This window comes from Petroclostridium sp. X23 (genome assembly GCF_030013905.1).
Classification (GTDB): Bacteria; Bacillota; Clostridia; order SK-Y3; family SK-Y3; genus X23.
Genome location: NZ_CP124862.1, coordinates 576,714 through 634,384, shown reverse-complemented (window position 1 = coordinate 634,384; position 57,671 = coordinate 576,714). Strand labels below are relative to the sequence as shown.

Annotated in this window: 64 protein-coding genes, 5 pseudogenes and 1 riboswitch (2 of these 70 cut by a window edge); of the genes and pseudogenes, 60 read left to right on the top strand and 9 right to left on the bottom strand. The window is 39.7% G+C overall.

The features are described 5' to 3' along the window. From QKW49_RS03120 to QKW49_RS03085, 8 genes are all read left to right on the top strand, one after another. Positions 1-473 carry the 3' portion of an ImmA/IrrE family metallo-endopeptidase gene (locus QKW49_RS03120; RefSeq protein WP_282866132.1) on the top strand. The gene continues 400 nt to the left of window position 1, outside the view, so the window shows 473 of its 873 coding nt (coding positions 401-873); its start codon lies off the left edge, out of view; the stop codon is at positions 471-473. A gap of 2 nt (positions 474-475) precedes the next feature. Next, positions 476-1,174: a hypothetical protein gene (locus tag QKW49_RS03115; RefSeq protein ID WP_282866131.1), complete on the top strand. Its 699-nt coding sequence runs from the start codon at positions 476-478 to the stop codon at positions 1,172-1,174. 283 nt (positions 1,175-1,457) lie between these two features. Further along, entirely contained in the window at positions 1,458-1,748 is a 291-nt protein-coding gene (locus tag QKW49_RS03110) for a type II toxin-antitoxin system Phd/YefM family antitoxin (protein ID WP_282866130.1), read from the top strand. After that, positions 1,726-2,043, top strand: a complete 318-nt coding sequence (locus QKW49_RS03105) for a type II toxin-antitoxin system RelE/ParE family toxin (protein ID WP_282866129.1) — start codon at positions 1,726-1,728, stop codon at positions 2,041-2,043. The genes QKW49_RS03110 and QKW49_RS03105 overlap by 23 nt, the downstream gene beginning before the upstream one ends. Positions 2,044-2,187: 144 nt before the next feature. Continuing rightward, on the top strand, positions 2,188-3,276 hold the full coding sequence (locus QKW49_RS03100; RefSeq protein ID WP_282866128.1) for a hypothetical protein: 1,089 nt from the start codon (positions 2,188-2,190) through the stop codon (positions 3,274-3,276). A 178-nt stretch (positions 3,277-3,454) separates the two neighbouring features. After that, positions 3,455-4,846 (top strand): restriction endonuclease, encoded by a 1,392-nt coding sequence (locus QKW49_RS03095; protein WP_282866127.1) that lies wholly within the window; start codon positions 3,455-3,457, stop codon positions 4,844-4,846. 172 nt (positions 4,847-5,018) lie between these two features. Further along, positions 5,019-6,518, top strand: coding sequence for a hypothetical protein (locus tag QKW49_RS03090; RefSeq protein WP_282866126.1), 1,500 nt, complete (start codon positions 5,019-5,021; stop codon positions 6,516-6,518). A 187-nt stretch (positions 6,519-6,705) separates the two neighbouring features. Then, the gene (locus QKW49_RS03085) at positions 6,706-7,680 is read left to right on the top strand and encodes a bacteriophage abortive infection AbiH family protein (protein ID WP_282866125.1); all 975 of its coding nucleotides are present in this window, start codon (positions 6,706-6,708) and stop codon (positions 7,678-7,680) included. Positions 7,681-7,754: 74 nt separating this feature from the next. On the opposite strand, the pseudogene QKW49_RS03080 reads toward QKW49_RS03085, so the two are convergent. Continuing rightward, positions 7,755-7,892: pseudogene (locus QKW49_RS03080) on the bottom strand (IS3 family transposase); the annotation flags it as partial. Positions 7,893-8,196: 304 nt separating this feature from the next. On the opposite strand from QKW49_RS03080, the gene QKW49_RS03075 reads away from it, so the two are divergent. From QKW49_RS03075 to QKW49_RS03030, 10 genes are all read left to right on the top strand, one after another. Continuing rightward, a complete protein-coding gene (locus QKW49_RS03075; protein ID WP_282866124.1) occupies positions 8,197-8,943 on the top strand; it encodes a restriction endonuclease in 747 nt (248 codons plus the stop codon). A gap of 101 nt (positions 8,944-9,044) precedes the next feature. Next, a complete protein-coding gene (locus tag QKW49_RS03070) occupies positions 9,045-9,317 on the top strand; it encodes a DpnD/PcfM family protein (RefSeq protein WP_282866123.1) in 273 nt (90 codons plus the stop codon). 164 nt (positions 9,318-9,481) lie between these two features. Next, a complete protein-coding gene (gene mobC, locus QKW49_RS03065; RefSeq protein WP_282866122.1) occupies positions 9,482-9,853 on the top strand; it encodes a plasmid mobilization relaxosome protein MobC in 372 nt (123 codons plus the stop codon). Beyond that, positions 9,813-11,204 (top strand): relaxase/mobilization nuclease domain-containing protein, encoded by a 1,392-nt coding sequence (locus QKW49_RS03060; protein ID WP_282866121.1) that lies wholly within the window; start codon positions 9,813-9,815, stop codon positions 11,202-11,204. Before mobC ends, QKW49_RS03060 begins: the two co-directional genes overlap by 41 nt. After that, complete coding sequence (locus QKW49_RS03055; RefSeq protein WP_282866120.1) at positions 11,155-11,973, top strand: PcfB family protein; 819 nt, start codon at positions 11,155-11,157, stop codon at positions 11,971-11,973. The genes QKW49_RS03060 and QKW49_RS03055 overlap by 50 nt, the downstream gene beginning before the upstream one ends. 5 nt (positions 11,974-11,978) lie before the next feature. Further along, positions 11,979-12,878: a hypothetical protein gene (locus QKW49_RS03050; protein WP_282866119.1), complete on the top strand. Its 900-nt coding sequence runs from the start codon at positions 11,979-11,981 to the stop codon at positions 12,876-12,878. 12 nt (positions 12,879-12,890) lie between these two features. Beyond that, positions 12,891-13,076: a hypothetical protein gene (locus tag QKW49_RS03045; RefSeq protein WP_282866118.1), complete on the top strand. Its 186-nt coding sequence runs from the start codon at positions 12,891-12,893 to the stop codon at positions 13,074-13,076. Next, positions 13,063-14,826 (top strand): VirD4-like conjugal transfer protein, CD1115 family, encoded by a 1,764-nt coding sequence (locus tag QKW49_RS03040; protein ID WP_282866117.1) that lies wholly within the window; start codon positions 13,063-13,065, stop codon positions 14,824-14,826. The genes QKW49_RS03045 and QKW49_RS03040 overlap by 14 nt, the downstream gene beginning before the upstream one ends. A gap of 27 nt (positions 14,827-14,853) precedes the next feature. Then, a complete protein-coding gene (locus QKW49_RS03035; protein ID WP_349239067.1) occupies positions 14,854-15,159 on the top strand; it encodes a TrbC/VirB2 family protein in 306 nt (101 codons plus the stop codon). A gap of 78 nt (positions 15,160-15,237) precedes the next feature. Beyond that, positions 15,238-16,077 (top strand): hypothetical protein, encoded by an 840-nt coding sequence (locus QKW49_RS03030; protein ID WP_282866116.1) that lies wholly within the window; start codon positions 15,238-15,240, stop codon positions 16,075-16,077. A gap of 13 nt (positions 16,078-16,090) precedes the next feature. On the opposite strand, the gene QKW49_RS03025 is transcribed toward QKW49_RS03030, so the two are convergent. Then, positions 16,091-16,354: a hypothetical protein gene (locus QKW49_RS03025; RefSeq protein ID WP_282866115.1), complete on the bottom strand. Its 264-nt coding sequence runs from the start codon at positions 16,352-16,354 to the stop codon at positions 16,091-16,093. An 89-nt stretch (positions 16,355-16,443) separates the two neighbouring features. On the opposite strand from QKW49_RS03025, the gene QKW49_RS03020 reads away from it, so the two are divergent. The 21 genes from QKW49_RS03020 (at position 16,444) to QKW49_RS02920 (ending at position 34,978) form a co-directional block, all read left to right on the top strand. Continuing rightward, complete coding sequence (locus tag QKW49_RS03020) at positions 16,444-16,641, top strand: hypothetical protein (protein ID WP_282866114.1); 198 nt, start codon at positions 16,444-16,446, stop codon at positions 16,639-16,641. Between the two features lie 60 nt (positions 16,642-16,701). After that, positions 16,702-17,067, top strand: a complete 366-nt coding sequence (locus tag QKW49_RS03015) for a PrgI family protein (protein WP_282866113.1) — start codon at positions 16,702-16,704, stop codon at positions 17,065-17,067. Further along, a complete protein-coding gene (locus QKW49_RS03010) occupies positions 17,060-19,396 on the top strand; it encodes a VirB4-like conjugal transfer ATPase, CD1110 family (protein ID WP_282866112.1) in 2,337 nt (778 codons plus the stop codon). Before QKW49_RS03015 ends, QKW49_RS03010 begins: the two co-directional genes overlap by 8 nt. A 73-nt stretch (positions 19,397-19,469) precedes the next feature. Then, complete coding sequence (locus QKW49_RS03005) at positions 19,470-19,874, top strand: DUF6075 family protein (protein ID WP_282866111.1); 405 nt, start codon at positions 19,470-19,472, stop codon at positions 19,872-19,874. Positions 19,875-19,905: 31 nt separating this feature from the next. Then, on the top strand, positions 19,906-21,552 hold the full coding sequence (locus tag QKW49_RS03000) for a hypothetical protein (RefSeq protein ID WP_282866110.1): 1,647 nt from the start codon (positions 19,906-19,908) through the stop codon (positions 21,550-21,552). A gap of 84 nt (positions 21,553-21,636) precedes the next feature. Further along, the gene (locus QKW49_RS02995; RefSeq protein ID WP_282866109.1) at positions 21,637-21,873 is read left to right on the top strand and encodes a hypothetical protein; all 237 of its coding nucleotides are present in this window, start codon (positions 21,637-21,639) and stop codon (positions 21,871-21,873) included. A gap of 1 nt (position 21,874) precedes the next feature. Then, entirely contained in the window at positions 21,875-22,579 is a 705-nt protein-coding gene (locus QKW49_RS02990) for a JAB domain-containing protein (RefSeq protein WP_282866107.1), read from the top strand. A 321-nt stretch (positions 22,580-22,900) separates the two neighbouring features. Next, positions 22,901-23,551, top strand: a complete 651-nt coding sequence (locus QKW49_RS02985) for a TetR/AcrR family transcriptional regulator (protein WP_282866106.1) — start codon at positions 22,901-22,903, stop codon at positions 23,549-23,551. Between the two features lie 88 nt (positions 23,552-23,639). Then, entirely contained in the window at positions 23,640-24,863 is a 1,224-nt protein-coding gene (locus QKW49_RS02980) for an MFS transporter (RefSeq protein WP_282866105.1), read from the top strand. A 149-nt stretch (positions 24,864-25,012) separates the two neighbouring features. Then, positions 25,013-25,101, top strand: a riboswitch (cyclic di-GMP riboswitch). Positions 25,102-25,196: 95 nt separating this feature from the next. Next, complete coding sequence (locus tag QKW49_RS02975; protein ID WP_282866104.1) at positions 25,197-25,529, top strand: helix-turn-helix transcriptional regulator; 333 nt, start codon at positions 25,197-25,199, stop codon at positions 25,527-25,529. Between the two features lie 514 nt (positions 25,530-26,043). Further along, positions 26,044-26,466, top strand: a complete 423-nt coding sequence (locus QKW49_RS02970; RefSeq protein WP_282866103.1) for a sigma factor-like helix-turn-helix DNA-binding protein — start codon at positions 26,044-26,046, stop codon at positions 26,464-26,466. 537 nt (positions 26,467-27,003) lie between these two features. After that, the gene (locus QKW49_RS02965) at positions 27,004-27,150 is read left to right on the top strand and encodes an SHOCT domain-containing protein (RefSeq protein ID WP_282866102.1); all 147 of its coding nucleotides are present in this window, start codon (positions 27,004-27,006) and stop codon (positions 27,148-27,150) included. A 75-nt stretch (positions 27,151-27,225) separates the two neighbouring features. Further along, positions 27,226-28,965, top strand: a complete 1,740-nt coding sequence (locus QKW49_RS02960) for a recombinase family protein (RefSeq protein ID WP_282868047.1) — start codon at positions 27,226-27,228, stop codon at positions 28,963-28,965. A gap of 275 nt (positions 28,966-29,240) precedes the next feature. Next, positions 29,241-29,891 carry a hypothetical protein gene (locus tag QKW49_RS02955; protein WP_282866101.1) on the top strand — a complete coding sequence of 217 codons (651 nt, stop codon included), beginning with the start codon at positions 29,241-29,243 and terminating at the stop codon, positions 29,889-29,891. Between the two features lie 107 nt (positions 29,892-29,998). After that, positions 29,999-30,340 carry a hypothetical protein gene (locus QKW49_RS02950; protein WP_282866100.1) on the top strand — a complete coding sequence of 114 codons (342 nt, stop codon included), beginning with the start codon at positions 29,999-30,001 and terminating at the stop codon, positions 30,338-30,340. Positions 30,341-30,413: 73 nt separating this feature from the next. Next, positions 30,414-31,337, top strand: a complete 924-nt coding sequence (locus tag QKW49_RS02945; RefSeq protein ID WP_282866099.1) for a recombinase family protein — start codon at positions 30,414-30,416, stop codon at positions 31,335-31,337. A 42-nt stretch (positions 31,338-31,379) separates the two neighbouring features. Beyond that, complete coding sequence (locus QKW49_RS02940) at positions 31,380-31,712, top strand: hypothetical protein (RefSeq protein ID WP_282866098.1); 333 nt, start codon at positions 31,380-31,382, stop codon at positions 31,710-31,712. A 506-nt stretch (positions 31,713-32,218) separates the two neighbouring features. Beyond that, complete coding sequence (locus QKW49_RS02935) at positions 32,219-33,052, top strand: AraC family transcriptional regulator (RefSeq protein ID WP_282866097.1); 834 nt, start codon at positions 32,219-32,221, stop codon at positions 33,050-33,052. Positions 33,053-33,166: 114 nt separating this feature from the next. After that, positions 33,167-33,736, top strand: coding sequence for a DUF6144 family protein (locus QKW49_RS02930; protein WP_282866096.1), 570 nt, complete (start codon positions 33,167-33,169; stop codon positions 33,734-33,736). After that, positions 33,733-34,269 carry a DUF1062 domain-containing protein gene (locus QKW49_RS02925; RefSeq protein WP_282866095.1) on the top strand — a complete coding sequence of 179 codons (537 nt, stop codon included), beginning with the start codon at positions 33,733-33,735 and terminating at the stop codon, positions 34,267-34,269. The genes QKW49_RS02930 and QKW49_RS02925 overlap by 4 nt, the downstream gene beginning before the upstream one ends. Positions 34,270-34,555: 286 nt before the next feature. Beyond that, on the top strand, positions 34,556-34,978 hold the full coding sequence (locus QKW49_RS02920) for a hypothetical protein (protein WP_282866094.1): 423 nt from the start codon (positions 34,556-34,558) through the stop codon (positions 34,976-34,978). Between the two features lie 280 nt (positions 34,979-35,258). Here QKW49_RS02920 and QKW49_RS25950 read toward each other — a convergent pair whose 3' ends face one another. Further along, the gene (locus tag QKW49_RS25950; RefSeq protein ID WP_349239066.1) at positions 35,259-35,579 is read right to left on the bottom strand and encodes a DUF6618 family protein; all 321 of its coding nucleotides are present in this window, start codon (positions 35,577-35,579) and stop codon (positions 35,259-35,261) included. A gap of 54 nt (positions 35,580-35,633) precedes the next feature. Here QKW49_RS25950 and QKW49_RS02910 point away from each other — a divergent pair, with 54 nt between their 5' ends. The 8 genes and pseudogenes from QKW49_RS02910 to QKW49_RS02875 all read left to right on the top strand — a co-directional run bounded on the left by QKW49_RS02910 (position 35,634) and on the right by QKW49_RS02875 (position 41,320). After that, complete coding sequence (locus QKW49_RS02910) at positions 35,634-36,416, top strand: transposase (RefSeq protein ID WP_282866091.1); 783 nt, start codon at positions 35,634-35,636, stop codon at positions 36,414-36,416. Positions 36,417-36,946: 530 nt separating this feature from the next. Further along, positions 36,947-37,405, top strand: coding sequence for a helix-turn-helix transcriptional regulator (locus QKW49_RS02905; RefSeq protein ID WP_282866090.1), 459 nt, complete (start codon positions 36,947-36,949; stop codon positions 37,403-37,405). Continuing rightward, the gene (locus QKW49_RS02900) at positions 37,398-38,342 is read left to right on the top strand and encodes a HipA domain-containing protein (RefSeq protein ID WP_282866089.1); all 945 of its coding nucleotides are present in this window, start codon (positions 37,398-37,400) and stop codon (positions 38,340-38,342) included. The genes QKW49_RS02905 and QKW49_RS02900 overlap by 8 nt, the downstream gene beginning before the upstream one ends. A 120-nt stretch (positions 38,343-38,462) precedes the next feature. Next, positions 38,463-38,930: a hypothetical protein gene (locus QKW49_RS02895; RefSeq protein ID WP_282866088.1), complete on the top strand. Its 468-nt coding sequence runs from the start codon at positions 38,463-38,465 to the stop codon at positions 38,928-38,930. A 50-nt stretch (positions 38,931-38,980) separates the two neighbouring features. After that, positions 38,981-39,346, top strand: a pseudogene (locus QKW49_RS02890) (DUF5131 family protein); the annotation flags it as partial. 25 nt (positions 39,347-39,371) lie between these two features. Next, the gene (locus QKW49_RS02885; RefSeq protein ID WP_282866087.1) at positions 39,372-39,824 is read left to right on the top strand and encodes a hypothetical protein; all 453 of its coding nucleotides are present in this window, start codon (positions 39,372-39,374) and stop codon (positions 39,822-39,824) included. Positions 39,825-40,099: 275 nt separating this feature from the next. Then, the gene (locus QKW49_RS02880) at positions 40,100-40,612 is read left to right on the top strand and encodes a hypothetical protein (RefSeq protein ID WP_282866086.1); all 513 of its coding nucleotides are present in this window, start codon (positions 40,100-40,102) and stop codon (positions 40,610-40,612) included. A gap of 297 nt (positions 40,613-40,909) precedes the next feature. Then, on the top strand, positions 40,910-41,320 hold the full coding sequence (locus tag QKW49_RS02875) for a molybdenum cofactor biosynthesis protein MoaE (RefSeq protein ID WP_282866085.1): 411 nt from the start codon (positions 40,910-40,912) through the stop codon (positions 41,318-41,320). 380 nt (positions 41,321-41,700) lie between these two features. Here QKW49_RS02875 and QKW49_RS02870 read toward each other — a convergent pair. After that, positions 41,701-42,860, bottom strand: a pseudogene (locus QKW49_RS02870) (epoxide hydrolase family protein). Positions 42,861-43,845: 985 nt separating this feature from the next. On the opposite strand from QKW49_RS02870, the gene QKW49_RS02865 reads away from it, so the two are divergent. The 10 genes and pseudogenes from QKW49_RS02865 (at position 43,846) to QKW49_RS02820 (ending at position 50,156) form a co-directional block, all read left to right on the top strand. After that, a complete protein-coding gene (locus tag QKW49_RS02865; RefSeq protein WP_282868046.1) occupies positions 43,846-44,028 on the top strand; it encodes a helix-turn-helix domain-containing protein in 183 nt (60 codons plus the stop codon). Further along, on the top strand, positions 44,018-44,716 hold the full coding sequence (locus QKW49_RS02860) for a response regulator transcription factor (RefSeq protein WP_282866084.1): 699 nt from the start codon (positions 44,018-44,020) through the stop codon (positions 44,714-44,716). Before QKW49_RS02865 ends, QKW49_RS02860 begins: the two co-directional genes overlap by 11 nt. 3 nt (positions 44,717-44,719) lie before the next feature. Beyond that, entirely contained in the window at positions 44,720-45,661 is a 942-nt protein-coding gene (locus tag QKW49_RS02855; RefSeq protein ID WP_282866083.1) for a HAMP domain-containing sensor histidine kinase, read from the top strand. 128 nt (positions 45,662-45,789) lie between these two features. Further along, positions 45,790-46,713 carry an ABC transporter ATP-binding protein gene (locus QKW49_RS02850; RefSeq protein WP_282866082.1) on the top strand — a complete coding sequence of 308 codons (924 nt, stop codon included), beginning with the start codon at positions 45,790-45,792 and terminating at the stop codon, positions 46,711-46,713. Continuing rightward, entirely contained in the window at positions 46,706-47,479 is a 774-nt protein-coding gene (locus QKW49_RS02845; RefSeq protein WP_282866081.1) for an ABC transporter permease, read from the top strand. Before QKW49_RS02850 ends, QKW49_RS02845 begins: the two co-directional genes overlap by 8 nt. Before the next feature lie 18 nt (positions 47,480-47,497). After that, positions 47,498-48,310 carry an ABC transporter permease gene (locus QKW49_RS02840; RefSeq protein ID WP_282866080.1) on the top strand — a complete coding sequence of 271 codons (813 nt, stop codon included), beginning with the start codon at positions 47,498-47,500 and terminating at the stop codon, positions 48,308-48,310. A 165-nt stretch (positions 48,311-48,475) separates the two neighbouring features. After that, on the top strand, positions 48,476-49,258 hold the full coding sequence (locus QKW49_RS02835) for a transposase (protein ID WP_282866079.1): 783 nt from the start codon (positions 48,476-48,478) through the stop codon (positions 49,256-49,258). Positions 49,259-49,328: 70 nt separating this feature from the next. After that, positions 49,329-49,472 (top strand): annotated as a pseudogene (locus QKW49_RS02830) (DUF3852 family protein); the annotation flags it as partial. A 175-nt stretch (positions 49,473-49,647) separates the two neighbouring features. Next, complete coding sequence (locus tag QKW49_RS02825; RefSeq protein WP_282866078.1) at positions 49,648-49,947, top strand: hypothetical protein; 300 nt, start codon at positions 49,648-49,650, stop codon at positions 49,945-49,947. Between the two features lie 2 nt (positions 49,948-49,949). Next, the gene (locus tag QKW49_RS02820) at positions 49,950-50,156 is read left to right on the top strand and encodes a helix-turn-helix transcriptional regulator (RefSeq protein WP_282866077.1); all 207 of its coding nucleotides are present in this window, start codon (positions 49,950-49,952) and stop codon (positions 50,154-50,156) included. Positions 50,157-50,491: 335 nt separating this feature from the next. Here the strand turns inward: QKW49_RS02820 and QKW49_RS02815 are convergent, their stop codons facing one another. The 4 genes from QKW49_RS02815 to ltrA all read right to left on the bottom strand — a co-directional run bounded on the left by QKW49_RS02815 (position 50,492) and on the right by ltrA (position 54,298). Continuing rightward, positions 50,492-51,154 carry a DUF4277 domain-containing protein gene (locus QKW49_RS02815; protein ID WP_282866076.1) on the bottom strand — a complete coding sequence of 221 codons (663 nt, stop codon included), beginning with the start codon at positions 51,152-51,154 and terminating at the stop codon, positions 50,492-50,494. A gap of 217 nt (positions 51,155-51,371) precedes the next feature. After that, positions 51,372-52,133: an MBL fold metallo-hydrolase gene (locus QKW49_RS02810; protein ID WP_282866075.1), complete on the bottom strand. Its 762-nt coding sequence runs from the start codon at positions 52,131-52,133 to the stop codon at positions 51,372-51,374. 17 nt (positions 52,134-52,150) lie between these two features. Next, positions 52,151-52,483: a hypothetical protein gene (locus QKW49_RS02805; protein ID WP_282866074.1), complete on the bottom strand. Its 333-nt coding sequence runs from the start codon at positions 52,481-52,483 to the stop codon at positions 52,151-52,153. A 507-nt stretch (positions 52,484-52,990) separates the two neighbouring features. Continuing rightward, positions 52,991-54,298 carry a group II intron reverse transcriptase/maturase gene (ltrA, locus tag QKW49_RS02800; RefSeq protein ID WP_282863095.1) on the bottom strand — a complete coding sequence of 436 codons (1,308 nt, stop codon included), beginning with the start codon at positions 54,296-54,298 and terminating at the stop codon, positions 52,991-52,993. A gap of 694 nt (positions 54,299-54,992) precedes the next feature. Between ltrA and QKW49_RS02795 the strand changes: the two genes are divergently transcribed. From QKW49_RS02795 to QKW49_RS02785, 3 genes and pseudogenes are all read left to right on the top strand, one after another. After that, complete coding sequence (locus QKW49_RS02795; RefSeq protein ID WP_282866073.1) at positions 54,993-56,240, top strand: IS110 family transposase; 1,248 nt, start codon at positions 54,993-54,995, stop codon at positions 56,238-56,240. Positions 56,241-56,528: 288 nt separating this feature from the next. Beyond that, positions 56,529-56,936, top strand: a pseudogene (locus tag QKW49_RS02790) (conjugal transfer protein TrbL family protein); the annotation flags it as partial. Beyond that, positions 56,933-57,268, top strand: a complete 336-nt coding sequence (locus QKW49_RS02785) for a DUF4406 domain-containing protein (protein ID WP_282866072.1) — start codon at positions 56,933-56,935, stop codon at positions 57,266-57,268. The pseudogene QKW49_RS02790 and the gene QKW49_RS02785, both read left to right, overlap by 4 nt. A 296-nt stretch (positions 57,269-57,564) precedes the next feature. Here QKW49_RS02785 and QKW49_RS02780 read toward each other — a convergent pair whose 3' ends face one another. After that, positions 57,565-57,671, bottom strand: partial view of a hypothetical protein gene (locus QKW49_RS02780; RefSeq protein ID WP_282866071.1) — the final stretch only. 292 nt of this gene lie beyond the right edge of the window; only the last 107 of its 399 coding nucleotides appear in the window; its start codon lies off the right edge, out of view; it ends in the stop codon at positions 57,565-57,567.

The window sequence follows — 57,671 nt, the reverse complement described above, 5'->3', positions numbered from 1 at the left end:
TTCCTGAAAGCACATTAAAAAGTATTGTGCTTGATGAATTTAAAACATCTTCACTTAGGAAAATACAAACAAAAATGTTGCTTCGCTTTATAGCCAGGTTGCAATGTGTCTGGTGGCTCCCATATCGTTCGCTTGTCAAGAGATTAAGAGAAATTGATGCTGTTTCTGATGAACAATATGAACGACTGTATAACATTGATGAGCGTGATTTGGACGGTGAATATGGTCGCATGGGTAAGGCTATTAATAAAGAAGTATTTGTAAAGCTTAACACGGCTACAAATAATATTGGTACTTCTCCAAAGGACATCGAAATTATTATTCGCAATTTTGAAGATGGCATTATAGATGAAGACAAATTCATAAATACATTAAACCTCTTCAACAAAAAACCTGATGACTTTGGTTATAAGTTCGAAGTATCTGATGAAGATATAGATGAATTTGAAGAATTCTTTAACGAGGAGGGTTAGTGATGGATATACATCTCTCCTCCCCAAATCCGACCTTAGTAAGTATTTTTAGTAATCCGGGCCAAGTCATTACTTTAGATGCTAATTTTCTAATTCCACCGGATAGAAGCAGGTATGCAAACAAATCTTTCGATTTTCTTGTATTTCAACGCATATGGCTTGAGCCAATATTTGAAGCATTCCCTAACCTGGCTATCCATGAAGCTGTGTATGATGAGCTGGTACTACCATCAGTCAGAACTTACATTGATACAAATATCAACAATTCACCTCCGCGTCTTACTATTCATAAGGATTCATCACTGACGGCAGAAGAATATATGCTTAGAAATTCAATAGAAGAAAAAATTTATCCTTTAACAAAATATGATCCCTTGCTTGATAATAAAGACGACCGGGGTGAAGTAAAATCTCTTGCATACATAGCTGTAAAAGGATTGATTTATTTTGCTACCCATGATTCCAACACTGTTCAGTTAATAGAAAAAGCGGAAGAATGGATGACAGGTTTGGACAATGTACAAGTGATAAAAATGTATGAACTGATTTTCTATCTTTATAAAACAGATAAAAGTGAGAATAAAGCTTTGAGAATGCTATATAAATACCAGTATTACCTTACATCACATGAAAAACAAAAGAACCCGGAATGGGGTCAGTTTATTAATGCTATGGAAGCATTATACCCTGTATTCAACTAAACTTGTGGATTGAGCAATAATTACATATATGCATCTTACTTAAGTGAATACCCATATAAAATATTTTCCTATGTAAAGGTGCTGAATAGGTGCCTTTTTCTTTGTTTTCGATGAACCGCCGAAGCGTGGAAAAGATTATAACGACTATTAGAAAATTGTTTTAGGCTTACGGCATCGGCGAGAACGTGAATTAATATAAACGACATAGACGAAATATTCATTGATTTTAATGGTAGGAAAGAGGTATAATATGATTAGAATATTACTATGAGGAGCTGATACCATGCAGATTAAGCCATCCGCAAGCATCCGGCAGAATTACAATGAAATTGCAGCGTTGTGCAAATCTACCGGAGAACCTGTGTATCTTACAAAAAACGGCGAGGGTGATCTTGTGGTTATGGACATAGAGGCATTTAACCGCCGTGAGAAAATGCTGAAGCTACGGGAAGAACTGCTGGCTGTTGAGGAAGATCGTCTGGCTGGACGCGCTGGAGTGACACCAGATGAACTGGACAGTTATCTGGACAGCATAATTGATGAGGTGGAACATGGAAAAGAAACATCAATATAAAGTTATTGTTTCTGACCGCTCACGTAAGATGCTGGCAAACCATATTCGGTTTCTGGCACAAAAAAGCCCCTCCGCTGCCCGTGAATTAAAGAACAAATTAATGGACTCCATTCGCTCCCTACACCAAATGCCGGAGCGTTTTCTGTTTTTAGAGGCAGAATTTATTCCACCAAACAAATATCATAAGATGTTTGTAGAGAAATGGTATCTTATATTATATCAAATTAAAGATCAGACGGTATATGTTGACTATATCGTAGATTGCAGGCAGGATTACGGGTGGTTGGTAAGGTAGAATTATTTATACTAACGTGCGGACAAGTAGGAATTTGAAGGTTTAGCTAAGTTTGTATTATAGCAATAATGGGAAGCTAAGAAGTTAAATTTAGTAGTAACTATAGATAATAGGTAACAATGCGGGAATAAAAAGGGAAAAGTAATGGATAGAGCGCTTATAAATGAATTTCGTAAAAAAGTAAATGATCAAGATATAATCTTACAAATGTACCGTAATAGTAATGGGAAAAATCTATGGAGTATCATCTGCTCTGCAATGGACTGGATCGAAGTAGTGGTAGACTCGATTGATACAAATAATCTTTCGTGTAAAAATGATAACGAATCCAGCATCAAAGTAATGACTTTTATTACATGCATAGACGTACTATGGGAGGCAGTTCAACAATTACATCGTGTATTTTTTCACACCAATAAGGTACCTTTTGCTACTGATAATTCATCATTTAAAAATAAACTTTTTTCATCAAGCGACAATAATTATTTTAAGACAATACGAGCCTGCTTTGCAGCACATCCCATAAATTTGAATGATAATTTCAGTGGAGATGGTAAAAGTGAGCGGCGATACGCAAGTTGGTCTGGAGGCGGTTTCGGTAAGGGAGATTTTTCTATAATTCTCTATAGCAATCAACCTGATAAGGACTCCCTATTCTTGGATATCCATTTTGATGAATTGCTTACATTCGCCAAGATTCGGTATAATCACCTTAATACTATAATGAAGGAAATAGATACGAAGGTTGAGCAATATTTTGCTTCATGGCGCAATCGAAAAATAATAAGGGATGGCAATCCGACTAAGCAAATAGAGATATTAATTAAAGAAGCTAAACAAAGGCTTAATAATGATTATTACAATTATGAATTAGAAGAACTTAGAATGATTTTTACTACAGTTATTACTAATTCAAAAAACCAAGAACTCGTGGAGCGTTATAGAACTGCGCTTTTAGGTGAAATAGAAAAGTTATTTACATACTTACAACAGATGATTATTTCTGAACTTCAAAGCATTGATGACTCATACCCACCTGATTGTCAATATGCGTTCTCAAAGTTAAGTGATGTTGTGTATGGCAATGGCTATCCTGTTCTTATCGACATAGGAAAATTCAAAACTCATTTGGAGGAGATAGCCGACCTTTCTGATTACCATACTTATGAAGAACTTTATGTAATTATAAAAGCAGGCTTTTTCGCAATAAACACGAATGTGCAAGAAGTATAGGAACTGTGCAGAATTAAATATGGATGATGGGAACTTGATGTAGTAGCAATAATGGGAAATTGGAAAAGTATTTTATTTTCATATGCAGTTAAATAGATGATTGAGGAATATAACTGAGCAGTTTTCTATAGTTTGAATGTAAAATAATTAGTAGAAAGCCCAAGAGTGGAGGATGTACATGCTTGATTTTAAAGAATTAGATAAGGATGGCAATGATTTTGAACTCCTAATTCGGGAGTTGATATATAATAAAGGCTTGGAAGTTTATTGGAGTGGAAAAGGTCCAGATGGTGGAAAGGATTTATTATGTATAGAACGATATCAGAGTTGTTTTAAGGAATTTACTCGCAGGTGGCTTGTTCAATGCAAGCATAATGCTCACTCTGGGAAGTCTGTGGGTATTTCAGAATTAGGTGTAATTGAAAATTCGTGTGGATTATATAATGCTGATGGATACCTTCTTGTATGTTCAACTTTCCCATCGGCAACAGTAGTTCAGACCCTTGAAGGAATTGAAAATAACAGAAAGATAACAACAGCGTTTTGGGATTGCAGGACATTAGAACGCCAATTATTAGTCCCTGATAATTGGTCTATAGTTAATATGTTTTTTCCAAACTCTTCGAAACAGCTTGGATGGCAGATTAGTAAGATTGATTCTTATTTTTGGCACGCAAATTACAAGGGGAATATTTTCTATTTTGCACTTAGGATTGGAACAAATTGCGACTGGTATCTGAAATATATTGCGGAACGATTGGATGAGTTAAGACGACTTAAACTACCACAACATCATTATATTCGGCTTCGTGCAGTATATTTTGATGATAAATACTCAAACTTCATGCTTTATCTTGATTATTTAATTCCTCAAGGAACATCAGAAGACAATTTTAAGCCTTCGGCTGATGTAATAAGCTTTTGCAATGAGAGAATTATTGATGGTACTCTTTATGATGTTGATTTGAAGATATATGAATATAATGGAGGCAGTGACAACTTCGATTTAGACCATCAAAGCTATTATGCATATTATATACCTAATTTTAAATCAGGAATGGAAAGAGAGAAAAAAGGTACGTTTTATTATGTTTTTAAAGATGACACAAGAGAATTTACAGAGCAAATCAGGAAATCAGCATTTAATGATTTAACTGATGCTTTCGGAAAATTGCCATTTATACGGATATTAAAAGCAAGTAATGCAAATGTTGAAAATTTAGCACGTTTCTCTGATAATTTTTCATGGGAAGATACAATAAAAGGATCAGATTTTCAAATTGATAATTTCTTCAATGCAGAAATTAGATTTGAATGCAATGAATTTGATGAATTATCTGAATTATTATCGACATTTCCAACTTCGGTAATGCAACATTTTGAGTTAGAGCAACATCATATTTTCCTTCCTGATGAAGGATATGATAAAGATGAAGACGCACTGTATACTTTGAAGATTATGGTGCATCCTGCCATTGCCATATCGAAGCTTGGATTTAGAAAACATCTGAATCAATATATGATTGAAATAAAAAATAGTATAGTTGCTTTTCAAGAAAAAAATACTTGATATCATAGCATTTTTAATAGTATTTACTTTGATGGATAAACTTCCCATTATGTTTATGATGGGTAACATACCGAACTTCTCATCAGGCTAATAATCAGCGTTCAAGAAAGTAAAGATTTTAGCAATAAGGGGAAACTCAAAAGTAGAAAGTACGAAGGAGATATAAGAAAAAATGGAGTATTCTTTTTTCTACGATGAATCGGAACATAGCAGAAGATTAACAAAAGATACCCTTTCAGCAAATAATTTTGCTGAAAACTTTGTTGCGAGTATTGTAGGATATTCAGATTATATCAGTTCTGATGTTAAGAACGATTATTCGACTTTTGAAGAAAAATATAAGAAGGCATTTACTGTAATCGGAGAGTTAAAAAGCACCGTTATAAGGCCTAAAAAATATGTTTCTGGATTGTGTTCATTTAGAAAAGAAGATTTATGTTTTATAAGTGATTTGTTGGATATCATTATCAACCATGACTTGTTTTTATACATATGTGTGTTTAGTAAAGTAGAATATATTATAATTCAATTACTTAATTCTTATAAAAACTCTTTGCTCGTAGATGCGGATAGTTTAAAGTACTCTATTGCCAAATTGGTTTCTTTATATCGTCCTCAAAATGTATACGAGTCAGTCTACCGAAATGATGACTCTTTCATATATGAGCTGAAAGAATTTTTGAACGAAATTAAAAATGAAAATCAAAAGGGACAAAAGAGAGAAATGGAAACTTCGGCAATTGATCAGGCGCTGATTCTTCTCGAAGATAGTTCTGCGGATTTTAGCATTGATTGGAATTATAAAATGGCCTTTTGGGGTTTTAGAAATTACTTGAGTGAAATAAACATTAACGATTACTGGTTGATTATCGATAGAGAAGGTGACGGAAAGACCTTAAAATCTGCACAATCAGAGGGACTAAAAAATTGCCAAGAAGACGATTCCGTTAACAATGAGGGGCTAAGAATCACTGATTTCGTTGTCGGTATAGTTTCATCATTTCTGAAAGCAATTCAAGATTCATTTGAGCCCGGCTCAACAAAAGAAACAGAAAAATTATTATTCTTGAAAAAAAGATGGTTTAGGATTAAACAAGAGCATTTAGATATTTATAAAAAACTCAAAGTGTTAATAATAGACCAACATAAGACATGGTACAAAACGTATTCTGGATGTTACTCGGATAATTTTCTTTATTTAATATGTATTCTGAATTATTTTGATTCCTTTGATGATATAGAGAAGTACAATAAAAGCACCGCAGAGCAGCATCAAATTAACTTAAATTCTTTGGCTGTTCAAGCTTTGAATGACAGATTCGAGCTAATGAAAAGCAAACTACCGATTGAAGCAACAAAAATAGACGAAGAAGGAGCTTATTACAACCAGAAAGGGGCAAAGTGTTATATCAATTACAGAAAGCATAAAATACTATGTATGAATAATCAGGGCAAAAAATACACCGTACTTAGCGTAGGCTTTTTCGGCAAAATGGAAAAAGCTTGTATTACAATTTTGGATAATAATACTCCCACATGTTATTTGTTGCCCGATGAATTAATGGAATGGGCGTTCAGTGTTGTTGCAATAGCAAACTGTGGCGAAAATATATTTCCTTCGATTGTTGAATTTGGAATAAGGCAAGGACGTTTTTACGCTGAGATAGAATAAACACTTTAAAATTTGAGGAAATAAAACCTTCTAATTTATCAGGTTATATTCTAGTAATAAGCTACAGGCAGATAAAGGGCTATGATGAACCAGTCACTGTTGTAGAAAGCCTTTGGGATAGTAACAAACTGAATATGCGTGTTGCTGAAGAAAGGTATAGAAGATATTTAGAGGAGATGTGGGTGAGATGAAAAGACTGTATATTATTGGCAATGGATTTGATGTTGCACATGGACTCCATACAGACTATTGGAAGTTTAGAACATATCTTGAACAGAATTACCCTGAATTTTTAATAGAGTTTGAAAAATTGTATGACATTCAGCAATTGGACGACACAGAGCCTTGGTATACAATAAAAGCTCAAGAAAGATGGAACCAAGCTGTGAATAAAGATCTTTGGAGTGCATTTGAAGAATCGATGGGGCATCCTGATATCACAGATATGCTTAATTTTTCTTCCTGTATTCTTGATGATATGGACTTGGATGGAGGAAATATTGGTATTCGCGACACAATGGACGTTTATTGGCGAGACCAGTTCGGTTTTGTAAATTTATTACAGGATTATATGAAAGAATGGATTGAGCAGATTGATACTAGTAACATTCTTCCAAGGAAGAAAGAGTTGATAGGTAACAATGAAGACTGTTTTTTGAATTTTAACTATACTGATGTGCTAGAGCACGTATATCAGATTGAAGACGTTACACATATTCATGGCAGCGTTGAGAGTGTTTCGGACATCTCACCAATTATTGGACATTGCAATAAAGCTGAAAGTGAGAAACATCGTCAGTGGGCTAAGGAAGCAGATGAAGAATATGATGAAGGCGAGTCAAGCATTCAAGATGCAATAGCTGATTATCTGGAGGCAATATTAAAAGATACTAACTCAATAATTAATTTTCATAGTAGATTTTTTAGAAGCTTAAATAAAATAGAACGTGTTATAGTAATCGGTTGGTCAGCTGGAAGCGTTGATATTCCATATTTATTGAAAATCAAAGAGTGTGTTAGAAGAGATACAAAATGGACAGTGTATTGGTATAATGATGAAGCATATGCTGGTCTTAAGCATGCATTTGATGAAGTCGAAATTGATGGAAATTATGAAGTAAAGTATGTACAGACCGATGAGTTTTGGGATAATGTATTGTAGTCAAGAAAATGGACACGCTTTTTTACAAAAATTATCTGAGAGCAGCGGCTTAGACTTGCCCCCCAGCATAAATTTTCTATTTCATTTGGGGTGAGCATCCCAAGAGTCCCATGTAGTCTCTTGGAGTTATAGTAGCCCTCAATATATTCAAAGACAGAAAGTTGTAGCTCCTGAAATGAATGATAGGTTCTGTGGTTAGTTTCTTTCTTTTTGGGATTGGTTCGGCCACTTATCCATCGATATGAACCGCACATTATGTTTATAAGCAGAGGTACATACATCCAACTTCGTACATGACCAGGACAGATCGATTTTTACACCCCAACCTTCTCTTTATTTTATTAATTAGTCTTTTATTTTTAGACCGTTTCCCTAAAGATCCCGAGATTTAGCGTCTGCTCACGACATGCCTGAGGACATAAAAATATGGAATGAGATAAAAACGATTAACGCTTTGTCTGATGTTTACCTTTGTTCAAAAGAAATGTTGTGGTACAGTTAAGAAAGGCGATGAATATGAAATTTACACATAAGCAACCTCAAACTTGGCAGGAACTCCAAAACCTAACAGCAGAATATCTAGCTGTTGCTGGCTATAAAGCAACTACGCCATATGAACTGAATACAGCAAGAGGAAAAGTTGAAGTTGACGTTTATGTTGAAGCACCATATGAATTAGTAAAACACATAATATGTGAATGTAAATATTGGGAGACTCCTGTTACTAAAGAAAAAATCCATGCGTTTAGAACAGTTGTACATGATTGTGGTGCAGAATTAGGTATAATTATTTCGAAAAATGGTTATCAGTCTGGGGCTATTGAAGCTGCGGCATTCTCAAATGTCAAGCTTGAAACATGGGAGAGTTTTTTAAATATTATTATGGACAAATGGATTGATAATCGCTTATGGGCAATAAAAGTAATGGCAGCTCGTGTCATGAGTTTTTCTGATGAATATACTTATAGAACCGAAGGGTTAACAGCCGAAGAATATCCACTTTATCAACATGCATGCAATAGCGCATTAACTACAACAGAGCAGTGTCTGCTTATTTTAAAATCCGACTTGCTAAATGACGGTTCAATATTAGACCGTTTTGCAATACAGCAACAATATCAGGATATAGAAACTTATTTGAATGAGTTATTCAAAAAGCTTCAGGAAGCCCTTGAGATATTGGAAAAACTAAGCGTCAAACCTGATAAGTCCGATAGGTTTATATCGACTATGAAAATGTATATGGAATATGCTGATGATTAGCTTACAAATCCGCTATTTTGAGCTTCGCATAATTGTTTATAACACAAAACTCACAATTTCAATTTATCAGTGAGAACTTGAAATTTATTATAGTTAAGGTGTTGAGAAATCAGCGCCTTTTCTTTTGCCCAAAATCAAGAAAGGAAAATCGCCCTATGAGAACCAATCAGATTGGAATCAAGGAAACGCTCTGCATGACCATTGAAATTGAGGCCGACAGTGAGCAGCAGGCTGAAGCGATGGTACGCGAGACATACAGCAACTCAGACTATATTCTCGATGTGGAGCATTTTACCGGCGTGGATTTTTATCGCAAGGGAAAAGAAATGGTGGCTCGAAGCAAATCACAAAAGTATCGGGGGCAGGACAGCTAATCTCCTGCTTTTTCTTTTTTCGGCCGGTTGTATTTGAGAACAATCGTAACCCCATATACAACACAAGACCGATGTCTTGTGTTGCAGCAAGCACTGAATAATGCCAGCATTATTCGCTTGTCAGGGATAATCCCTGAAACCCTTAAAAGAACAGGAGGTTATATATGCTTAAACGAAGTATAAAAGTGACATTTCGTATGAATACTAGAGAATTTCAGCGATTGAAAACTCAGGTGAAGAAAACCGGACTTTCGCAGGAAGCTTTTATTCGTTCACTTATAAATGGCTATATACCTAAGGAACTGCCTCCTCTCGATTACTTCTCTATGATGCGAGAGCTTCACGCTATTGGAAACAATTTAAATCAACTTGCGGCTAAGGCCAATGCCATTGGGCATATTGACAAAGCTGTTTTTCAGTATGAAGCAAACCGACTTAGAAGGGTTGTGCAAGACATACAAGAAGCAGTCACATCACCGGAAAGGAGAGAAAGCTATGGCAACAACAGCAATATGGGATGTAACCGACCGCCTTGACCGGGTAATTGATTATGTCACCAATCCCAACAAAACAGAGAAACTTGATTTTTCCAGTCCTGATTTTCAGGGTTTGCAGAAGGTGCTGGACTACACACAGCAGGATGCCAAAACCGAAAGGCAATTTTATGTAACGGGAATCAACTGCGACCCGGTCACTACCTGCGAACAAATGAGCCGGATAAAGCTCCAGTTTCAAAAAACAGACGGCATTCTTGCCTTTCACGGTTATCAAGCATTTGCACCGGGAGAAGCAACACCTGAAACCGCTCATGCCATAGGCGTAAAGCTAGCCCAGGAGCTATGGGGCGACCGTTTTGAGGTAGTGGTTTCCACCCACCGTGACAAGCAGCATCTTCATAATCATTTTGTGCTGAACTCCGTGTCCTTCATGGACGGCAAGCGGTATTACGACAATAAGGCCACCTACGCTCTCATGCGGCAGACTTCCGATCGGCTGTGCCGGGAATACTGCCTTTCCGTTATTGAAAACCCAAAGAGGGGAAAGACAAAGCATTATGCCGAATGGAAGGCCGAAAAGGAAGGTAAGCCCACCTGGCGGGGACAGATCCGGGAGGATGTTGACAGTATGATTGCCGCCTCCATGACTTTCACGCAGTTTATCTCCACTCTCCGCAAGCAGGGATATGAAGTTAAAACCGGTGTGAAATACATGGCGGTGCGTCCGCCGGGCAAGGAGCGTTTTGTCCGGCTGAAAACCTTGGGGGACGATTACACTGAGGAAGCCATTAAGCAGCGCATTCTGCAAAACCGTAGCCCAAAGCGGGAGCAAATTCTCCCGGAACCTAAACGAAAAAGGTATATCTTAAAAGGTTCTTTCAAGACAGTGAAGAAAATAACCGGACTGCAAGCTCTTTACTTCCAATACTTATATAAGATGGGGATTCTGCCCCGAAAACGTGCGTCCAGCAAACGGACGCATTTTTTATTGCGGGAGGACCTCCGGCACCTGGGGGAAATCACCGCACAAACCAAGCTGCTTTGTGCTCACCATATTTCGAGCAAGGAGCAGCTTTTCACATATCAGTCAGCCGCAGAGCAGGAAATGAGCAGACTGTATGCGGACCGCAAAGCCCTTTACAACCGGATACGTCGCTGTAAGGACGATGAGCAGGTAACGGCATATAAGGAGCAGATTGCCGGACTTTCCAAAAAACTTTCCCTGCTCCGCAAGGAGGTGAAGCTCTGTACGGGCATCCTGTCCCGTTCCGAGGAAATGAAGCGGAAGTTGCTTCAAGTCAGACAGGAAGAAATCCAACATGGAAAGGAGGAAAAAACTTATGAACAACGGAGCCGACGCAGCGGACCAAATCGTAAATATGAGTTTTAAAGGAATTGAGGTGCTGGCTAAAATCTCCGGTGAGGGAGCAAAAAACCTGGCTACCTATCTCTATGCTGTGCTGAAAGACCAGAAAAAGACCAGAGGTAAGACCCGTCTGGAGGGGCTTTTGCGCAGTGGTAAGGAACTGAAAGTCTTTGCAGTCAAGAACGAAGATTTACAGAAATTCACCCAGGAGGCAAAACGTTACGGCGTACTCTATTGTGCTCTCCGTGACAAAAATGATACTGACGGCATGTGCGACATTATGGTGCGGGCAGAGGATGCATCCAAAATCAATCGTATTGTGGAACGCTTCAAGCTGGCTACTGTAGATACGGCAAGCATCAAGAGCGAAATTGAGAAATCCAGAGCTGCCAAGGAAGAGGAAAAGACAACCGATGAAAAAACTCCTGTCGAAAAAGGAGCACCCGCCGAAAAAAGCACGGATGATTTTCTGGATGAACTCATGGCAAAGCCAGAACAGCCGGAGCCGGTAAAGGAGCAGCCCGACAACCCAAACCCCACCACGGCGACGACGGAGAAATCCCATCCGTCCGAGCCTATCTCAGAGCGCAGCGGGAAAGCCGCCGAGGGTACTATTGAGCCGCCAAGAAGATCCGTCCGCGAAGAATTGTGGGAAATCAAGGCCGCTCAAAAGGAGCAGACGGCACAGCCCAAGCGCGAGCCTGCCAGAGAACAGCCAAAGGCCGCAAAACAGAATGTCAAATCCAACAGGCAGCAAATGAAATCCAAAAAACCAAAATCGAAAGCGAGGTAAGCTTTATGAGTAATTTCGATGATTTGTTCAAACAAGAAAATGCGCAACCTCCTTCCTCAAACGACCAGCCCTTTGATAAGGAAGCATGGAAGCAGCAGAAGCAGGAACAGCGGGAAACGGTTTACGCCATGATTGACGATACAGCTGAAGCCGTCGCTAAGGATGGCACAAAATTTCAGAGCTATCTGGATGTACAAAGCCGTTTTGACCGCTACAGCGTGGCCAATGCCCTGTTAATCCTTGCGCAGCGGCCGGACGCAACACGTATAGCGGATTTTGGCACCTGGAAGGAGCAAGGTACCTATATAGGCAGGAAAGAAAGCGGCTTCTATATCCTGGAGCCGGGCGAGGAATATCAGCGTGAAGACGGCACCACCGGCATCAGCTATAACCCTAAAAAAATGTTTGATATTACCCAGACCGGAAACGGCCGCAAACGGGAGACCCCATCCTATCCCGACGACCGTACCCGTATTAAGGCATTAACGACCCATTCACCTGTTCCTATTCGTATCAGCGATTCCCTGCCGGAAGGCACAAACGCCATATACCAGCCGGAAGCAAGGGATATTCTAATCCGTAAGGGCATGGACGCGGGCGATATTTTCCGCGCCCTTTCACAGGAGCTTGCCCATGTGGAAATGGATATGGGAAACGGAAGCTACAATCGTTCTGACCATGCGTTTCATGCCTACTGTACATCATACATGCTCTGCAAGCAGTATGGTGTGAATACGGACGGTTATCGCTTTGACCGTGCCCCCGAAATGCTGGAGGGCATGGATACCCAGGAAATCCGGGCCGAGCTCTCTGTCATCCGTGATGCCGATTGTGAAATTTCAGGCAGGATGAACCGAGTGCTGGCGCAGCAAAGACAGCAAAAACGGCAGGAGCCGGAGCGTTAGGAGGAATTGCCCATGAAAGAAGAAAGGATGCTTACCCTGAACGATTACGAATACGGTGTTGTGGTAAACGCTTTAAACGAAATGCGCAACGACCTGATTAAAGAAGAACGGCCCACCGACGCGGTGGATGAACTGCTTCTCAAAACCATCGACGCCCCAACAAAAAAAGTAAAAAGAAGAAATCATGAAACGCGCTGAAACCGCAAGGAGTAACCTGATACTCTTTGCGGTTTTTTTAGTTCCGGTGGTATGGGCGGCTTTGCTTACTGCCCCTTCCTTGTCGGGAGGACTTCCCGAAATTCTTGCCAACCTAACGGCTGCAATGGATAATCCCTTTCACATCCAGTGGGTGGACGATTCATTAAAGTGCATCCTGCTTTTTATCACCGCTTATGGGATGGGTATCGGGATTTACCTTTCCACTAAACGCAATTACCGGCGAAGGGAGGAACACGGCAGCGCCCGCTGGGGCGGCGCGGCGGCTGTCAATAAAAAATACAGGGATAAGACCCACTGCCGGAATAAAATCCTGACCCAGAACGTCCGTATCGGCCTGGACGGAAGAAAGCACAGACGGAATCTGAATGTGCTGGTGGTGGGCGGCTCCGGTTCCGGTAAGACGAGGTTTTACGCCAAGCCCAACATCATGCAAGCCAACACCTCTTTTGTTGTGCTTGACCCCAAGGGGGAGATCCTGCGGGACACGGGAAACCTGCTCAAAGCCAAGGACTATGAAATCAAGGTGCTGGATTTAATCAACATGCATCTGTCCCATTGCTACAACCCATTTTCCTACTTGCAGGACGACAAGGACGTGTTGAAGCTGGTGACTAACCTGATTAGAAATACCACACCCAAAGGCAGCAATACCAACGACCCTTTTTGGGAGCGTTCGGAAACGGCACTGCTGGAAGCATTAATCCTGTACCTGCTTTACGAAGCCCCGCCGGAGGAACAAAACTTCCCGATGGTCATGGAAATGATTGCCGCTGCCGAAGTCCGGGAGGATGACGAAACCTATCAAAGTCCTTTGGATGAACTGTTCGAACGGCTGGAAATGCGGGAGCCGGAACATCTGGCAGTCAAACAGTATAACATCTTTAAGCTGGCGGCAGGCAAGACGGCAAAAAGTATTCTTATCAGCTTGGGGGTGCGGCTGGAGAAATTTAACTTGGCTTCCATAGCCGGAATTACCACCACGGACGAACTGGATCTGGCCTACATCGGAGAAAAGAAAACGGCACTTTTTGCCGTCATACCGGACAACGATTCATCCTTTAATTTCATTGTCGGTATGCTTTATACACAGCTATTCCAACAGCTCTACTTTCTTGCCGACCATAGGTACGACGGACGGCTCCCTATTCATGTCCATTTTGTCATGGACGAGTTTTCCAATGTCGCCCTGCCGGATGAATTTGACAAGCTGCTTTCCACCATGCGGTCCCGTGAAATATCGGTTTCCATTATCCTGCAAAACCTGGCGCAGCTAAAAGCCTTGTTCAAGGATACCTGGGAGTCCATCGTGGGTAACTGTGACGAGTTTTTATATCTGGGCGGCAACGAGCAAAGCACCCATAAGTATGTATCCGAGCTTTTGGGCAAGGAAACTATTGACACCAATTCCTACGGGCAGAGTAAGGGCAGAAACGGCAGCTATTCCACCAATTATCAATTGTCGGGCCGTGAGCTTCTGACTCCTGATGAAGTGCGAATGCTGGACAACCGCTATGCCCTGTTGTTCGTCCGGGGAGAACGGGCGGTGATGGACGATAAGTACGATATTTTAAAACACCCTAACCTCAAACTGACCGTCGACGGCAACAGCGAAGCTTTCCGTCACGGAGGCACGGAAAACGCCCTGGATTGGAAAGCTATAACCTTAAACGAAAGCGGCGATTACGAGCTTCTCTCCGAGGAAGAACTCGAAATCCTATTGCAATCCTGAAAAAAATTTACATGGAGGTATGATTTTATGAAAATGTCCAAAAGAACAAAAACGGTTTTTACCCTATACTGCGCACTGGTACTAATGACTGCCCTTTTTACCGTACCGGCTTATGCTGCAAATGACCCGATTGAAGTGGTAAACAATCTGTCCGACTTCATATTCGGACTGATCCGCGCTATTGGAATGATCTTACTTGGCTTTGGGATCGTGCAGATCGGCCTTTCCCTCAAATCCCACGACCCATCTCAGAGAGCAAATGGGTTTCTAACTCTGGCTGGCGGTGTCATCATTACCTTTGCCAAAGAGATTTTAAATCTCATTACAGGCTGAAATGAAGCGCCTCAAATATAAGGGGAACCGGCCGGTAAAAGCCTGTTCCCCAAATTTTTTCAAGGAGGTGGTTTTGTTATGTCAAGCGGCAACTGGGTAATCGACAATTTGAATAACGCCCTGAAGACATGGAATGAAAAGCTGGCGGAAATCTGGCAGCTTGTGGCCCAATCTCCCACAGAATTTAAAGGCGGCGGTATTTGGAATGTTATTGTGAATATCCACGATGCATTGCAGGCCATCGGCCTTGCTCTGCTGGTACTGTTCTTCGTAATCGGTGTGGTTAAAACCTGCGGCAGCTTCGCGGAAGTCAAAAAGCCCGAACACGCTTTGAAGCTGTTCATCCGCTTTGCCCTAGCCAAAGGCGTGGTGACTTATGGGCTGGACTTGATGATGGCACTGTTCAACATTGTGCAGGGCATAATCTCTACCATTATGACCAACGCGGGCTTTACTACTACCAATCCAACTGTACTGCCGGACACAATTGTGCAGGCTGTCGAGGATTGCAGCTTCTTGCAGAGCATACCGCTGTGGGCGGTGACGCTGATCGGTGGTCTGTTTATTACGGTGCTGTCCTTCATTATGATTCTGTCGGTGTACGGGCGGTTTTTTAAGTTATATTTATACACAGCAATTGCCCCCGTACCTATGGCCTCCTTTGCTGGAGAACCGAGCCAGAGCATCGGCATATCTTTCCTGAAAAGCTATGCCGCCGTCTGTCTGGAAGGGGCGATCATTGTCCTTGCCTGTGTTATTTTTTCCGTCTTTGCAGTGTCACCACCGGTAGTGGATACCGGCGCCAGCGCCGTTACAATGGTGTGGAGCTATGTAGGAGAACTAATTTTCAATATGCTGGTGCTGGTCGGTGCCGTCAAGATGGCCGACCGGGTGGTACGGGAGATGATGGGGTTGTAATGATATCAGCCGTTTATATTTGTTCATATTGTCTCTGTTCCCGCTTGCGCAGTATTTTTTTGCGTATGGTCACCACCCAACTCAGTATGACAAGACCAAGCATAGCTAAAAAGATTGCTGTCGCCAGTATTTCATGCTCCTGCACAAAGTCCGGAAAAAGAATGGAGACAAAAAGAGCATAGAGCAGTGGTATCCCAAGCCGTAAGAAAGATGCGATTTTAAACATGGAGTTTAACAGAAGCATTAATAAAAATATGAAAATGGATATGTACATCATAAATAAACCCTCCTTTCCTAATTCCATTATCACCCATGGAAAAAGAAAATGGAAGGATATCACAGTGATAAATCAAAAGGAGGTTTTGCATGAAATCGGATCATTACAATAAGCAACTAGAAAAAGAGAAAGAAAAGCTCAACAAGCTTGCCGATGAAGCCTTGAAAAATGGTATCCCACTTAATCAGCATGAGGCTTTTATGGAGCAGAACCGTAAGGTTGACGAATTGGTAGTGAGGATACAAAGGGAAAAGGAACGGCGAAAGAAGAACCGACAGGAACGATAAGACAAACAACCCCACAAAGCTTCATTGCACGGAGTTTTTTTTATTTGGAGGTGATTATAATTGGAAGTTAAAATCAACCGGGAAATCCGGGATTATACGGAAAGTATGTTTTTTGGACTGTCCATGCGGCAGTTCATTTTTTCTGTCCTGGCCGTAGGGATTGCCGTGGGCTTCTATTTCGGTTTACGGGACTACTTCGGAACTGAAACTGTGAGCTGGATGTGCGTTTTGGGTGCAGCCCCCTTTGCTGCCCTGGGCTTTATCAAATACCACGGCATGACTGCGGAGCAGTTTTTATGGGCGTATATCAAATCGGAGTTTCTCATACCTAAAGAGCTGACCTTTTATCCTACCAACGTGTATTACGAAGCATTGAAGCCGAGCATCGAGAAACACGAGAAGGAGGAATACAAAAGCCATGATTAAGACTCTGCAAAAAATTATGAAGCAGGATAAGGAGAAATTTATAGTCCCCAAAGGCGTCCAGCAAGCTATCCCCATACGCGCCATCTGGCCGGATGGGATTTTTCGTGTTGGCAACAAATTTTCCATATCCTTTCGCTTTGAAGACATCAATTATGCAGTAGCCTCCAAGGAGGATAAGGAAGCTATGTTTTTATCCTATTCGGAGCTTTTAAATTCCTTTGACAGCGGAGCCACCACTAAAATCACCATCAATAACCGGCGTTTGAACAAAACAGACTTTGAAAACTCCATTCTGATTCCTTTAAGAAACGACCGGTTGGACGAGTACCGCAGGGAATACAATCAGATGCTCATGGATAAGGGCACCGGCGCAAACAGCATTGTGCAGGATAAATATGTGACAGTCTCTGTAATGAAAAAGAACATTGAGGAAGCGAGGAATTATTTTTCCCGCATCGGCACCGACCTGATTACCCATTTTTCACATCTGGGCTCCAGATGTGTGGAGCTGGATGCCATTGACCGGCTTAGAATCCTGCACGACTTCTTCCGTTCCGGTGAGGAAACGGATTTTCGTTTTGACCTGTCCGAAACCATGAGAAAAGGGCACGATTTTAAAGATTATATCTGCCCCGACACCTTTGAGTTTGAAAAAGACCACTTTCGCATGGGCAGCAAATTCGGGCGTGTCATCTTCCTGCGTGAGTATGCCAGCTACATCAAGGACAGTATGGTATCCGAATTGTGCGATTTAAACCGGAATATGATGTTGTCGCTGGACATTATCCCCATCCCCACCGACGAAGCTGTGCGGGAGGTGGAGAACCGGCTGCTGGGTGTGGAAACCAATATCACCAACTGGCAGCGCAGGCAGAACCAAAGCAATAACTTTTCCGCCGTGGTGCCCTATGACATGGAGCAGCAGCGCAAGGAAAGCAAGGAGTTCCTCGATGACCTGACCACCCGTGACCAGCGGATGATGTTTGCCGTACTGACGATGATACACGTTGCAGACAGCAAAGAGCAGCTTGACAGTGATACCGAAACTCTGTTGACCACGGCACGGAAGCACCTGTGCCAGTTCTCCGCCCTGACCTATCAGCAGATGGATGGCCTGAACACAGTGCTACCCTACGGCTTGCGGAAAATCGACGCCATACGGACACTGACCACTGAGAGCACGGCAGTCTTTATTCCATTCAGGGCACAGGAGATTGCTCATAGCGGCGGCATCTATTACGGCCAGAATGTTATCAGCAAGAACATGATTATTGCCAACCGTAAGCATTTGTTAAACGGCAACAGCTTCATTCTGGGGGTGTCCGGTTCCGGCAAGAGCTTTACCGCCAAGAGGGAAATCGTTAATCAGATGCTTGCCAGTGACGACGACATTATATTAATCGACCCCGAAAGGGAGTATTCCTCCCTTGTCAAAGCGATGGGCGGTGAGATCATTCACATTTCTGCGACCTCTCCTAATCATATCAACGCAATGGACATGAACAAGGATTATGGTGATGGTGCAAACCCTGTTATCCTAAAATCTGAATTTGTACTGTCCCTGTGCGAGCAGCTCATAGGCGGACAAAACCTGGGCGCGAAACAAAAATCCTTGATTGATCGCTGTACGGCAAGTGTCTACCGGAAATATCTTCAAAACAATTTCAAGGGAACACCGCCCACCTTGCAGGACTTTCATGGGGAGCTTTTAAAGCAGGACGAGCCTGAGTCCCAGGAGATTGCCCTTGCCATAGAATTGTTTACCAGCGGCAGCCTGAACACCTTTGCCAAACACACCAACGTGGATGTGAACAACCGCCTGATCTGCTATGACATTCTTGATTTAGGAAAACAGCTCCTTCCCATCGGCATGCTGGTGGTGCTGGACAGCATACTAAACCGTATCACGCAAAACCGGGCAAGAGGAAAGAACACCTTTATCATCATTGATGAGATTTATCTGCTGTTTCAGCATGAGTACAGCGCCAATTTCCTGTTCACACTCTGGAAGCGTGTTAGGAAGTACGGCGCTTTTTGCACGGGCATCACGCAGAATGTAGACGATCTTTTGCAGAGCCATACGGCACGGACCATGCTGGCCAACAGTGAGTTTATTGTCATGCTCAATCAGGCTTCTACGGACAGAATGGAGCTTGCAAGGCTAATAAATATTTCCGACCTTCAGCTTTCCTACATCACAAACGTGGATGCCGGTAACGGACTCATTAAGGTGGGCAGTTCCCTTGTGCCTTTCAAGGACCAATTTCCGCATAACACCAAGCTCTATAGCTTGATGACCACCAAGCCGGGAGAGCAGGCGGCAATATGATAAACCATACAAGCCTTAAACGACTGTCCATATTTACGGTCAGCCGTTTATTTATTTGAAGGAGGAAAACACAATGGAAAATATCCGTTTTTCAAGCAAGGAGCATAAGGATTTTTATTGTCAAATGCTTCTTAAAACCCACAATTTTGACCCTTATCACCGGGCGTTTTTCTATACAATGGGAATTTGTGCGGAAACAAGACGCAATATAGACACCCTTTTTGATTTTAAAAACGATGGAATTAATCCGGACGGCCTGTCAGCTCCGTGGCAGACCGGCGGTACCCACCGTTTGTGCCGTTTAGCCTTTAATCTCTGGAACGGCTTTACGGAGGAGGGTAATGAAAACCGTTCCTCCCCCTATGAGTTATTCGACTGCGATTTTGCGCCCTACTTTTTTGAAGCCATCCGGTTGCGCTATCCTGAATACTGCCGGAACGTAGGACGTACCATCCATATATCTGTGATAGAACGGTAAATCAACAAATTATGAAAAGGAGGTGCGCGCGTTGAAAGAAATCAAAACTAAATACACCATAAAAGACATTAAAGTGCTGGATAAAACAATAGATGTTTCCCACAGGATGAAAAAAGCCTATATCCGCACCAAGGATAAGGCTGAACGTCTTGGACATAACAAGGACGATAACTATGTGGATGAAGCCGAAAGCAGCATCCAGGAAAGTATGGAAACTGTTGCCCGAAAAGCCGGATATGCTGTGGGGAATCATGGCAAAAAAACAGTTCAAAAAATAAAGGAACGCCGCGCACCGGATACAAATGCATCGCATTCGGATTTACCTAACGGAGAGGATTCACGGCAGGCTCCCGATAATGAAGCAAAGGAATCCGTGTACCAAAATGGCGTTCCAACTGAAACAAAACAGGCAGCAAAGCGGAATGCCTCCCCCTTCAAAACCAAAGAAACAGGGAAGAAAAGCGTTTCTCAACCCATATCAGAGCCAACAGCAAAACATAATGTTATCCAATCCACAGCGAAGAAAACCACAATGAAACAAACCTCAAAACGGAAATTTACTCTATCCAAACCAAGCGAATTGGCAAAACGCAGGTTTGTTCAAAGCAGAGCGAAACAGCAGCTTTCCCAAGCTGGTGAAATTCGGACGGTAAGTCAAAATTTCAGTTCAATACAATCACAACAAGTATCCAAGCAAATAAATTCCCAACACTCCTTCTTTCAACCGGTCAAGAGAGCAGCATCACAGACCTTCCGTGAATACGGAGAAACAGGCCGAGCCATAAAGCAGTTTGCCAAAACCGGTGGCAAAAACCTAAAGAAATCTGTTAAGGGTACGATAAAAACGACCCAAAAGTCGGTAAAAACAGCCGAACATACTGCAAAAGTTGCCACAAAAACCTCCAAGGCAGCGGCAAAAACCGCTGCACATACTGTACAGACTGCTCAAAGAGCAGCACAGGCAACAAGGATGGCAGCAAGAGCGGCGACGGTTTCTGCAAAGGTGACATTGAAAGCGGTAATGGCCTCTATCAAAGCAATTATCGCGGCAGCAAAGGGTTTGGTTGCCCTGATTACCACCGGTGGATGGATAGCATTTATTATTATTCTTGTGATATGCCTTGCGGGACTTTTTACAAGCTCTGTGTTTGGGATTTTCTATTCCAATGAAAGCTCAGGAGAAAACACTCCTGTCATGACGGAGGTAGTTCAACAGCTAAATGAGGAATTCACGGTAGAACTAGATCAAATACAGGATGAAAATCCCCATGACACGCTGGAGATGTCCGACAGCATCAGCATAATAGGCAATTGGCGGGATATCCTAGCGGTCTATGCAGTCAAGGTGGCAACCGACCCGGAAAATGGTATGGAGGTTGCCACTCTTGACAATATAAAGGTGGGAATTCTACGAGATGTCTTCTGGGATATGAACATAATCGACTATTGGATAGAAACTATTGAGCATGTAGAAACGGTAACATCTACCGATGAGGGCGGTAATGAAACACAGGAAACGGTTACCACCACCGAGATTATACTGCATATCAGTTTAGACTCAAAATCCTATACGGATATGATTGACGAATACGATTTCAATGTTGAACAGGTAGAAATGCTGAACGAATTAATGCAGGATAAATACCGGGAATTATTTATGCGGCTGATCGGCAGTTAAGGTATATTAGCCTGTACCTGCAGAAAATCAAAAGGAATATACCGTGAAGAAAATAAATGAACCATACGAAAGGTGGAAGGATGGATGAATTTAGAAAAATTAAGAGACGTGGAGTATATAAAGTGCGTGGATTTACTGACTGAGTTGCTTGATCTGGATGCCGATGAAAAAGAAAAAATCCATAAGTGCTTTCAAAGGATGGGGATTAAAAGTTTTTTTCTGCACCTTGAATCATTGGACTTACCTCCTCAAATTTTCGAGAAACTGAATAGAATTAAATCCATTATTGATTTAGTTGAAAGAAAAAGGGGGCAGGTATGACATGAAGCAAGATATACGGCATACTGATAATTTTTTAAAAGGGCTGACAACCTTAACAGGACTGTCCTATAAAAAAGTTCAGCGGTATGTAAAAGAAAATAACCCCTTTAATATCCTGGAGCATCCTCATATCATGGAACCAAATGAAAAGCAGATTGAAAAGATAGGATTGCTCAATGAGTTTATTGCCTCGTACAACATTTTGAAAATCTATGAGAGCAATGAAAAGGTAGTGCTTAATTCATCAACCTTATCAGGTCAGTATTTCTTAGCCCTTTTGGGGGGGATGAAGGATAAAGAAAGGTTTATGGTGGCTTTTTTAGACAGCGGCAATAATATAATCGAAGCAAAAACCATGTCGGAAGGAAGTATCGGACAAACAGCAGTATATCCAAGAGAAATATTGAAATATGCTCTTGCCTGTGATTGTAATGCAATGATTTTAGCCCATAACCATCCCGGAGGCTCCAAAAATTTTTCTCCGGAAGATAAGGCGCTGACACAGAGGATCGTTGATATTTTTCATCCCTTAGAAATTAAAATACTAGATCACATAATTGTGAGCGGCGCAAGCTATTCTTCCATGGCAGAAACAGGGATACTTCCGCATCAATGCAAGGGTACGGCAAATTATGAAGAGATTGCATTAGGCTCAATAACTGTGGAAGAAAAGCGGAATGGATTTAAACATACACATTCGCGTTAAATGTTTCATCAAATAATTAACAAGAGAAAAGTGGCATTAAAAAATGAAATGTGGGTTTTACAGGTTAGACCCCGTTATCTTATCAACAACGAGGTTTGTCATGATTATATGCCTTTTTTGTGAATGATTTTTTATAAACTCGTTGGCAGTGGATGTTTAGATAGGTAGACATATTAAAAGGCTTCACCATGGAGTAAACAAAGACTTATTATTGTGTATAGATGGAGATCAGTAAAACTACTCTTGTCATAGTCTTGACAAAAAAAGGGAGATCTGATATTATACATACTAATGGTATGTATAATAGAAATGAGGTATAGCATGGCACGTAATAAGTATCCTGAAATAACAGTAAATCGTATCCTTGATACATCAATGAAATTATTTATGTCAAAAGGATATGAGCATACAACTATACAGGACATAATTGATGAATTGGGAGACTTGAGTAAAGGGGCTATTTATCACCATTTTAAATCTAAAGAAGAAATAATGGATGCAGTAAATAAAAGAATGGCGGAACAAGGAATTGGAGATATAACAACAATTGTTGTTGACAGTAGTTTAACTGGGATTGATAAGCTCCGTAAGATGCTCTTATTTTCCATATCTGCGGCTCAGCATGAAGCTATTGATAAGACAATGCCGCCTTTTCTTAAAAACCCACAATTATTAGCACTTCATATGCGTGATACTTTGGGCTCGGCATCTGAGCTTTTAACCGGCGTAATTGAAGAGGGCATTAATGATGGCTCAATAAAAACGACACAGCCCCGTGAGTTATCGCAAATGATATTATTGTTTTTTAATGTCTGGATAAATCCATGGATGTATTCATGGTCATCGGATGAAATGAAAAATATAGTTACTTTTATGAAAAATGTTCTAGATGAAATAGGAGTTCCTATTTTTTCAAAAGAAATACTTCAATCATTAGACGAATTATACTTACTTTCACAGGATAAGAAATAGCTATTCAATGTTAATTTAGAATAGCTTTTTTAAAAAAGATATACATACCAAACGTCGGTATTAAAAATTAAGTGAAGGGATTTTAAAAATGAATAAAAGAATTTTTGAGGAGAAATGGGAAAAGAGTTTTTTGATTATTTTTATAGGGGAGGCTATCTCCGAAATAGGCAGTTACGCAGTACAGTTTTCACTGATATGGTGGATTGCAAGTAAGACATCATCACCTTTAATGATGGCATTATCAGGGTTAATGGCATTTTTACCTCAATTTTTTCTAGGACCATTTGTTGGTGTATGGATAGATCGCTTAAAACGAAAAGCAGTTATTATTTATGCGGATTTATTTATTGGAGTGGTAGCTACAGTTTATGCGGTATTTTTTCTTTTTGGCAATCCACCGTATTGGTCTGCTTGCGTTGTTCTTGGTATTCGTGCAATAGCAAATGTATTTTATACTCCGGCTATTCAGTCAGTGATACCAATGCTTGTTCCAAAGCATGGCCTTATTCGTGCCAATGGATGGATTCAGTTTATGCAGTCGGGAGCGTTAATGCTGGGACCGGTTTTGGGAGCAGCAATGTATGCAGTTTTACCTCTGCCGGTAATATTATTATCTGATTTGGTCGGTGCACTTGTGGCTAGCATATCTATTGGGATCATTAAGATTCCCGAACTTAAGCGAGAGCAATATCAAGCTCAGAATTTTACGAAAGAAATGAAGGAAGGATTTGATATATTTCTTCAAGATAAAAAACTTTTGATTGTTACACTTGCGGCTGCAATCGGTATGATTTTCTATATGCCGCTTTCATCATTCTTTCCTCTTATGACAAGCGAATATTTTCATGCATCTGCATGGCATGCAGGTATCGTCCAATTTGGGTATGCAGGAGGGATGATGATGTGTTCCATTTTGGTGGGAACATATGGAACTATAAAGAATAAGCTGTTTGTGGTGCATATAGGTCTTCTGGGGTTGGGGTTAACATCTTTTTTCAGCGGTATCCTTCCGCAAAGCAATACAGCATTTTGGATATATGCTGTATTGTGTACGCTCATGGGTGCAAGCGGTAATCTATACAACATTCCGTATATTGCCTATATGCAGGAAACTATACCGAAGGAAGCTCATGGACGTGCATTTTCAGTGATGAGCAGTTTGATGTCAGCTACAATGCCGCTGGGGCTTTTAATTGCCGGGGCAGTAGCGGAAATAAACGGAGTGGCCTCGTGGTTTTTTATTACCGGTGTTGCTTTTTTTATAATTACAGGTATGAGTATTTTTCTTACAAAATTCAAAAGAGTGATGTGATATTTATAAATTTATTACGATTATGAGTAGTCCACACAAATGAAGAATGTGATAGGCACGATTAAAGTACGTAATTTCATTAAAATGCTTTATAGGAGAGCAGAGAGAAGAATATTAAAAGAAATTTTGTTTTAAAGATCTCAATTTAATAGTAGTAAGGGCAAACCTGTCGAAAGACAGGGACGCAAAGCCAGAGGGGTCTAAAGTGTTTGCTACACTATGACAGCCGGTTGCCGCATTTACTATGTGTCTAAGACCTGCCCTCTTTTGCGGTAGGTTTTTATTTTTGTATGGGATAGCATATGGATGATGTGATATTGGAGGCAAAACAATATGCATAATAAAGATTTGGACAAGCTGGGTAAAATTATAAAAGCTGCTAGAAAAGAAAATAATCTCACTCGAGAGCAGCTAGCAGAAAAAATTAATATTACACCTCGCTATCTCATGTCTATTGAGAATGAAAACAAAAAGCCAAGCTATAATGTTCTTTTTAATCTTATTCGGAAATTAGGCATATCTGCAGATAGAATTTTTTTTCCTGAAAAACTGCATGCTGATTCAAAAGTTGGGTTACTCATCCAATTACTATATATGTGCGATGAAAGTGAACTCAATGTTATAACTGCAACAATAAAAGCTTTGATAGACAATAAAAAGTATTAAAAAGCATCCTATATGGAGGCATGTCAGACAAATAGATTTTGCAGCCTAAATAAGAAATGACAAGGGAAATTGTAAGTAAGCAATAGCTTTTTAATGTAACGGATTGCGCCGTCAAATAAAAAAGGTGAGTTTGTTGGGACTTTCTGTACTTGAGTGATGGTCCCCCCCTATGCTCACAAATTTGGAGGGTACTTTTATGCTTATTCAGTATGTCTTAAAAATTCAGCGACCGCTATTGAATGGCGGTCAAGCGTGATAAAGCAAACATTATTTTATACTTTATAACTAATGTTAAACTATTAAAAAAAGCTTATTTTGGGCAAGGGGCAAATATGACCAACAAGTAGAACTACCAGAGCCTAAAAATAGGATATATAAAAACGCAAGTCTTGTAAAAGCTCATTTGGATTGCACCCAAGTGAGCTTTTTTTGTCGTATAAAGCGGAATTGCGTCGGATGCCGTTCTCCACCCTCTGTTTTGGTTTTCCAAAAAATCAAAACGGAGGTTAGAATAATGAAAACGATCAATTTGCGGGATTATTACCCGTTTTATAAATCTGATTTTTTTATTGAGGTAGCTGATGAAATTGCACTATCCCTAAAACGCTTTGAACTGAATGACAGTGCCTATCGACTGCGTACATACAGGCATAAAGCGTACTACTCTCTTGACCGGAACGACGGTATTGAACATGAGATTGTGTTTATATCATTATCGCCCCAGGAAATTTACGAAAGAAGAATTACCAATAATGAGCTTTATGCTGCAATCAACAGCTTGCCGGAAAAACAAGCAAAGCGTATTTACGCATATTTCTTTTTAGGTATGAGTAAAGCGGCTATTGCAAAGGCAGAGGGTGTCCGGGAAAGTGCAGTCAGAGAATCCATTGAGCGTGGACTGAAAAATATTGAAAAGTTTCTTAAAAACTTTTTATAACACCCTGCGGTTTTGCCTCAAAAATGAACTGGTTATTAGAGGGACAACTTCTACCCCCTCGATTGAACTTTGACAATTAAATAGTTGTTTTCCGGTACGTTCCCCGTATGTCCTGAAAGGGAAAGCCAGATTGCAGGTACGCCAAGACCACCTGTTTGATGCCAATTACAATATAAGCAATGTATCTCACGCTATTATAAATTGGAAAGGTAAGGTGCGAGCGATCAATACCCGTGCAATAAATAGACAATGGTTATGTTTAAGGCGATGACACATACGAGGGATAATGATACTTCCGTCCAGCCACAGCCCCGCGAAGCGGGAACACGCAATGGGGGCGGCTCGGTGAGAACCACGGAGAGGTGTAATTCCTATGAGGATGGTCAGCCGCCATCTGCCGGATAAACACAAATGAAAATAAAACCAAAACAGAAATGTAGGTTAGGGGTGCGCTGTAATATATGACTATTTAAACAAAGGCGCCCCCTGATACTGCAAAAATATAGAAATTAGTGATTGTGAGGACGGAGGGGTTTTATGAAAGATAAATTGATTCGATATAGTATGCAAATTGCTATGTTGAGGCAATTATTGACTTTGGCTTTAATCACTGAGAAGGAATTTACATTAATTAAAAATAAGCTTATGCAGGACTATGGCGTAGTTTCAGACCTGACATCTTAATTTACACATTTGTCAGATATTCAATAGATTATTATACTGATTCCGTAATAATAAAAGCTGAAAGGGGGATTTATGATGCATGAAGTTGAAGTAATTAGAGCAAATAGGAAAGTATCTGAACGTACAGCAGGGAAGCTGACGGATATCTTGCGTGTTGCTCCTTATGCCAGAGTTAGTACGGATTCAGAGGAACAATTAAGCAGTTATAAATCACAGGTTGCTTATTATACGGACTTGGTAGAAAAGCGTAAGGATTGGGTTTTGGTAGACATCTATGCAGATGAAGCCATAACAGGCACACAGGTGACAAAGCGTGAGAATTTTCAACGTATGATTAATGATTGTATGGACGGAAAAATCGATATGATTATTACAAAATCTATATCAAGATTTGCAAGAAATACCTTGGATACTCTAAAATATGTCCGTATGTTAAAGGAAAAAAATATTGCAGTATTTTTTGAGGATGAAAATATTAATACGATGACAATGGACGGTGAACTGCTGCTTGTCATATTAAGCTCTGTTGCACAGCAGGAGGTTGAGAACATTTCTGCCAATGTAAAAAAGGGCTTAAAAATGAAAATGAAGCGCGGTGAACTGGTTGGCTTTCAAAGCTGCCTAGGGTACGATTATGACCCTGTTGAAAAGAGTATTTCTATCAATGAAGCAGAAGCAGGTGTGGTGCGCTACATATTTGACCGGTATGTTGATGGTGCCGGTGCCTATGTTATTGCAAAAGAGTTGACCGGCCTTGGATATAAAACCAGGTATGGTAATACACAATGGCATGATACAACCGTTTTAGGAATTATTAAAAATGAAAAGTACAAGGGTGATGTTTTGCAGGGCAAGACATTTACTGTTGATCCTATATCAAAGAGAAGACTGGATAACTATGGTGAGGAGGATCAATTCTATGTGAAAAATCATCATGAGCCTATTGTCAGTGAAGAAGTCTTTGAAAAGGCTCAGGGGATTTTAAGCCGAAGAGGCGCTAAGCGGCGTGGAGTTGAAAAGGGAAAGCGTGAAAAATACAGCAGAAAATATGCTTTCAGCAGCAAACTGGAATGTGCCTTTTGCGGAAGCAATTTATCACGCCGAAACTGGCATAGCGGTACTGTTCATGAAAAAGTGATCTGGCAGTGTGTAACAGCTACCAAGAAAGGCAAGAAATATTGTCCACCCAGTAAAGCAATTGAAGAGAAGATTCTTGAAGATGCTTTTGTTGAATCGTACAAGCTGTTGTGCGATAATAATTCTGATGTGCTTGATGAATTAGTAAAAAGAATGGAAGCTGTTTTAAAGAGTAATGATTTTCAAAAGCGGCTTGTAAAAGTGGAGAATGAAATTCAAGCCGTTGAGCAGAAAAGAAACCGGCTAATTGACCTTCACCTGGAGGAAAAAATAGATAAAGCTGCTTATGAAAAGAAGTACGAAGAGTTTCAACTGATTTTGGATGACCTTCTGAGTGAAAAGGAGCAATTGGAGCAGTCTTCTCAAGAAGAAATTGACCTGGCAAAGAGAATAGAACATTTTCGCAAGGTGCTTGAGAAAAATGAAATTTTAACGACTTTTGATCGATGTGTATTTGAAAGCATTGTGGAGAAGGTTATTATCGGAGAAGTAGATGAGGATGGAAAACCTAATCCATACAAGCTTACTTTCGTTTATAAGACCGGATTTTATAATGCCGTGCAGAGCAAAATGTATAAGCAGTTTAAAAAAAAGAGACGGCAAAATGATGTGGTAGATTTGCCTTCCTTTACCTCGACCGACACACGTGGAGTGTGTTGTGTTGATAATAAGAACTGATAAATGGAATGGTTAAAAAAGCTTATAGATAAAGGGTTTTCTAGATTGGAAGATTTTATAGCAAAATCTTTCAACTTAGAAAATCCTTGTTTTTTAATATATTAAGAACATATCCACTGTTAAAATTGGCGTAGGGTTGAGTTGACAGATTAGATAAATTCATAGGGTTGAGGAGATAGCTTAGATGTGATAAAATATATAAATAGACTAATTAACATATTGTATTATTGATGTAATGTTAAATAGGCTTTAAACCTATAAAGGGGAATAAATAAATGATCAATATTACTAAAATTAAAGGTATTTCAAATAGTTATCCAGAAGAAATTGAAGGAACAAACGAATGGTATTACTGTAGGGAAGAAGCGGATCCATGTTGTGATTTATATGATGCCTATGAAATATTTAATAGAGATGGATTTTTTAAAGGAATTATTCATCACTTAATCCATTACCCTGAGGGGGAATTTCATTCACCGTTTCAAATCCAAGATAATATATATGTTGAAAAACCAATATGGAATAACGGAGAATTAAATTTTTTAGTTGTTGATTTTCATCAAAATTTAATTAGAATTACAAAATATATTCCAGAAAAACAAAAATTAGAGGTTATAACTGAGTTGTCTTTATCAGAAGTTGAAGATTGTTATAATTTAATGCTTGAAACAACACCACTTACCCTTGGAAGAAGCGGAAATGATGGTTTTTACGAAATTATTTGGCCAGAAAAAAAGAAAATTGCAATTGGAAAAACAGAGACAGTATTATTTCGGGATGAAGATAAGTTATATCTATCAGAATGGTATGAAAATCCACAATATCATGAAAATGTAATAGTTAGAGATGTTCAAACAGGAGAAATAATAGAAAAAAGTGAAGGCTATTTACGTAGACTACCTAATAACGTGTACTGGAAAATCTAAGTAATAATTAAACACTGTTCATTTAGCTAAGAAGTGATATTGATGAGACGCCGTATGTCTAAAAATTCAATAATTTATTTTATATAGCACTAATGGAGGGAAATGCCATGGAGATTCCAGTTAGCAGTTCTTCATTTCAGAACTTTATTGTAGATAGTCAATTGTTTGAAAAAACAAATAAAGCGCTGATAAATTATCTAATAAATTGGTATAACGATAATCCGGAAGCTTTTATAGATGACATGAGAGCTGATTTGAATAGGATTTTACAAACGTACAATTTTCATAATGAGAGAGTTGCCATAAGTAAATCTTATAGCTATGAACCACCCCTTGATTATATTGCTTGTGATATAAGAATTACAGATGAAGAAGATTCTTGTTGTTGTGTTTATACAGCTTTTTTTGATCAAGAACTAAATATCTTTGATGATAAAATTTGCGGATAGATTATGAGTAGAATTTTTCCTTTATAATACTAGTTTAACAACAGAGAATAAACTTATATAGACGAGGTGTTTTATGCAATATAATCCAACAATACATTTCATACCACCCAAACCTCCAAAGAGAGAAAGAAGAGTAGGTATATACTGTAGAGTCAGTAGTAATAGTTCTGAACAACTAAAAAGCCTTTCTGCACAGGTATCTGCACTTACCAGATTAACTGCAGCCGCACCGCAGTGGCTTCTTGTTGATGTGTATATGGACATAGCCTCTAGTAAAACTGGTTCTTCTCGGAAAGAGTTTGCACGTATGATTGAAGATTGTCACTCACATAACCTTGAGATTATATTCACAAAGAGTATTAGCCGATTTGGTAGGGATACAGTTGATACACTTGAAGCCTTAAATCAGCTAAAAACATTAGGAGTGAGAGTTATATTTGAGCAAGAGGATTTGGATACTGCAAATATAGATAGTGAACTCATGATTTCTATCATCGAAGCTATAGCACAGGCTGAAAATGAATCTAGATCTGATAATATAAAATGGGGTATCAAACAACGTGCCGCACAAGGTACTTCAAAGCTATATAATAGAAAATGCTATGGATATTACAATGATGAAGATGGTAACCTGGCTATTGATGAGAAAGAGGCGAAAAATGTTCGCATGATATTTAGCCTCTATATTCAGGGTAAGAGTGTTTTAGGTATTGTGAAAGAACTGGAACGGTTGGGGATCAAGTCTCCTACTGGAAAGGCTACATGGCCTAAGAGAACAATTGACGTAATACTCAGTAATGAAAAGTATATGGGCAATGTGCGGTTGTTGGATAACGGAAAGCATAGCGCATGTTATTTAGCTGAAGACAACAATCCGGCCATAATCTCTAAGGAAACATTTCAAGCCGTGCAGATTGAAAAACAGCACCGAAGCAATGTTATAAAAGGCGAAGAAGGAAATCAGCGAAAAAGCAGAAAATACAGCTCAAAGAAGTAGATTTTAGAAAAGGGAGTTTTTTATATTTAGCGAGGTGCATTTATGAAATATTTTTGTTATGTAAGTGATCGTGTGGGAACATGTTATCATGAATTTTACAAAGGCAAATGGGATCATAAAACCTTCTGGACATCAGATTCAATACTAATACACGACGATACTTTTATGGAGTTAGAAATATACAAAGCATTTGCAGCAGTTATTCCTAATTATGATCTATATGGAGTAACAGAAGTTAATCAATCCCAATGGAAAGATATACTTTATTATACATCGCAATTGGCTACTGAAGCAAAAACAGCCCTTAATGAAGCTACATTTTGGGTAAATGAAGTATTCGAAAATGAAAAAGTATTTACAATATTAGGGATATAAATCGCAAATTTTAAAGACGTAAAAATCAAATAGCCTAATCGAGAATTATTTAGCGAGAGGACAGGATGGATATCAAACCAGTATAAACACAGCATTTTTGCTGCATTTTTGAAAAGTGTAAAATAGCCTAACAATTTCATGTTGAGTGTGTAATAATGATGACGAATAGTGGTTCTAAGGGAAAATGAGACTGGACAACCACTATATGTAGTGGTTTTGGAGCGAAAATCGGGCAAAAATCGGGCCGAAAAAATGCATTTTTTGCCCCTGTTTTTTGGGGCATTTTATAGATGACATTTAATATTTTGAGTCCATGCTTGAATTTTTCATAGATGGACAATAAAATGGTAAAAAATGAGTCCTTTTATAAAGCATGTAGACAAATAGGAATTTGTCGGGCAGTTTTGAACCAGAGATTGTTTTGATAACTTTACGATAACAAAGCGACGGTATGCCCCATTACCATATTGCAGGCGCTGTAATGGGGGGATAATAGTGGGTGCATTATGATTAAAAGAGAACTGATCAGTCAGAGTATTGACTATATGCTACAACACCTTGACGAAGGCATTACGATTAAAGAAGTGGCAAACCACTTTCATTATTCAGAATTCTATTTCAGCAGGGTTTTTAAGGCGGTAACGGGCGAAAGTGTATATGCGTTTATCAAGCATCTGAAAATGGATCAAAGTGCGATTGACATTAAGCTGAAACAGCATAAGGCAATCACCGATATTGGATTAGATTACGGATATAGTTCCTCCAATTATAGTTCTGCATTTAGGCAGCATCATAGTCTTTCTCCAACTGAATTTCGTAAATCTACCGGGGCAACAAGTATTGCGAATCCGTTTTACCCTGAAATTGTTGATTACTTTGAAACCTTCGACGACTACGATGCCAGAATGAAAATCGTATTGTTGCACGATGTTCAGGTCATTTATGAGAGAGTCTTTGGAAATTACGGCGGACTGAAGGAAAAATGGTTTCAATTTTTGGATACCTACAAGGATCATATTCAGGATGATACCTTAATGATTGAAAGGTTCTATGACGACCCTACGATTACTTCTCTGAATAGTTGCATATGCGATCTGTGCATAACAGCAGACAATACTTGTAAATTAGAGAATATCGCAACGATAAAAGGCGGGAAATTTGCGACTTACCGATTTGAGGGAGAAATAAAAGATATATTTCGCGCGCTTCAAGGAATCTTCGCTGTTTGGTTTCCTAAAAGCGGTTACGAGATGGATGAAAAATACGGACTAAATATCTATCGAAAGATTGATAGAGCAACGAGTTGTGTAGTAATGGATTTGTGCATACCGGTTAAATAGGGCAAGAATTCAGAAGTTTGGCGCTAAGGCTTATTGCTAAAATGAGATTGATCCAGCGGGATCGTTATCATTTTTGCAATAGGTCTTTTTTAATGCTGTCATGGAGGTGTCAATATGTTCGACATAAGAACAATTCAGGAACAGGTTATTTACGAAGCAGTTAAGCGCGAAAGCGATGATGAAACAGCAAAAGCGATTGTGTATGGAGATGATGGGTCTGCCAAGAGCCAGGATAATGCTTCCTGGACGAAGTCTACCATGCGCCGGTTAGAAAATAAATTTGATCCGGAAACCACAAAGCAAATCAGGATGGCCTGCCAGTGCGGTTATGGGATGGACGAAAAGCTAGCGCTGATAGAGAATCTGATAGCATCTTCATCTTGCATGGAGGAATTTGCAAGCTCCGAGAAAGCAAAAGTGGCGGGTCTGTTTTATCAGGACGGCGTAATTTATCTGCAATTTCAATTTTGCCCCTGCCCTATGCTTGCAGATGTGGACAGATTTGAAACGAACACATGGTGCCAGTGTACGACAGGGTATAGCAAGGTTCTCTTTGAAAAAGCCTTTGGTTGCGAGGTCGATGTAGAATTATTAAAAAGCGTAAAAATGGGCGATGATGTTTGTCTGATGACAATAATACCGCATGATTGCATCTCCGCTTTTTGTAAAGGGGATGCAATATGAACTGTTTTGAAGCAGCGGAATATGAGATTATCCCTACCGAAACATATAAAATTTTGCGTAACTGTTCCGGTTGCGGCAGCAAAACTGTTTGCCGCAGCACCAACAAGGTTAGGGTGAACGCCAATGGAAAACAGATTGATGTATGGCTGATTTATCAATGTACTAAATGTAAACATACATACAATCTGCCGATTCGCTCGCACATCAACAAGAACCGTTTGAATAAGGCAGAGTATGAGGCATTGCTGCGAAACGACCAAGAAATTGTATATCAATATGGTTTGGACAGGGTTTTATTTCAGAAAAACGATGCTGAGATTTTGGAAGAGCCGGCTTATGTTTTGAGGGATACCGGCGAAGATACGGAGGGAGATGCTATAAGGTTTCGTAACCCCTATCATTTGCGAATACGCTATGACAAGCTAATTGCTGAATGCCTGAAAATATCTCGATCCGAAGCGAAAAGGGTTTTGGAAAACGGTGTGTTATCCGTAGAGCAACCTTCCGATAATGAGGTAATATTCCAATATTGATGTGTAAGTATTATAAGAAGAATAATAGGAACATTACAAAATCCAATTTATCAGTGAATTGATGAGTATAGAGGTGGTTTGATGGCTAAACATGAATTCGGAATCTTTTGAATATGCCGCCTCTGATTTGACACTTTGACCGCATTAATTGAACAGTGTGACCGCTTTAAATTGAACACGCATTCCGGATAAATTGAACAGCAAAACGGTGAAAATTTATGACCACCCTGTAAAATGGATTTATACATCAATAAATGATGTAAATACATTTGGGGAGGGTCATAAGATGACCGATTACAAAGAGATTCTGCGGCTAAGCAGCCTCGGAATCAACAACACGCAAATTGCATCCAGCTGTAGATGCTCAAGGACTACGGTGGTTAGTGTGTTGCAGAAAGCAAAGGATTGCAGTATAAGCTGGCAGTTGGCAGCGGACATGTCAAACAAGGAACTTTCTAAGCACTTGTTCCCAACAGAGACCAATAAACCTATGTACAAAATGCCTGATTACGAATATGTCCATCGTGAAATGGCAAAAAGCGGTGTTACACTTACTTTACTGTGGGTGGAATATTGTGACCAATGTAGAGAGGCCGGAGAAATCCCCTACAAGTCTACTCAGTTTAACAAGTATTACAGCGATTTTGTAAAAAGTACAAAAGCCACAATGCATATTAACCGCAAACCGGGCTGTCGATTCTCAAATTAAACCAGAAAAATTTCTCAGTTTAAAATAGATTAAAATTACCCAAAAGGCAAGATATTCTCAAATTAATAAAGAAGATTTAAAAGCAATTATCAAAATAGCGTAGTATTTCTACTGAATACTTGGGACTCTGTCCCAAACCCTGGGATTTTACGCATTTATTCTCCAAAAGCACGAAAAAGGCAGCCATATATATGACCACCTTTTTCATGCTTTTTATAGAATCCTATCAGGCGCTCAGGTTGCATCTCTGCAGAGCCCTATCCTCCCGGCAGGCAAGAGCCTAATAATGAATTTTATCAGCTAAAGCATTTAATGCACAAGCAACAGTGATACCGTCAATTTTCCCTAAAACTCGGACTAACTTTTCTGTATTCCAGAATATATCCTTTGGATTTGCTAAATGACATCCGGCATTGAAATCCGGCATGCAAGCAAAAGCTCCCAGCTTTGTTTTACCAAACAATACTAATATTGATGACCTGCTCTCAATTCTGATTTCATAATGTGTACCATGGCAATTAAAATTTGTAATTTTACCAACCCATTTTTCGTTTCTATGGTTACTTTCTTGGTATATGGGGACGTGCCTGATTTTGCACATAATTATTAACTAGTAACAATTCAAATGATACAATCCTGTTTGGAGGTGGTAAGTATGAGCAGGTCACCAAGGGTATTGAGCCAAACAGGATTGTATCATATTATTTTTAGGGGCTTAAATAGACAGAATATATTTGAAGAAGACGCTGATTTTCACAAAATGCTTGAGATATTATTCGGAATAAAAAAAGAAAGATGTGTCGAAGTATATGCATATTGCTTAATGTATAACCATGTGCATCTGTTTATTAGAGAAAACTGTACGGGCGATATTGTGAAAGTTATGCACAAATTGCTGACGAAATATGTAGGCTGGTACAATTTCAAATACCAGAGAAGCGGAAGTCTTATCGGTAACAGATATAAAAGTGAACCTATAGAAGATGAGCGGTATTTTTTTGCATTGACGCGATATATTCATCAAAATCCGATAAGGGCCGGAATTGTCAAAGAAATAAGCAAATATGCTTGGAGCAGTTATAATGATTATATGTCATTAGATTCAGGACAAAAGATTACAGATACCTATTTAATACTGAAAATGTTATCTACAGACGCGGAAGAAGCTAGACGAGAGTTTATCGAGCTACAAAAAGAAATTGGAAGTGAGAACTTCCATATAACCGACAGTAAAAAATTAACTGATGAACAATTGCGTAGAAAGATTATTAAGTGTTTAGACGGGTTAGATCCTAAAGAAATTAGAAACAAGCCTCGAAAAGAGCGAGATGAAATATTGCGATATTTGAGAGAAAAAGAAAAGTTTACAATAGGACAGTTGGAGCGGCTAACGGGTATTTCAAGGGGAATAATTACACGCTATAACGTGCAAAAATAGGCACGTCCCTAAGCATTCTCTTTAGAAACAAGCCTCGAAAAGAGCGAGATGAAATATTGCGATATTTGAGAGAAAAAGAAAAGTTTACAATAGGACAGTTGGAGCGGCTAACGGGTATTTCAAGGGGAATAATTACACGCTATAACGTGCAAAAATAGGCACGTCCCTAAGCATTCCTTAAATAGGCACGTCCCTAAGCATTCCTTAACAGCGGAATCATTCGATTATGAATTTTACGGTCACCAGCAAGTACAAAACGCTGGGATGGTGCTGACGGAACACGGCTACATCCGACGTAATGAAGAATCCTTTTACTATGATTGCAGCCAAGCGCCAACAAAGCCGGAAATGAGAATGTGATAAGCAGTAGTTCCGTGGTATTGATAATGTCGGGCTTTAATTTTAAGCAGACTGTTTCATTGGGGCGTTGTTATCAGGCAGGATATTATATGCGATGATTGAGCGTCGGCTGCCTTGGCATACCTTGACATTATATCGGAACGCCGATATAATGAACATAGGTGATGAAAATGACAATACAACAGCTTATGCAGGACATGCAGATGTCCCGCTATCGTTTATCAAAAATCAGTGGGATTCCATGGGCAACCCTCGCGGATATTTATTCCGGAAAAACCCGTCTGGACCGATGCGGCGCAGGGACGCTTTCCAAGCTATCTAAAGCACTCGGTCTATCCATGGAGGAACTGCTGGCACTGGAAACAGAGCCGAAAAAAAGCACGGCAGATGGGAAACCGAATAGAAAAATGTACTTGGAAACCGAATTGTCCGGGAGTATCCAAAAAGCAATCAAAGAATACTTGCAAGGCGAAAAGGAGCAGGTGCTGCATCTTGACTGTTTATGGAATGAGTTATATGGAGCCATTAATGCCGACTTTTGGTCGGGATTAATTACGGAGGAACAGGCAGGCTACCTGCGTGAAAAATATCTTGGTTTAGGCGGAAAGGAGGATGGTATTTATGATTGATTTTACCTTATGTGAAGTAAATAAATTCAGAGCCTACGGCGGGGCAAACGGAAATAAAATCAATATTTTGTATGAGGGCAGCAGCTACATGCTGAAATTCCCTCCGGTTCCCAGCCGTAATAAAGCAATGAGCTACACCAACGGCTGTATCAGTGAATATCTCACCTGCCATATCTTTGCCGCCCTCGGATTTAAGACACAGGAAACCCTGCTGGGAACCTATACTGATTCGCGCGGAAAAGAAAAAGTGGTCGTAGCCTGCGGCGATTTTACCGAGGGTGGCAAAAAGCTCATGGAGTTTGCCCATCTGAAGAATACCTGTATCAGCAGCGAACAGAATGGATATGGAAAGGAGCTTTCCTCCATCCAGCAGGCAATTGACGAGCAGTCCCTTCTGCCACAGGATCAGCTTCGGGATTTCTTTTGGGATATGTTTATTGCCGATGCACTGCTCGGCAATTTTGACAGGCACAATGGCAATTGGGGTATTCTTGTGGATGAGCAGTCTAAGACGGCTGAAATTGCTCCGGTTTATGATTGCGGCTCCTGCCTCTACCCGCAGCTTGCCGTCAACGATATGGAAGCTGTCCTGAATAGTGAAGATGAGCTCGACAAGCGTATCTATGTCTTTCCCTCTTCATCTATTGAGGAAAACGGAAAGAAAATACCCTACTTTGAGTTTATCTCTTCTCTGAAAAATCCGGACTGCACGGCAGCGCTTAAAAGAGTTTCTGCGAGGATCGATATGGAAAAGATACAGGCGCTCATTGATGAAACACCGTCACTGCTTCCAATACAAAAGGAATTTTACACGGTGATGATTTCAGAGCGAAAGGCAAAGATTCTTGATTACAGTATGGAACAACTCATGAAGTTGGAAAGACAGGAACCGAAACAAGAGAGGCTGAAAAACCAGGGACAGCAGTTTTCTATGTGACTCAAAAAAGTATATTGACGGCTTCAAATGGTTTATCAACTAATAAAAGAAATATGGCATCTTTTCATTTGTATGGTAAAACTGAAATTCAGGGTATATGCTGTGAAGGAGAAAGCTTAAATGATACATTTAGTTTATTGTGATAATATTGGAAAAAGCGGAGAATGTGTGCTGGATAAAATTATGAGTGGAACAAAGACGATGGTTGTGCGAGGTGCTACAGGCCGGAAAATTCCTCACAGCAGAGTATTTGTAGGAGAGACTCTGTATTTTATGGAAAAGGGAACTGCTAAAATTTCCGCTCTTGCAACAGTAAAGTCTGTTCAAAACTATGTTAAGCTCACTGATAGTGAAATTATAAAAATTCTTGCGGATAATCAATTAAAACTCAACTTAACGGATAAACAAAAGAAACGCTGGCATAAAAAGTGTCTGTGTCTTGTTGAGTTTTGCGATATAAAAGCTATCGACCCACCCCTTGCTTTTGACCATCAAGGCAATATGGACGATTGGCTAATCATTGAAAAAATTAAAGATGTGGTTGTTGGAACCAGTATTCCATACAACTATGAAAAGTCAAGGTTCTAGATTATGGCTATGTGGAATCCTTGGCGAGGCTGCCATAAGTATAGTGAGAGGGATATGAAAATGTAACGGTGGGCTGTACCATAGAAAATGAGGAAATGGCTGACTTTAGGTTATCAATTTTCAACATGCCGCCTGTTAAACATAAAAACGTTATTTGCCAACCTCTTATAGATCAGGTTAATATCGAAAAACATCTTGATGGTGTAGAGCTTGTAGTGGTTGGCGGTGAATCAGATTATCATACACGACCATTAAACTACGATTGGGTTTTATCTCTCAGACAACAGTGCATAAATACGAATACTCATTTTGAATTTAGGTAATGCGGTACACATTTTATAAAGGATGGTAAAAATTATACGCTTATTGTAAGACAGCTTTGCAGTCAAGCGAAAAAAGCAGGGATTGACTGTTAGCGGATAGAAAGCAGGAGCAGAGAAAATGAAAAAGAAAGCAAAGTTAATAACAATTATACTATCTTGTATAGCTTTCATAGCTATCGCGGGGTATTTAGTTATAGGCGATCCAGTTATATTCATGAATAATCAGAAATTAGAAAACTCGTTTAAATCTTTTGAAGGGGACACTATTAAACTGAATGAAGCTGTTCCTTTTGATTGGGATATAGTTTATACTTTTGAACCCTATGCCAGTAAAGAAAGCATCGAAGAAATTGTTGGGTTTAAAAGTGCTTATATTAAAGAAAACAATATCAATGAAGGAATGGTGCATTTGTTGTTTGTAAAAGATAAAAAAGTAGTGGCCAGCGTACTTGGATACAGCGCAAACTTGGGATATAGTTTAAGTTTTTCACAAAAAATAGAATTTAATGATAATGCCGTTTTCACAGCATCTAATTCTGATGGAGTTATAAATCTTATCCATGCAAAATAAGCATAATGTGAATGAACGATGGTTGATGATTTGAACATTTTTTATAATTTCTATTCCGGCACAAGCATGGTTAGACGGAATTGGTGATAAGGCGGTTCTTATTTCGTCAATAAAACAAGCGGATAAAGAATGCGGTAGCTGCGGTTGTGAATTTGACTCATTATACAAAAGGGCATTGGAGTTACAGGATTTATTATAAAGGGAGTTCAACAATTTCTAAATTTATAGAGCCATGTAAACTTCGGTATTTATATTAGACGAGTGGAGAGACAAGAATGAAAAGAAAAAAGTATATTTTAGTAGCAGCTATTATAATTTTGAGTGTTGTATTTATCAGCTTCTTTTTTCAACAGTGTAAGCCTGATGGTTCGACACTTGAAAGCAGAGAATTGCGGTTAAGCCAATCAGATAATGGAATCCACATTGCTGCGGAGATTAAAATAGATGAACATATTATAAGTGGAATAATTGATGCGAATAACAAGTATGGGTTGGCAATATTTGAGCCGGAAGATAATAATAAATATAAATTGCAAACAAGATTTTTGAGAGACAACGATGAAATAATTACTGGACATACTGTTATAAATGGAACAGGCTATGATTTGTTTTGGTATAATCAAGCAGATTTAGACTATGCACAGGTAACATATACAGTACAGGGTAAAAAACTTGAGCCAATAAAACTTGATGCCAGAGAAAATAAAATCCTTTACTATAAGGCTCCAAGCAACGACTATTCTATAGAAGTGACTTTTTATGATACTCAAGGAAATCGATACGAATAAGTTAGTCCTTATTTCTGAAGAAAATTAAGCCACTACACCTATCCAGCGTTGGGAAAATCCGATTTGGGATACAACCTGAAAAGAGCAATAAATACAGTAGGAGTTAAGGGGATATTAGCTGAAATATAGGGGCTATACCCTTTATTTTTATATGTTACGGCTTATTACCTGGCAATTCTTTTCAAATTTATTTTTTGTTATGATTCAAATCCGGTTTTCGGACAGTCTGTGGGGTGTGCACAATTTCGCAAAAATGAACGAGATTTAATTAATTGAAAAAAAGGAGTGTATCCGTGTATGATTAATGGAGAAATGAAAAAAGTATCACCATCCATGGATGAATGGCTCAAAGAAGCGAAGGCTGATCCAGCCGCTTTAAAGGTAGGTATGTTTTTGGTTCATAACGGCGTTGTGCGCCAAACACCCAAAGCCAAGGTCCGTCAAGAGCTTGATGACGGTTCATTGGTGAAGGGAATGGAATTTGCTTATGATGCCGCAAAGGTGGATGCAGCCGTTGCTGAAACCTATAAGATGGAGGGCATCTTTTATATCAGGGTTTGGCTCAATGAAGGCTGGCTCGAGGTCGGTGATGATATAATGTATATACTTATAGGAGGCGACATCAGACCGCATGTTGTTGATGCCTTGCAATTCCTTGTTGAGAAGATCAAAAGTGAATGTGTTACTGAAATAGAACAAAAGCAGTAATTAACTTCAAAGTGTCGGGCAGAAGGACCGCATCGTCGAAATCATGCGTTGCAAGGACGTAGGCACGACTTGAACCAAGCATGAGTGCGGGGAGTATGCTAAATCTTATGTAAGCCAATAGCAATATGTATTTTTTAGTAAAAGCCGTGATACCTGTTGCAAGGGTATCACAGCAGCGTATAAGTAATGCTTTTACTATTGAAATGAACATGGATATGTTTTCGTGGACGGCGCACACATCTTCTCTTGCCTGAGCCGCTCTTCATGCCGAACAACATCTGTGTTGCTAGGCTTTGATCCTATTAGTCTGGGAATGATTCGGGTGATTTTTTTACCAATATTATGTTGTGTCAGCAATTGGATTAAAAGAAAATTCATTATTACTGTTTATTTTTGGATCTAAATGGTCTGTAGAATGCGCCGATATCATCTGCTAGAAGTTCGGGTTCTTCCATGGCAGTAAAATGTCCTCCCCGAGGCATTGAAGTCCAGCGAGTTATATTCAGGTTGCGCACAGCCCATTCTTTGGGTGGTAATAATATATCAGCCGGGAAAAGTGCAATGCCTGTCGGTACCCCTATGTGACCCATCAATGGTAAAGAATGCGTGTTCTCATAATACATACGTGTTGATGACCCTATAGTATTTGTAACCCAATAGATCATTATATTCGTGAGTAGTTCATTCTCGCTAAATCTTTGCCGAATGTCGCCATTACAATCGCTCCATGCACGGAATTTTTCAATAATCCAACCAGCTAAACCTACTGGTGAGTCGGAAAGTCCGTACGCAAGAGTCTGGGGTTTTGTCGATTGAATTGACATATAGGCTCCCTCTCGGGAAATCCATTCCTGAGCACTTCTTTTGTATGGCAGTTCTTCTTAGAAAGATCTGCCGGACCTTGTGAATTTACGAGATTTTTGATTATACCGATGTCGGTCAGGTGAATTCCGAATAGAAGTTCTGGATGGTTTAATGCCAAATATCTTGTAACACCAGATCCAATATCACCACCTGCAGCAGCGAATTTTCCATAGCCGAGTTCTTCAGTCATTAGTTTGGCCCATAGCTCGGAAACACGAAAATTGTTCATGCCGCCATGCTCAGGACGACTGGAGAAACCAAATCCAGGTAGTGAAGGGACGATTACATCGAAAGAGTCCTCTGGGTCACCGCCGTGACGAGCCGGATCAGTGAGAAGAGGAATAATCTTCTGGTATCGTGTGTAACTGTCAGGCCATCCGTGGGTAAGGATAATTGGTAAAGGACACGGTCCATTACCTCGCTCGTGAACGAAGTGTACATCTATCCTATCGATATTACAGTGAAACTGAGAAAAGCGGTTCAATTCGGATTCTTGTGCGCGCCAATCAAAATGGTTCCGCCAATACGAAACGAGCGATTGTAAATAGCCTATATCAGTACCTTGTTCCCAACCGGTGTTTTCTAATTGATCTGGCCAGCGGACATGCTCCAGTCTATATTTTAGATCTTCAAGTATTTCATTTGATACTTGGATATGAAAACGTTCAACAGACATATTGTTTCTCCTTTCGTTTAGTAGTTATGGCATATGTCTATTTGCCATAATTTGATGCAAAACTATATTAAAAGTGTACCATTTTAAAAATATGATACAATGATATAAATGAAATTTTTAACTATACTATCTGCACAGAGAGGAGGCAGCGATGCCACAATTTGATCGCCATAAAAACAGAACTGTAAACATTGAATTTGTTACTGCTGAGGACTTTAATGCTCTTTCTTATGAGGAGCGTTTTACAATTATTTTTGTTAGCGAGGGAAGTATCATAGGGATATTGAATGAGCGCCCAATGAAAATATCTGCTCCAGGTGTTCTATGCTTATCTAAAGACGATATGATAAAAATATTTGAAAAGAAAAATGTTTCAGCACAATCCTTTAGCTTTCATACGGATTTTTTAAACAGTACACGATTATCCGAAAAACAGGACAACGTTTCAACTAAATTGAGAATACAAACCGGTCTTTCACTTTTTAGCAGAGATAGCACGCACACCGGGATATCCCTTGTAACTGTTAAAGCATATCCACAATTATTTGAGTGGTTTTTTGTGCTTGGAACAGAAGTGTTTGCTCAAAGTGATGCACTTTGGGTATGTAGAATAAAAAAATATCTCATACAAATACTGGGCCTGCTTGAGCATTTGAATCGCCAATGTGAACAATCATCTGTTGATTTGGCTTTAGAATATATATACACAAACTATTCAAATAAAATTATCTTGGAAGATTTAGAGAAAAAGGAACAGGCTGCTACTGATACTTTCAATCAGTTATCTGCTCAAATTAAGACTGCTGAAAAGCGTATGGGTGAAATTACAGTTCTTAAAACCCGCATCATCAATTACGCAAAAACCCGTGATGTTTACAGCGAGTACCGCCTAATCTCACTTTTAAATTGCTATATTTTTGTTTTGCTTCGTAACCTTGTATATTTCGGACAAAAGAAATATAATAAAACATTAGAGAGAATGAGCATGGATTATATAACAACAAAAGAAGCTGCTACTAAATGGGGCATTACTGATAGAATGGTGCTTTATCATTGTACTTCCGGCAGAATTGACGGAGCGATAAAAATGGGGAATACATGGCTTATTCCTAAAGATGCCGTCAAGCCGGAGGACAAGAGATATAGGAGGAAAAAACATGCCAAATAGAGTTTTAATCATAGACGATGATAAAGAGCTATGTAAATTACTGAAAAAGTGCGTAGAGAAAGAGGATATCACTGCTGAACTTGCGCATACCGGAACAGATGGTTTAAAGTTAGCATTGCAAGGCAATTATCACCTGATTGTCTTAGATGTTATGCTCCCTGAAATGGACGGATTTCAAATTCTTGAAAAAATCAGAAGCATTAGTGCCGTCCCAGTGTTAATGCTTACTGCAAAAACAGCAAGCACTGATAAAGTAAATGGCCTGCGGTCAGGGGCAGACGATTATCTGACAAAGCCATTTGTTGTAGAAGAGTTTACGGCTCGTGTTTTGTCTCTAATTCGCAGATATACAACCTTAAATACTGGCTCCATGGAAGAAACCAATCGTCTTTCCTTTCAAGGGCTTATTATTGATTTGGACACTCGGATTGTTGCTATCGGAAATAAACAAATAGAACTGCATGCAAAAGAATTTGACATTCTCTGCTATCTTGCTAAAAACAAGGGGAAAATTCTGACAAAACAGCAGATATATGAAGAAGTATGGCAGGAGCAATATGCCTACGATGATAACAATATTATGGGGTACATCAGCAAGCTTCGGAAAAGTATAGAGCCTGATCCGAACAGTCAGACTTATATTCAGACTGTCAAAGGTGTCGGTTACCGTTTTAGCCGTGAGGTGTGATCTATGGGAGATATTTATATCAATTCTGGATTACTTGTTTTTTTACTTATGATTGCTGTTGCCGGCGTGGTTTTCTCGCTGATAATATTCCGGAAAATGCGGAACATCAAACTGCAATTAAATGACATATCCGATATTCTGGATGATATTATGCAAGGTAACATCAATCGAAAAATATTGGCAAATCCCTATGATATGACCACTGCAATCTGCTATAAAATCAATGGGATCGTCCATGACTTTCGGGGTCAAATCATAGAGTTAAAGAAAACCGAGGAAGCAAATAAGCAATTGATGACAAGCCTTTCTCATGATGTGCGCACCCCCCTGACAACCCTGATCGGTTACCTGGATGCAACACAAAAAGGCATTGTAGTTGGAGCAGAACGGGAGGAATATATCGAGACCGCCCGCAGACGGGCATATGATATGAAAGACTATGTGGATATGCTGTTTGAGTGGTTCAAGCTCAATTCCGATGAAGAAACCTTTGTGATTCTGAAAGCTGAACTTGCGGAATTAACTCGAAATATCCTGAAAAACTGGATACCCATTTTTGAAAACGCTTCTATTGATTTTGATATAAATATTCCTGAAAATCGGATTGAAGTTAACTTAGACACGGATGCCTATTTTCGCATCCTGAACAATTTGATTCAAAATGTAATATCCCATAGTCAAGCAACTCATATTGAAATCAGGGTTTGTCTTTTGAATATGTGTGCAAAGATTACTGTTGCGGATGATGGCATAGGAATATCCAAACAAGATTTGCCACATATTTTTGAGCGGCTTTACAAATGTGACAAGGCTCGCTCTGAAAAAGGAAGCGGTTTAGGACTGTCAATCGTGAAGCAACTTGTGGAAAAGATGGGCGGTTCCATTACAGTAGAAAGCATTCCTTATGAACGAACAGAGTTTAACATATCATTCCCGTTACTCTAAAAGAATCCCTGCTATGGCGGGGATTCTTTTTATCAGCAATGATTCAAGGTTGATTCAAGGTTCGTGCAAGGTTGATGCAAGGTTGAGATGATAAACTGATTTTAAGAAAAATAGGAGGATGTTGATAAATGAATGATTATATCATTGAAACTAAAAACTTGACAAAGCAATACGGGGCGCAAAAGAGTGTTGCCGACCTAAATATCCATGTGAAAAAAGGCCGTATCTATGGTCTGCTTGGACGAAATGGGGCCGGAAAAACCACTACTATGAAAATGCTGCTGAACCTGACGCAGCCTACTTCAGGAGAGGTTAGAATTTTCGGGAAAAACATTCAGGGAAATGAAAAGAAAATCTTGCCCCGAATTGGAAGCTTAATTGAAGCGCCGGGATTTTACCCCAATTTGACCGGCACAGAAAACCTGCGTATTTTTGTGGAACTGCGAGGTGTTCCACGGCAAAACGCTATTAAGGATGCGCTGAACTTAGTGGGCCTTCCTTACAAGGATAAAAAATTGTTCTCGCAATACTCCCTTGGCATGAAGCAGAGGTTGGCAATTGCGCTTGCGGTCATGCATGATCCGGAACTGCTTATTCTTGACGAACCGATCAACGGGCTGGACCCTATCGGAATTGCGGAGGTTCGCACCTTCATTCGTAATTTGTGTGATGAGTGCGGAAAAACCATTTTGATTTCCAGTCATATCCTTTCAGAGATTTCTTTGCTGGCTGATGATATTGGTATCATCGACCACGGTGTCCTGCTGGAAGAAGAAAGCCTTGCTGAACTGGAATCAAAAAACAACAGATATGTTCACTTTGAAGTTTCTGATACCACGCAAGCTTCCCGTATTTTGGAATCGGCATTTAAAACGAAAAATTTCAAGGTGACCGACGACCATAATATTCTGCTGTATGATACTGCTCTTCCGAAAGCTGCAATCAACCGCACCTTTATGCAAGGGGGACTGGAGGTTAATGAAATCCACTTGTGCGAAGATACTTTGGAGGACTATTTTAAAAAAGTGACAGGTGGTGAAGGAATTGCTTAGGCTAATCAAATGTGAGCTTTGGAAATTCAAGCGTATAAAACTTTTTTCAATTGCAATACTGGCAGCTTTTGTTTTTCCTGTCTTCAATGCTGCATTGCTGGCTGATGCCGATTTTGCGGACATACAGACAGGAGTGCGAGAAGAGAGCGGTTTCTTACTGCTGATGCCGCTGCTGATCGTACTGGCCTCCAGGCTGTTTTTTGCGGAGCAGGACAATGACACCCTCAAGAACCTGCTATGCATTCCTATATCGAAAAAGAGGCTGGTTCTTGTAAAGCTGCTGGTTCTGCTGCTCTTTTCGGTTATATTTCAGATTGTGGGGTTTGCAGTTGGTACAGTGATTGCTGTTGCTCAAAATATACAGCTTACAAATTTTGTCTTGCAATTTGCCTTAACAGCGGCGACGGGGGTATTGCTATGGGCGGCAGCGCTTCCTTGTATCGTACTGGTAGTTTGGTTTAACAAAAGCTATATCCTTTCGGTAATTATTGTGTTCTTTTACACACTCTTGAATTATATCATGCATTTCAGCGATGCTGTTTTGATGCAGCCTTTGGGCTTCAATGTTGGGACACTCATGCCGATCCCTATGATTTTTCGATGGCTGTACCAGTTCCACATTCCGGTAGGTAAAATCCAGGCGGAATTTTACAATCGTTTCAGCCAATATTTTGCACCTACATCAGTATGTTTTTGCGTACTGCTGATAGAAGCAGTGATTTGCACATTCTTAATGATCCGTATCTATCAACGTAGAGAAAATTAAAGAAAGGGGGAATTTTCTGTGCTGCACATCATAAAAACTGAATTTTTGAAATTAAAGCGTTTTCATATTTTGTTAATTGGCTTGATTGGTATGGCTCTTCCTGCAATCTTATCTGTATTTACACAGGCAGTTGTCATTGAGGAGGCTAAAGTACAAAATTTTAATTTTGCGGCGCTGTTTAACAGTTCCATCTGGAACAGTGTTACTATTTTCATGCCTGTGATTTTTACGTTGATTGGTGGCTATTTGATCAATAGAGAATATACAGATAATACTTTGAAAAGCATCTTGCCAGTACCAGTGACATTTCAGTGTCTTCTGTTCGGGAAGTTGCTTGCTATGGGGCTTTTAAGTGTGTTGTTTGGATTTTACAGCTTTGCGGTTACTCTGGTTATTGGGCTTCTATCGGGCGTACCGGGATTGAGTGTTGCCATTCTACTCAAAAGCCTTTTGCAGATGGTAGGAATTGCTGCTTGCACATATATTGCGATTTTGCCTATTGTTGCATTCACAAGTAAGATGCCGGGAATTTTCATGGGTGGAGTGATTGCATCCTTTATCATTGGATATAGTGCCATGTTTATCAAGAATGTCACCCTGCGCAGTTTATATCCGATATTGACGGGATTGACTGTTATAAGATTTGATACAGGAAGATTTATGAACACTTCCGAACCGGCGAATCTTACGCTATCCGTTCTGTCATTGGCAGTAATGCTTTTGCTCACGCTCATGATTGTGATGCTGACAAATCCGCCGCAGGTGGCTTTAAAAGATAAAAAGCATAAAAAGTCGGATATGTTTTTTCGTAAAGGACAAAAAAGCAGATAATTTTTGAGACGGTGAGAGGCTGGTGATTGCAGTGAAGAAGCTGTCTATTGTTGTCGTAGTATGGTATATGGGGACGGTATGGTATATGGGGACGTGCCTGATTTTGCACATAATTATTAACTAGTAACAATTCAAATGATACAATCCTGTTTGGAGGTGGTAAGTATGAGCAGGTCACCAAGGGTATTGAGCCAAACAGGATTGTATCATATTATTTTTAGGGGCTTAAATAGACAGAATATATTTGAAGAAGACGCTGATTTTCACAAAATGCTTGAGATATTATTCGGAATAAAAAAAGAAAGATGTGTCGAAGTATATGCATATTGCTTAATGTATAACCATGTGCATCTGTTTATTAGAGAAAACTGTACGGGCGATATTGTGAAAGTTATGCACAAATTGCTGACGAAATATGTAGGCTGGTACAATTTCAAATACCAGAGAAGCGGAAGTCTTATCGGTAACAGATATAAAAGTGAACCTATAGAAGATGAGCGGTATTTTTTTGCATTGACGCGATATATTCATCAAAATCCGATAAGGGCCGGAATTGTCAAAGAAATAAGCAAATATGCTTGGAGCAGTTATAATGATTATATGTCATTAGATTCAGGAGAAAAGATTACAGATACCTATTTAATACTGGAAATGTTATCTGCTGACGCTGAAGAAGCTAGACGAGAGTTTATCGAGCTACAAAAAGAAATTGGAAGTGAGAACTTCCATATAACCGACAGTAAAAAATTAACTGATGAACAATTACGTAGAAAGGTTATTAAGTGTTTAGACGGGTTAGATCCTAAAGAAATTGGAAACAAGCCTCGAAAAGAGCGAGATGAAATATTGCGATATTTGAGAGAAAAAGAAAAGTTTACAATAGGACAGTTGGAGCGGCTAACGGGTATTTCAAGGGGAATAATTACACGCTGTAACGTGCAAAAATAGGCACGTCCCTAAGCGTTCCTACGTGCAAAAATAGGCACGTCCCTAAGCATTCTCCCTAAGCATTCTCCAAGGCGATGTGGCAGGCGCAATTCAAAGTACATGGACGGATGCGTCAAGCCAGATCAAGACTGTGGTCAATAAAGTTGTATTTCCTGCAATAGACTTGATTTTGGCAGTGTTTTTCTTTGCCAAGCTTGGGATCGCTTATTTTGATTAAATGATAACAATAAGAAAAGTGAAACAGACAGTCAACAGATAGCAATTGTATATTAAAGCAATTACCTTTAATAACGAACAGCTTTTAAAAATGTAAAAAACTATTGACATTTTTTCGTTAAGATAGTATGCTTTTAAATGTAAAAAACTTTTGACATTATGGAGGCGAGTTTATGAAAAAAATGGATGAAATGGAATTAAAGATAAACCAGAAAGGGATTAAATGGAGTTGGCTTTTTATGGTATTGTCCCTCGTTATATGGGGTGGCTATAACTACATTAAGAACCAAGAAATGTCCCTTCCGCTGATTCTATTCACACTGCAATTTTTGGTGTATTTCTTTGTTACGAGTATTGCAAAATTGAAGGTTGACGATGACAACGGCAAAAAACAAATATTGATTTCTTTGGGCGTATTTTTCTTACTAATTGTATTTGGTGTGATTTTGTATTTTACTGTTGGTCGTAGATAATTATGAAAAATAGCATAAGAGAACTACGTAAAGAAAAAAATTATAGACAGGAAGATTTAGCTACTGCATTAGGTGTCACAAGACAAACAATAAATGCGATTGAAAATGATAAATATGATCCTACACTATTGTTAGCCTTTAAGCTGGCAAGCATACTTGGAACAACAGTAGATAAACTATTCGAGCCTGATCCAGCAATGCTAAAATAAAACTGTCTGCAACATGCAAAAAAGCTGTAGATGGGTAGATCATACTTTATACTTAAATGAAATCCATATGCAGAAGCAGCAGATTTTTAAGTATCAGAGCGGCAGCTTCTTTGTTATCTTACATTCAGCATGAATAAATTACCACTACCCTTTTATGTTGCGTAGCGATATATCAACTTGCTAATGAGCATGATTACGGTTAGAATTAGTGGATTTACCATAGCTTACGTAAAAAAAGCGCACTGAACCAAGGTATACCACTAACTCCGGCAACCCAATATATCCCTTTTATTAATAATACATTTTCGAGATTACTATGGATGTCGTGTTAACTGTCATTCTAAGAATTCTTCAATGTCTATATCTAGCAGTTCCAGCACTGTTGTTACAGTTAATTGTTGGTGTTCGCTATAAAACCCATAACTGTAGGTATCTTCTTGTTCTTTCACAAAGTATGCTTTTTCTAAAGCTTCAAGCACATATTTGATGGTAGGGTTTTCAAGCTTCTTGTTATTCCAGCCAATACGTGGAAGCTCCTCTTCTGATTCATTGATACTTTTACGAATCTTGTACTGAACAATTGCACGAATCAGAAGTGAGATGTTCATGAGCATGACCAAGGCATTAATTCGCTCTAATGCACGTGCGATGGAATAGTCATTTAAGTGTTCTGGCATAACCCCTTTGCCAAACAATGCTTCAGTATCATAACCGGCAAATGCCCGCTTGATCCTGTAAAGTGGGGCTCGTACCTGCATAAATGTTGCCAATATCACGGCCTTAGCTAAATTACCGGGAGACACTTTCCAATGACTTTCATCCCATTCAACACTACCATCTATGAATTCAACAAAACCAATGAGTTTTAAAAACTTGTTTGCAAGCAGTAAAGCAAAAGGAAGGATCAAAGGTTGCTCTACTTTTGCCGGATGCAGTATAGTAATTTTACGCTTTTTATTTCTTTTGTGTTTATGTGACTTCTTTGAAGCTTTTGCCATACGAATCACTCCTATAATTTTGTATATAAAAGAGATTCGCCAAAAGTTCTAAATTCCATTCAAGTTTACATAAATAATGCATGGTAATTTATTCATGCTGAATGTGAGTTGTTATAGAAAGCAAATGTGAAGCAGGCTGTTTTAATTTTAGCAAAACCAGCCTGCTCAACAAATTGAATTTTACGATATGAGATTGTGCTTGCAATGACGAATTGGACTAAAGCCAGATAGCAAAATCGTTGTACTCAAATGTACCGCTGCCGTGATGTAATTTTCCTTCAGCTTTCAGGTCTCGGAAAGCATCTCGCATTCTTAAGAGTATTTCCGGTTGTATATCCAAACTGTGGTGTGCTGGAAAAACCCGATTTACAGGAAGTGCAGCAACTCGTTCCATTGATTTTAGATAGGCTTTCGGGTCGGTGGAGGGATAATAGGCAAATAAGGTATCTTTATAAACCAGATCGCCTGTGAAAAGATACCCTCGATCTTTTTCAAAAAAGCACATATGCCCAGGTGAATGCCCAGGTGTATGCAGTATCTGCAATTCGTACCCGCCGATGTTAATTGTGGCATTATCTTTCAACACCCTAGTAGGTATTCCCTGAAAGAATTCATAGCTGTCGACATTGTATCCTTCTGGCAGATCACAGCGATCTATTACCATACCCTTGATTTGTTCCATGGTAAGCGGGAATTCTCCGCACAGCCAATCTAATTCATCCTCATGGGCGTAAAAATCCGGGAAGTATTTATGACCACCGATGTGGTCCCAGTGGATATGGGTTGCCACGGCAGTGACTGGCTTATCAGTCAGCTTCATCACTTCATCGTAAATGTTGCTGATACCGAGGCCAGTGTCGATCAGAAGTGCTTTTTCAGTGCCTATAAGCAAATAACAGTGCGTTTCCTCCCAATGCCGATACTCGCTAAGAACAAACGTATCCTCATTTATTTTTTCTGTTGTAAACCATTTATCCATTCTGACTTCCTCCTTGATTATGCCACTGAATACTCGCAGATTAGCTGATGCGTCCATCGCAGCAGCTGATCTGAATAACGATCCAGAGCGGCTTGTGACTCTTCTGCGGCCTTAACCTGCTTCGAGTATTGTAAAATCAATTGGTCTGTTCCAGACAACACATCATTTAAGGCCTTTTGGCTTCTTATGTAGATGCTGGTTTCTGAGTAGTGTTTCGCCTGTAATATAAAAAACGCAGACTTATACATGTTACTAAGCGTTTCAATATTACGGTCATGAAGATAGTTGTGGCTGCACATATGATAAAGATTGCAGGCACCCATTAAAACTGCAGCGCGTGTATATGTCAAGTAAATTTTCTCTTTTTCCAATTGACTGCCGACTTTTCAATTGAAATAATGACGAAAATTTACTTGACATATACAAAGCAAATGTTCTTTATGACCATTTGTTTTGTTTCCTGTGTTACTTGAAAAGGATGCATGTCCCAGCACTAATCTCCATCGAGGAATACGCTGTTGTTCAGTTTTTGCTTCATAATCTTACAGGTGGTCATTTTACCAACGCCCATGGTACCGCCGATCAAAAACAGATTTTTCATGTTTATATCCATTCCTTTCGCTCAAGGCACAAAACGTAATGAAAAGTGCTTTTGAGCGTTATTTGTTTTATAATTAAGTCCATAGGGATTTCGGTAAACTACAAATCACGGAGAGGTGAGTGGGCTATCTGACTTATCAGATGACCGTATGTTTATATGTGTAGATCGCCTTTTCGTGAGTAAGCAGAGCCGTTACCGACTTTGCTCCTCTTTGAACCGTACGTGCGCAACTAACGCATACGGCTCCCCAACAACTTTACGCGTTATTTGCAATTAGGCTTACATATATCTTTGGATTAGCTATTGGGAAGGTTTTTAACAATCCATCCCGAAATGCATCCCAAGTATAGCTTTTCCTCTCGCTTCTTCGGTTCAGCCACTTAAACAGTAGATTAACTATCATGAATCGGAATTTCGCAATACTTTCAAAGTTATCTGTAACTCCGTAGTAATGATAGTGCCCCAGCAGCGATTGGTTAAATCTGGTAATTATATCTTTGACAGACCAATCTCGGTGCTCCTTTAACCACAGATTCAGCTTTTTCAGTTTTGCTGTAGTTTTCTTGCGGCACGATATCACCTTGACACGAAAGAATCTTTTCTTAGTGTCCATGCTACAATAGAAAGTAAAACCAAGGAAATCAAACGTTTCTGGTTTTCCCTCGCTCCTTGCTGCCCGGTCTTTTTCCGCAAACCTACCAAATTCCAATATCCGTGTCTTTTCTTCCGCTAATTCAAGTCCGAACTTCGTAAACCGTTTCGGTAGCTCCTTGTAGAACTTTTCTGCATCCTCTTTGTATTGAAAGCAACATACAAAATCATCACAATATCGGATAATATATGCATCCCCTCGGCACTCTTTGCTTATCTTTATGGTAAACCACAAGTCAAGTACATAGTGTAAATAGATGTTTGCAAAGATTGGAGATGCAGCTGAGCCCTGCGGGCTGCCGACTTCATGTTCCAGTAATTCCCCTCCATCTAGCACATCTGCTTTCAGCATCTTCTTGATAAGATCGATAAATTTTCTGTCAGCTATGTCATGTTCCAGAAATTGAATCATCCACTCATGGTCTATGGTGTCAAAGAATGACCGAATATCTGCCTCTACTACATAACCTACATTCTTGCGGATACATTCTATCAGCTTCCGTACTGCCTGATGGCAATTCTTTTCAGGTCGGAATCCATAGGAAAATTCATAGAACTTTGGCTCATATATTACAGATAAAATTTCGGCAACCCGATTTTCCACTAACTTATCCTCGTAGCAAGAAATTCCCAATGGTCTCTTTTTCTTGCTTCCCGGCTTATCTATATAGACCCTTCGTGTGGGTTGCGGTTGGTACGCTTGTCTTTTCATACGCAAAACTAGCTGTTCAATATTTTCCTCCAGGTTCTTAGCATACTCATCCTTGCTCACTTTGTCGATGCCTTTAGCCTTCTTGCCATCCATTCTTCGATGAATTTGTTTTAGACTAGCTTCGTCAATAAAATGTGCTAGATTTTGTACTTTTACGTTCCTTTTTGCAATTTCGCTTATCCTGTGCAGTTCTATTGTCATTCTTGTTCAGCTCCTGTCTGGAATAAAATTTCATTGCACAGTTCAGTTGTTGCTACCCCCTTCCCTCTATCCGCTTTCACGGACTTCTACAGTACTATGAGGTAGTCGGACTCCCTGTTGAGCGTCTGGTTGGCTCATCTTTGTAGGATTTGCTTCTCCATACTGCCAATGGCAGACTCAGCAGGGTCTCATCTGTTCTCCTGAATCCCTCTACATCCTCGCCGAGCTTTTAAACCCCGGAAGAGCCAACATACACTCACCATTTCGTATATGTTGATGCTGCCTGCTGTCTGCTTGACGACATCGGCCTCTTCGTCATTTTATTTATTTCGTGGCTAAATCGCTTCAACTTTCGCTTTCGGCTCGGTCTGTTTCCTGTCCTACGCTTAATACTGACGTTACCGTTTTGCATCCAAGGACTAGGTACAGGCTGCTGGTTAGACTTTACCTGGTGGATATTTCCACTGTGATTCAGAAGCTTACAATTGCTTCCTTGTTATATTCAAAAGCAAGTGGAACGCTTGCGGAGTATCCCCCCCGCTGCATTCGCAGCTCGCACCAAGCACAAATAAGTGTACCTTTGAGTACGTAACCTTATCTTTGTTTAAACAATCTCGTTTATATGCTAGGCGTTCAGTCAATGCCGTATCCCCCTATAATTCTTGCGAGCTTTCCAGTTCAGAAAGGAGTCCCTATGGCTTTAAAAATTGTGTACAAAGTCTGCTGTGGGATTGATGTTCACAAAACTTTTGTTGTTGCCTGTATCGCTTCCACCAACAATCAAGGTGTTACCACCTACAAGCGCCACCGCTTTTCCACTTACACTAAAGGTTTGAAAGAGCTGTTACAATGGCTGCTTGAATTTAACTGTAAGGATGTCTGTATGGAATCTACAGGAAAGTACTGGATTCCAGTGTACAACGTCTTGGAAGAAAACTGTTCTATTGTACTTGCACATCCTAAGTATGTTAAGGCTATTCGTGGTAAAAAGACTGATAAGAAAGATGCTAAATGGATTGCTGACCTGTTTAAGCATGATCTTGTTGCCGGTAGCTTTATGCCTCCTGCGGATATCCGCCAGCTTCGTGACCTAATGCGCTATCGCTACAAACTAACCTGCTTTATGTCCAGCGAAAAGAATAGACTCCAAAACTGTCTCACGGTTTCCAATATTCAATTGGGAAACATTGTATCGGACACTTTTGGTAAAAGTTCCAAAAGAATTCTGGATAAGATTCTTGAAAATCCTCAAGATACTTCCTTTGATATAGAACCTTCAATTCATAGCTCTATGAAAGGTAAAATCCCTGAATTAGAGCTCGCCATTGACGGCTATATTACACCGGAACAGGCTGGTAAATTAAAGATTATCAAAAAGCATTTTGAAGATTTGGAATCCCGGAAAACAGAGCTAGAAGAACTGATTCTTGCGCTCGCCAGTCCCTATCAGCAAAAACTCGACCTAATTCTAACCGCTCCATCCTTTAAGAACATTTTCTCTGCAATTACAGTTATCTCAGAGATTGGTGTTAATATGGAGTCTTTTCCTTCGGCGAAACACTTATGTTCTTGGGCAGGTCTTACGCCTACCAATAATGAAAGTGCAGGGAAGAAAAAGTCTGTCCGGGTTTCCAAAGCCGGATGCTACATCAAGCCACTTTTGGTTCAATGCGCCAACTCAGTGGTCAAAAGTGAAAAGCATCCTGAAATACGTAACCGCTACCTCCGCCTCAGGAAACGCCGCGGTCACAAGAAGGCAATCATTGCAATAGCAAGAATGCTTCTAACAGCATTATACAACATGTTGAAGAATAATGAACCATATAATGCTGAACTTTATAGGAAATCTGACATTATTCCTGCCAATCGCGAGATTACAGTGGAGCAGGCTATATTAATAGCAAAATTCCAAGGTTATAGAATTAAGTCAGCTACTGAATAACCTTAATTTTTCAATATTAAATTTTTTGACTAGCGAAAGGTGGTCTATTTGGTATGCCCTCTAATCTGGTTAAGTGCTCTTTTATTCTTTTTCAACCTTCTTCCTCACAATTTCTAATAATATCCATTATAGCATAGAATGCAAGTCCCTGCATGTCTATGGGTATATTGACTGAGTTTTTATATATTTTCGGAGTCTGTGAAAGCAGGCTCTCTATTTTTTTTGGAGGTGATCCCTATGTTTATGTGGGACTTTGTTGCCGACAAGGTGCTGAATCAAATCCTCGACATGATGCTGTTTATCCTTATCATGATGGGCTATGCAGTAATTAAGGTATTTTTCGCAAACCTTAAAAGGGACGGCATTCTGCTGATCCAGATCGCAGTCGGCAGCCTGTATATGTTCAGTGTTCCGAGAGGCTATCTGGACGGCTTTGTTAGCTGGTGCAAGCAGATCATCGGCTTGTGCCTGACGGCCTTTCTTCAGTCTATTATCCTCATAGCAGGTCTGATGGTAATCAAGGATCATGTCCTGCTGGGGCTGGGATTGATGCTGGCTTCAGGAGAAATTCCACGCATCGCTGGTGCCTTTGGACTGGATACCAGTACCAAGGCTAATCTTATGAGTGCTGTTTATACGGCACAGTCCGCAGTCAATATGACCCGGACGGTTGTAAAGGCGGTGGCAGCAAAATGAAGCTGGTATATATCTGTTCTTCCTTTGCTGGAGATATCGAAAACAATCAGCAGTTTGCCAGAACAGCCTGCCGTTACGCTATTAATCAAGACTGTGCCCCAATTGCAGTCCACCTGCTGTATCCGCAAATTTTAAATGATACTGTCCCCGCCGAAAGAGAGAATGGTATTCAAATGGGTTTGCGGATACTGGCATCCTGCGATGAGGTGTGGGTCTGTGGAAAGCGGATCAGCCATGGAATGAAATGTGAGATCGCGGAGGCCGAACGACTTGGCATCTCAATAAATAGCATATCAACAGAACAAATAAAAGGAGAAATCAACATGAAGTAAGACAAGAAGGGGTCAGGCTTGAAATATTCCTTTCTTATGGAGATATTATCCAACAAGATAAGTATGTCGAGAAAATAGCGAATCCACTATCAAGGCGCCGCATATTATGTGATAGTTAGAGGCAATACTGGAGAAAAGGTTCGACTAGACGAAATAAATAAGTGAATAATTCAAGCCTGATCCCGAAGTTGACCCTTTATTCTATTTCAAGCCCCCTTTGACAAATCGTATCAAAGGGGCTTGAAAAGTAGTGGAATGAAATGTCATACTCCGTTTTCCGGCATGTTACGGACAGTTTAAACTTTTGAGTTTTCTATGTTAGTCTGTTTTAACAACTCATCAAGACGTTTGGCAATTTTCTTTCTGATTATGAGCATGGTATCAAGTTTTTTGTAGAGTTGGT

Coding starts and splice junctions, on each gene's coding strand:
- QKW49_RS03115 (WP_282866131.1), top strand. CDS start 476: ATGGATATACATCTCTCCTCCCCAAATCCGACCTTAGTAAGTATTTTT.
- QKW49_RS03110 (WP_282866130.1), top strand. CDS start 1,458: ATGCAGATTAAGCCATCCGCAAGCATCCGGCAGAATTACAATGAAATT.
- QKW49_RS03105 (WP_282866129.1), top strand. CDS start 1,726: ATGGAAAAGAAACATCAATATAAAGTTATTGTTTCTGACCGCTCACGT.
- QKW49_RS03100 (WP_282866128.1), top strand. CDS start 2,188: ATGGATAGAGCGCTTATAAATGAATTTCGTAAAAAAGTAAATGATCAA.
- QKW49_RS03095 (WP_282866127.1), top strand. CDS start 3,455: ATGCTTGATTTTAAAGAATTAGATAAGGATGGCAATGATTTTGAACTC.
- QKW49_RS03090 (WP_282866126.1), top strand. CDS start 5,019: ATGGAGTATTCTTTTTTCTACGATGAATCGGAACATAGCAGAAGATTA.
- QKW49_RS03085 (WP_282866125.1), top strand. CDS start 6,706: ATGAAAAGACTGTATATTATTGGCAATGGATTTGATGTTGCACATGGA.
- QKW49_RS03075 (WP_282866124.1), top strand. CDS start 8,197: ATGAAATTTACACATAAGCAACCTCAAACTTGGCAGGAACTCCAAAAC.
- mobC (WP_282866122.1), top strand. CDS start 9,482: ATGCTTAAACGAAGTATAAAAGTGACATTTCGTATGAATACTAGAGAA.
- QKW49_RS03060 (WP_282866121.1), top strand. CDS start 9,813: ATGGCAACAACAGCAATATGGGATGTAACCGACCGCCTTGACCGGGTA.
- QKW49_RS03055 (WP_282866120.1), top strand. CDS start 11,155: ATGAACAACGGAGCCGACGCAGCGGACCAAATCGTAAATATGAGTTTT.
- QKW49_RS03050 (WP_282866119.1), top strand. CDS start 11,979: ATGAGTAATTTCGATGATTTGTTCAAACAAGAAAATGCGCAACCTCCT.
- QKW49_RS03045 (WP_282866118.1), top strand. CDS start 12,891: ATGAAAGAAGAAAGGATGCTTACCCTGAACGATTACGAATACGGTGTT.
- QKW49_RS03040 (WP_282866117.1), top strand. CDS start 13,063: ATGAAACGCGCTGAAACCGCAAGGAGTAACCTGATACTCTTTGCGGTT.
- QKW49_RS03035 (WP_349239067.1), top strand. CDS start 14,854: ATGAAAATGTCCAAAAGAACAAAAACGGTTTTTACCCTATACTGCGCA.
- QKW49_RS03030 (WP_282866116.1), top strand. CDS start 15,238: ATGTCAAGCGGCAACTGGGTAATCGACAATTTGAATAACGCCCTGAAG.
- QKW49_RS03025 (WP_282866115.1), bottom strand. CDS start 16,354: ATGATGTACATATCCATTTTCATATTTTTATTAATGCTTCTGTTAAAC.
- QKW49_RS03020 (WP_282866114.1), top strand. CDS start 16,444: ATGAAATCGGATCATTACAATAAGCAACTAGAAAAAGAGAAAGAAAAG.
- QKW49_RS03010 (WP_282866112.1), top strand. CDS start 17,060: ATGATTAAGACTCTGCAAAAAATTATGAAGCAGGATAAGGAGAAATTT.
- QKW49_RS03005 (WP_282866111.1), top strand. CDS start 19,470: ATGGAAAATATCCGTTTTTCAAGCAAGGAGCATAAGGATTTTTATTGT.
- QKW49_RS02995 (WP_282866109.1), top strand. CDS start 21,637: ATGAATTTAGAAAAATTAAGAGACGTGGAGTATATAAAGTGCGTGGAT.
- QKW49_RS02990 (WP_282866107.1), top strand. CDS start 21,875: ATGAAGCAAGATATACGGCATACTGATAATTTTTTAAAAGGGCTGACA.
- QKW49_RS02985 (WP_282866106.1), top strand. CDS start 22,901: ATGGCACGTAATAAGTATCCTGAAATAACAGTAAATCGTATCCTTGAT.
- QKW49_RS02980 (WP_282866105.1), top strand. CDS start 23,640: ATGAATAAAAGAATTTTTGAGGAGAAATGGGAAAAGAGTTTTTTGATT.
- QKW49_RS02975 (WP_282866104.1), top strand. CDS start 25,197: ATGCATAATAAAGATTTGGACAAGCTGGGTAAAATTATAAAAGCTGCT.
- QKW49_RS02970 (WP_282866103.1), top strand. CDS start 26,044: ATGAAAACGATCAATTTGCGGGATTATTACCCGTTTTATAAATCTGAT.
- QKW49_RS02965 (WP_282866102.1), top strand. CDS start 27,004: ATGAAAGATAAATTGATTCGATATAGTATGCAAATTGCTATGTTGAGG.
- QKW49_RS02960 (WP_282868047.1), top strand. CDS start 27,226: ATGCATGAAGTTGAAGTAATTAGAGCAAATAGGAAAGTATCTGAACGT.
- QKW49_RS02955 (WP_282866101.1), top strand. CDS start 29,241: ATGATCAATATTACTAAAATTAAAGGTATTTCAAATAGTTATCCAGAA.
- QKW49_RS02950 (WP_282866100.1), top strand. CDS start 29,999: ATGGAGATTCCAGTTAGCAGTTCTTCATTTCAGAACTTTATTGTAGAT.
- QKW49_RS02945 (WP_282866099.1), top strand. CDS start 30,414: ATGCAATATAATCCAACAATACATTTCATACCACCCAAACCTCCAAAG.
- QKW49_RS02940 (WP_282866098.1), top strand. CDS start 31,380: ATGAAATATTTTTGTTATGTAAGTGATCGTGTGGGAACATGTTATCAT.
- QKW49_RS02935 (WP_282866097.1), top strand. CDS start 32,219: ATGATTAAAAGAGAACTGATCAGTCAGAGTATTGACTATATGCTACAA.
- QKW49_RS02930 (WP_282866096.1), top strand. CDS start 33,167: ATGTTCGACATAAGAACAATTCAGGAACAGGTTATTTACGAAGCAGTT.
- QKW49_RS02925 (WP_282866095.1), top strand. CDS start 33,733: ATGAACTGTTTTGAAGCAGCGGAATATGAGATTATCCCTACCGAAACA.
- QKW49_RS02920 (WP_282866094.1), top strand. CDS start 34,556: ATGACCGATTACAAAGAGATTCTGCGGCTAAGCAGCCTCGGAATCAAC.
- QKW49_RS25950 (WP_349239066.1), bottom strand. CDS start 35,579: ATGTGCAAAATCAGGCACGTCCCCATATACCAAGAAAGTAACCATAGA.
- QKW49_RS02910 (WP_282866091.1), top strand. CDS start 35,634: ATGAGCAGGTCACCAAGGGTATTGAGCCAAACAGGATTGTATCATATT.
- QKW49_RS02905 (WP_282866090.1), top strand. CDS start 36,947: ATGACAATACAACAGCTTATGCAGGACATGCAGATGTCCCGCTATCGT.
- QKW49_RS02900 (WP_282866089.1), top strand. CDS start 37,398: ATGATTGATTTTACCTTATGTGAAGTAAATAAATTCAGAGCCTACGGC.
- QKW49_RS02895 (WP_282866088.1), top strand. CDS start 38,463: ATGATACATTTAGTTTATTGTGATAATATTGGAAAAAGCGGAGAATGT.
- QKW49_RS02885 (WP_282866087.1), top strand. CDS start 39,372: ATGAAAAAGAAAGCAAAGTTAATAACAATTATACTATCTTGTATAGCT.
- QKW49_RS02880 (WP_282866086.1), top strand. CDS start 40,100: ATGAAAAGAAAAAAGTATATTTTAGTAGCAGCTATTATAATTTTGAGT.
- QKW49_RS02875 (WP_282866085.1), top strand. CDS start 40,910: ATGATTAATGGAGAAATGAAAAAAGTATCACCATCCATGGATGAATGG.
- QKW49_RS02865 (WP_282868046.1), top strand. CDS start 43,846: ATGGATTATATAACAACAAAAGAAGCTGCTACTAAATGGGGCATTACT.
- QKW49_RS02860 (WP_282866084.1), top strand. CDS start 44,018: ATGCCAAATAGAGTTTTAATCATAGACGATGATAAAGAGCTATGTAAA.
- QKW49_RS02855 (WP_282866083.1), top strand. CDS start 44,720: ATGGGAGATATTTATATCAATTCTGGATTACTTGTTTTTTTACTTATG.
- QKW49_RS02850 (WP_282866082.1), top strand. CDS start 45,790: ATGAATGATTATATCATTGAAACTAAAAACTTGACAAAGCAATACGGG.
- QKW49_RS02835 (WP_282866079.1), top strand. CDS start 48,476: ATGAGCAGGTCACCAAGGGTATTGAGCCAAACAGGATTGTATCATATT.
- QKW49_RS02825 (WP_282866078.1), top strand. CDS start 49,648: ATGAAAAAAATGGATGAAATGGAATTAAAGATAAACCAGAAAGGGATT.
- QKW49_RS02820 (WP_282866077.1), top strand. CDS start 49,950: ATGAAAAATAGCATAAGAGAACTACGTAAAGAAAAAAATTATAGACAG.
- QKW49_RS02815 (WP_282866076.1), bottom strand. CDS start 51,154: ATGGCAAAAGCTTCAAAGAAGTCACATAAACACAAAAGAAATAAAAAG.
- QKW49_RS02810 (WP_282866075.1), bottom strand. CDS start 52,133: ATGGATAAATGGTTTACAACAGAAAAAATAAATGAGGATACGTTTGTT.
- ltrA (WP_282863095.1), bottom strand. CDS start 54,298: ATGACAATAGAACTGCACAGGATAAGCGAAATTGCAAAAAGGAACGTA.
- QKW49_RS02795 (WP_282866073.1), top strand. CDS start 54,993: ATGGCTTTAAAAATTGTGTACAAAGTCTGCTGTGGGATTGATGTTCAC.
- QKW49_RS02785 (WP_282866072.1), top strand. CDS start 56,933: ATGAAGCTGGTATATATCTGTTCTTCCTTTGCTGGAGATATCGAAAAC.